This is a genomic window from Soehngenia saccharolytica DSM 12858, assembly GCF_059568515.1.
The window spans coordinates 1-57,671 of the sequence record NZ_JCANTN010000004.1 but is presented as its reverse complement, the minus strand read 5'-3'; the positions used below and the strand labels follow the sequence as shown (position 1 = coordinate 57,671).

General features: G+C 35.2%; 52 protein-coding genes and 1 pseudogene (1 of these 53 running past the window's edge). 9 read left to right on the top strand and 44 right to left on the bottom strand.

Going from position 1 to position 57,671, the window contains the following annotated elements; translation table 11 throughout:
* The 13 genes and pseudogenes from hydF to BO51_RS01970 all read right to left on the bottom strand — a co-directional run.
* On the bottom strand, positions 1 to 613 hold the 5' portion of the coding sequence (hydF, locus tag BO51_RS02030) for a [FeFe] hydrogenase H-cluster maturation GTPase HydF (RefSeq protein WP_496483479.1). 587 nt of this gene lie to the left of the window's left edge; the window shows 613 of its 1,200 coding nt (coding positions 1-613); the start codon lies at positions 611 to 613; its stop codon lies beyond the left edge, outside the window.
* An 11-nt stretch (positions 614 to 624) separates the two neighbouring features.
* On the bottom strand, positions 625 to 2,040 hold the full coding sequence (gene hydG, locus BO51_RS02025) for a [FeFe] hydrogenase H-cluster radical SAM maturase HydG (RefSeq protein ID WP_496483477.1): 1,416 nt from the start codon (positions 2,038 to 2,040) through the stop codon (positions 625 to 627).
* A gap of 10 nt (positions 2,041 to 2,050) precedes the next feature.
* Positions 2,051 to 3,085: a [FeFe] hydrogenase H-cluster radical SAM maturase HydE gene (gene hydE, locus BO51_RS02020; protein WP_496483475.1), complete on the bottom strand. Its 1,035-nt coding sequence runs from the start codon at positions 3,083 to 3,085 to the stop codon at positions 2,051 to 2,053.
* A 2-nt stretch (positions 3,086 to 3,087) separates the two neighbouring features.
* Positions 3,088 to 3,339, bottom strand: coding sequence for a TM1266 family iron-only hydrogenase system putative regulator (locus BO51_RS02015; RefSeq protein WP_496483473.1), 252 nt, complete (start codon positions 3,337 to 3,339; stop codon positions 3,088 to 3,090).
* Positions 3,340 to 3,534: 195 nt separating this feature from the next.
* Entirely contained in the window at positions 3,535 to 3,909 is a 375-nt protein-coding gene (locus BO51_RS02010; RefSeq protein WP_496483554.1) for an MOSC domain-containing protein, read from the bottom strand.
* Between the two features lie 75 nt (positions 3,910 to 3,984).
* Positions 3,985 to 4,434: pseudogene (gene moaC / locus BO51_RS02005) on the bottom strand (cyclic pyranopterin monophosphate synthase MoaC); the annotation flags it as partial.
* A gap of 1 nt (position 4,435) precedes the next feature.
* The gene (moaA, locus tag BO51_RS02000; protein ID WP_496483471.1) at positions 4,436 to 5,395 is read right to left on the bottom strand and encodes a GTP 3',8-cyclase MoaA; all 960 of its coding nucleotides are present in this window, start codon (positions 5,393 to 5,395) and stop codon (positions 4,436 to 4,438) included.
* Positions 5,396 to 5,405: 10 nt separating this feature from the next.
* Entirely contained in the window at positions 5,406 to 7,292 is a 1,887-nt protein-coding gene (locus tag BO51_RS01995) for a molybdopterin biosynthesis protein (protein ID WP_496483469.1), read from the bottom strand.
* A gap of 11 nt (positions 7,293 to 7,303) precedes the next feature.
* Positions 7,304 to 8,530: a molybdopterin molybdotransferase MoeA gene (locus BO51_RS01990; protein WP_496483467.1), complete on the bottom strand. Its 1,227-nt coding sequence runs from the start codon at positions 8,528 to 8,530 to the stop codon at positions 7,304 to 7,306.
* Entirely contained in the window at positions 8,530 to 9,159 is a 630-nt protein-coding gene (locus tag BO51_RS01985) for an ATP-binding cassette domain-containing protein (RefSeq protein ID WP_496483465.1), read from the bottom strand. The genes BO51_RS01990 and BO51_RS01985 overlap by 1 nt, the downstream gene beginning before the upstream one ends.
* Entirely contained in the window at positions 9,160 to 9,849 is a 690-nt protein-coding gene (locus BO51_RS01980) for an ABC transporter permease (protein WP_496483463.1), read from the bottom strand.
* 24 nt (positions 9,850 to 9,873) lie between these two features.
* Positions 9,874 to 10,677, bottom strand: a complete 804-nt coding sequence (locus BO51_RS01975; RefSeq protein ID WP_496483461.1) for an ABC transporter substrate-binding protein — start codon at positions 10,675 to 10,677, stop codon at positions 9,874 to 9,876.
* A gap of 302 nt (positions 10,678 to 10,979) precedes the next feature.
* The gene (locus tag BO51_RS01970) at positions 10,980 to 11,222 is read right to left on the bottom strand and encodes a hypothetical protein (protein WP_496483459.1); all 243 of its coding nucleotides are present in this window, start codon (positions 11,220 to 11,222) and stop codon (positions 10,980 to 10,982) included.
* A 273-nt stretch (positions 11,223 to 11,495) separates the two neighbouring features.
* Between BO51_RS01970 and BO51_RS01965 the strand changes: the two genes are divergently transcribed.
* The 4 genes from BO51_RS01965 (at position 11,496) to BO51_RS01950 (ending at position 15,150) form a co-directional block, all read left to right on the top strand.
* The gene (locus tag BO51_RS01965; protein ID WP_496483457.1) at positions 11,496 to 12,164 is read left to right on the top strand and encodes a TetR/AcrR family transcriptional regulator; all 669 of its coding nucleotides are present in this window, start codon (positions 11,496 to 11,498) and stop codon (positions 12,162 to 12,164) included.
* Between the two features lie 134 nt (positions 12,165 to 12,298).
* On the top strand, positions 12,299 to 14,164 hold the full coding sequence (locus BO51_RS01960) for an aldehyde ferredoxin oxidoreductase family protein (RefSeq protein ID WP_496483455.1): 1,866 nt from the start codon (positions 12,299 to 12,301) through the stop codon (positions 14,162 to 14,164).
* Positions 14,165 to 14,404, top strand: coding sequence for a MoaD/ThiS family protein (locus BO51_RS01955; protein WP_496483453.1), 240 nt, complete (start codon positions 14,165 to 14,167; stop codon positions 14,402 to 14,404).
* A gap of 62 nt (positions 14,405 to 14,466) precedes the next feature.
* The gene (locus BO51_RS01950) at positions 14,467 to 15,150 is read left to right on the top strand and encodes a HesA/MoeB/ThiF family protein (RefSeq protein WP_496483451.1); all 684 of its coding nucleotides are present in this window, start codon (positions 14,467 to 14,469) and stop codon (positions 15,148 to 15,150) included.
* On the opposite strand, the gene fdhD is transcribed toward BO51_RS01950, so the two are convergent.
* Genes fdhD through BO51_RS01920 form a run of 6 tightly spaced genes read right to left on the bottom strand, consistent with a single transcriptional unit; the run spans position 15,151 to position 21,807 of the window.
* On the bottom strand, positions 15,151 to 15,957 hold the full coding sequence (gene fdhD / locus BO51_RS01945) for a formate dehydrogenase accessory sulfurtransferase FdhD (RefSeq protein ID WP_496483449.1): 807 nt from the start codon (positions 15,955 to 15,957) through the stop codon (positions 15,151 to 15,153). It lies immediately after the preceding gene.
* Positions 15,938 to 16,555, bottom strand: coding sequence for a molybdenum cofactor guanylyltransferase (locus BO51_RS01940; protein ID WP_496483447.1), 618 nt, complete (start codon positions 16,553 to 16,555; stop codon positions 15,938 to 15,940). Before BO51_RS01940 ends, fdhD begins: the two co-directional genes overlap by 20 nt.
* The gene (locus BO51_RS01935; RefSeq protein WP_496483445.1) at positions 16,536 to 17,027 is read right to left on the bottom strand and encodes a MogA/MoaB family molybdenum cofactor biosynthesis protein; all 492 of its coding nucleotides are present in this window, start codon (positions 17,025 to 17,027) and stop codon (positions 16,536 to 16,538) included. Before BO51_RS01935 ends, BO51_RS01940 begins: the two co-directional genes overlap by 20 nt.
* A complete protein-coding gene (gene fdhF / locus BO51_RS01930; RefSeq protein ID WP_496483443.1) occupies positions 17,020 to 19,716 on the bottom strand; it encodes a formate dehydrogenase subunit alpha in 2,697 nt (898 codons plus the stop codon). The genes BO51_RS01935 and fdhF overlap by 8 nt, the downstream gene beginning before the upstream one ends.
* Before the next feature lie 9 nt (positions 19,717 to 19,725).
* Positions 19,726 to 21,312 carry an NADH-ubiquinone oxidoreductase-F iron-sulfur binding region domain-containing protein gene (locus BO51_RS01925; RefSeq protein ID WP_496483441.1) on the bottom strand — a complete coding sequence of 529 codons (1,587 nt, stop codon included), beginning with the start codon at positions 21,310 to 21,312 and terminating at the stop codon, positions 19,726 to 19,728.
* A 9-nt stretch (positions 21,313 to 21,321) separates the two neighbouring features.
* Positions 21,322 to 21,807 (bottom strand): NADH-quinone oxidoreductase subunit NuoE family protein, encoded by a 486-nt coding sequence (locus tag BO51_RS01920; RefSeq protein ID WP_496483439.1) that lies wholly within the window; start codon positions 21,805 to 21,807, stop codon positions 21,322 to 21,324.
* 119 nt (positions 21,808 to 21,926) lie between these two features.
* Between BO51_RS01920 and BO51_RS01915 the strand changes: the two genes are divergently transcribed.
* On the top strand, positions 21,927 to 22,199 hold the full coding sequence (locus tag BO51_RS01915) for a DUF1294 domain-containing protein (protein ID WP_496483437.1): 273 nt from the start codon (positions 21,927 to 21,929) through the stop codon (positions 22,197 to 22,199).
* On the opposite strand, the gene BO51_RS01910 is transcribed toward BO51_RS01915, so the two are convergent.
* From BO51_RS01910 to hcp, 7 genes are all read right to left on the bottom strand, one after another.
* On the bottom strand, positions 22,192 to 22,950 hold the full coding sequence (locus BO51_RS01910) for an alpha/beta hydrolase family protein (RefSeq protein ID WP_496483435.1): 759 nt from the start codon (positions 22,948 to 22,950) through the stop codon (positions 22,192 to 22,194). The two genes, BO51_RS01915 and BO51_RS01910, sit on opposite strands and share 8 nt — an antisense overlap.
* 18 nt (positions 22,951 to 22,968) lie before the next feature.
* The gene (locus BO51_RS01905) at positions 22,969 to 23,646 is read right to left on the bottom strand and encodes a uracil-DNA glycosylase (RefSeq protein ID WP_496483433.1); all 678 of its coding nucleotides are present in this window, start codon (positions 23,644 to 23,646) and stop codon (positions 22,969 to 22,971) included.
* A gap of 5 nt (positions 23,647 to 23,651) precedes the next feature.
* The gene (locus tag BO51_RS01900) at positions 23,652 to 24,977 is read right to left on the bottom strand and encodes a glutathionylspermidine synthase family protein (protein WP_496483431.1); all 1,326 of its coding nucleotides are present in this window, start codon (positions 24,975 to 24,977) and stop codon (positions 23,652 to 23,654) included.
* Positions 24,974 to 26,272, bottom strand: coding sequence for a glutamate--cysteine ligase (locus BO51_RS01895; RefSeq protein WP_496483429.1), 1,299 nt, complete (start codon positions 26,270 to 26,272; stop codon positions 24,974 to 24,976). The genes BO51_RS01900 and BO51_RS01895 overlap by 4 nt, the downstream gene beginning before the upstream one ends.
* Positions 26,273 to 26,274: 2 nt before the next feature.
* Positions 26,275 to 27,462, bottom strand: coding sequence for a cation diffusion facilitator family transporter (locus BO51_RS01890; protein WP_496483427.1), 1,188 nt, complete (start codon positions 27,460 to 27,462; stop codon positions 26,275 to 26,277).
* Positions 27,463 to 27,572: 110 nt separating this feature from the next.
* Entirely contained in the window at positions 27,573 to 29,756 is a 2,184-nt protein-coding gene (locus BO51_RS01885) for a LysM peptidoglycan-binding domain-containing protein (protein WP_496483425.1), read from the bottom strand.
* 105 nt (positions 29,757 to 29,861) lie between these two features.
* A complete protein-coding gene (gene hcp, locus BO51_RS01880) occupies positions 29,862 to 31,511 on the bottom strand; it encodes a hydroxylamine reductase (protein ID WP_463261165.1) in 1,650 nt (549 codons plus the stop codon).
* Between the two features lie 152 nt (positions 31,512 to 31,663).
* On the opposite strand from hcp, the gene BO51_RS01875 reads away from it, so the two are divergent.
* On the top strand, positions 31,664 to 32,776 hold the full coding sequence (locus BO51_RS01875; RefSeq protein WP_496483422.1) for a chromate transporter: 1,113 nt from the start codon (positions 31,664 to 31,666) through the stop codon (positions 32,774 to 32,776).
* Positions 32,777 to 32,814: 38 nt separating this feature from the next.
* On the opposite strand, the gene BO51_RS01870 is transcribed toward BO51_RS01875, so the two are convergent.
* From BO51_RS01870 to BO51_RS01860, 3 genes are all read right to left on the bottom strand, one after another.
* On the bottom strand, positions 32,815 to 36,648 hold the full coding sequence (locus tag BO51_RS01870; protein ID WP_496483420.1) for a S8 family serine peptidase: 3,834 nt from the start codon (positions 36,646 to 36,648) through the stop codon (positions 32,815 to 32,817).
* An 89-nt stretch (positions 36,649 to 36,737) separates the two neighbouring features.
* Positions 36,738 to 38,591, bottom strand: a complete 1,854-nt coding sequence (locus BO51_RS01865) for an ABC transporter ATP-binding protein (protein ID WP_496483418.1) — start codon at positions 38,589 to 38,591, stop codon at positions 36,738 to 36,740.
* Positions 38,584 to 40,317 carry an ABC transporter ATP-binding protein gene (locus BO51_RS01860; RefSeq protein ID WP_496483416.1) on the bottom strand — a complete coding sequence of 578 codons (1,734 nt, stop codon included), beginning with the start codon at positions 40,315 to 40,317 and terminating at the stop codon, positions 38,584 to 38,586. The genes BO51_RS01865 and BO51_RS01860 overlap by 8 nt, the downstream gene beginning before the upstream one ends.
* A 124-nt stretch (positions 40,318 to 40,441) precedes the next feature.
* Between BO51_RS01860 and BO51_RS01855 the strand changes: the two genes are divergently transcribed.
* From BO51_RS01855 to BO51_RS01845, 3 genes are read left to right on the top strand one after another with little or no spacing between them, the layout of a single operon-like run.
* On the top strand, positions 40,442 to 41,509 hold the full coding sequence (locus tag BO51_RS01855) for a helix-turn-helix domain-containing protein (protein ID WP_496483415.1): 1,068 nt from the start codon (positions 40,442 to 40,444) through the stop codon (positions 41,507 to 41,509).
* A 9-nt stretch (positions 41,510 to 41,518) separates the two neighbouring features.
* Positions 41,519 to 42,784 carry a DUF1576 domain-containing protein gene (locus BO51_RS01850; protein WP_496483413.1) on the top strand — a complete coding sequence of 422 codons (1,266 nt, stop codon included), beginning with the start codon at positions 41,519 to 41,521 and terminating at the stop codon, positions 42,782 to 42,784.
* Positions 42,777 to 43,115, top strand: a complete 339-nt coding sequence (locus BO51_RS01845) for a hypothetical protein (RefSeq protein WP_496483411.1) — start codon at positions 42,777 to 42,779, stop codon at positions 43,113 to 43,115. The genes BO51_RS01850 and BO51_RS01845 overlap by 8 nt, the downstream gene beginning before the upstream one ends.
* A gap of 18 nt (positions 43,116 to 43,133) precedes the next feature.
* On the opposite strand, the gene pepF is transcribed toward BO51_RS01845, so the two are convergent.
* From pepF to BO51_RS01770, 15 genes are all read right to left on the bottom strand, one after another.
* On the bottom strand, positions 43,134 to 44,948 hold the full coding sequence (gene pepF, locus BO51_RS01840) for an oligoendopeptidase F (protein ID WP_496483409.1): 1,815 nt from the start codon (positions 44,946 to 44,948) through the stop codon (positions 43,134 to 43,136).
* A 100-nt stretch (positions 44,949 to 45,048) separates the two neighbouring features.
* A complete protein-coding gene (gene htrA / locus BO51_RS01835) occupies positions 45,049 to 46,293 on the bottom strand; it encodes a serine protease HtrA (protein ID WP_496483407.1) in 1,245 nt (414 codons plus the stop codon).
* 78 nt (positions 46,294 to 46,371) lie between these two features.
* Entirely contained in the window at positions 46,372 to 47,130 is a 759-nt protein-coding gene (locus BO51_RS01830; RefSeq protein ID WP_496483405.1) for an exodeoxyribonuclease III, read from the bottom strand.
* 14 nt (positions 47,131 to 47,144) lie between these two features.
* A complete protein-coding gene (locus BO51_RS01825) occupies positions 47,145 to 48,002 on the bottom strand; it encodes a tRNA 2-thiocytidine biosynthesis TtcA family protein (protein WP_496483403.1) in 858 nt (285 codons plus the stop codon).
* A gap of 46 nt (positions 48,003 to 48,048) precedes the next feature.
* Positions 48,049 to 49,137 carry a redox-regulated ATPase YchF gene (gene ychF, locus BO51_RS01820; protein WP_496483401.1) on the bottom strand — a complete coding sequence of 363 codons (1,089 nt, stop codon included), beginning with the start codon at positions 49,135 to 49,137 and terminating at the stop codon, positions 48,049 to 48,051.
* Positions 49,138 to 49,244: 107 nt separating this feature from the next.
* Complete coding sequence (arcC, locus tag BO51_RS01815) at positions 49,245 to 50,189, bottom strand: carbamate kinase (protein WP_496483399.1); 945 nt, start codon at positions 50,187 to 50,189, stop codon at positions 49,245 to 49,247.
* Between the two features lie 14 nt (positions 50,190 to 50,203).
* Positions 50,204 to 51,199: an ornithine carbamoyltransferase gene (gene argF / locus BO51_RS01810; protein WP_496483397.1), complete on the bottom strand. Its 996-nt coding sequence runs from the start codon at positions 51,197 to 51,199 to the stop codon at positions 50,204 to 50,206.
* Between the two features lie 13 nt (positions 51,200 to 51,212).
* A complete protein-coding gene (gene arcA / locus BO51_RS01805; RefSeq protein WP_496483395.1) occupies positions 51,213 to 52,433 on the bottom strand; it encodes an arginine deiminase in 1,221 nt (406 codons plus the stop codon).
* Between the two features lie 106 nt (positions 52,434 to 52,539).
* Entirely contained in the window at positions 52,540 to 53,121 is a 582-nt protein-coding gene (locus BO51_RS01800) for a TlpA family protein disulfide reductase (RefSeq protein ID WP_496483393.1), read from the bottom strand.
* Positions 53,122 to 53,133: 12 nt separating this feature from the next.
* Positions 53,134 to 53,823 carry a cytochrome c biogenesis CcdA family protein gene (locus tag BO51_RS01795; protein ID WP_496483391.1) on the bottom strand — a complete coding sequence of 230 codons (690 nt, stop codon included), beginning with the start codon at positions 53,821 to 53,823 and terminating at the stop codon, positions 53,134 to 53,136.
* Between the two features lie 78 nt (positions 53,824 to 53,901).
* Positions 53,902 to 54,681 carry a family 1 encapsulin nanocompartment shell protein gene (locus tag BO51_RS01790; RefSeq protein ID WP_496483389.1) on the bottom strand — a complete coding sequence of 260 codons (780 nt, stop codon included), beginning with the start codon at positions 54,679 to 54,681 and terminating at the stop codon, positions 53,902 to 53,904.
* A gap of 12 nt (positions 54,682 to 54,693) precedes the next feature.
* Positions 54,694 to 55,035: an encapsulin-associated ferritin-like protein gene (locus BO51_RS01785; protein WP_496483387.1), complete on the bottom strand. Its 342-nt coding sequence runs from the start codon at positions 55,033 to 55,035 to the stop codon at positions 54,694 to 54,696.
* A 69-nt stretch (positions 55,036 to 55,104) separates the two neighbouring features.
* The gene (locus BO51_RS01780) at positions 55,105 to 55,533 is read right to left on the bottom strand and encodes a peroxiredoxin (protein WP_496483552.1); all 429 of its coding nucleotides are present in this window, start codon (positions 55,531 to 55,533) and stop codon (positions 55,105 to 55,107) included.
* 35 nt (positions 55,534 to 55,568) lie between these two features.
* Entirely contained in the window at positions 55,569 to 56,021 is a 453-nt protein-coding gene (locus tag BO51_RS01775) for a GNAT family N-acetyltransferase (protein ID WP_496483385.1), read from the bottom strand.
* 72 nt (positions 56,022 to 56,093) lie between these two features.
* Positions 56,094 to 57,290, bottom strand: coding sequence for a dicarboxylate/amino acid:cation symporter (locus BO51_RS01770; protein WP_496483383.1), 1,197 nt, complete (start codon positions 57,288 to 57,290; stop codon positions 56,094 to 56,096).
* Positions 57,291 to 57,671: the final 381 nt, after the last annotated feature.

Sequence of the window (57,671 nt, the reverse complement as noted above, 5' to 3'; positions counted from 1 at the left end):
GCAAGATAAGCCTTCCCTTTGGAGCTAGTTTGTCAATCGGAATAACTAGAATGACATTGCTATCTGGCTTTAGTATATCGCTTACAAGCGGTTTTTCTTCGTCTACTGATTTTACTAATGATATGATCGCTTCTTTTAAGCTCTCTATATCCTCTTCCTTTTTTGTAGATATAAATATGGCATCTGGATATTCTGCTTTTAATTCGCTAAGTTTAACTTCATCTAATAGATCTGTCTTGTTTATTACTTTTAAGAGTGGAATCTCATAGTATCTTGCCTCATTTTCAAGCCTTTCTAAGCTCAAAGTGTCTATGTCTGACGCATCCATTACGAAGAGTGCAATGTCTGTCCTTCTCAATATCTCCAAGCTCTTTTTTATCCTTAAACTGCCTAATTCCCCTTCATCGTCAATGCCGGCTGTATCTATAAACAGCACCGGTCCTGCAGGAATAAGTTCCATAGCTTTTTTTACTGGATCTGTGGTTGTCCCCTTTATATCGCTGACAATAGAGACCTCTTGATTTGCTATTGAATTTAATATTGATGACTTTCCTGCGTTTCGATTTCCAAAAATTGAAATAGTAACCCTATTTGAGTTTGGCGTCTTTTCCATCGTTTTCCCTCTTATATAAACACATCTCTTTGCCCTTGTTCTATGAGCTTTATTTTATCTTCTATCAATTTTCTTCTGTTAAGGCTCTCTTGTCCAATTCTTTCTAGCTCTTTTTCAATCATCTTCTCGCCCATCTCTTTAGTTTCGGGACTTGCGTAGTCAACTAGATACTCTTTAAAAGTCAATATTCCGTTTGCTGCACAGAAATGTTGAATGTCCCCAGGTTTTGCAATGCACATGAAATCTTCGCCAGTTCTTCCCGACCTATAACAAGCTGTGCAGAATGAACTTAGGAAATTCATCTCTGACATCTCTCTTACCACATCATCCAGCTCACGAGTATCTCCTAGTTGAAATTGCTCTTTTGTTGGAACTAAAGTGTCTACAGTATATCCGCCAATTCCAATCCTTGAGCCAGCATCGATTTGAGAAATGCCATAAGGGATTATCTCTTTTCTGACTTCTTTAGTTTCTCTAGCAGTTAAGATCATTCCTGTATATGGAACTGATAGTCTTAAAATGGCGACTATCTTCTTGAAATCCTCATCAGATACTTTATATTGAGTTTGGTTGTAGTACTCATTGTTTAAAGCTGGCTCTATTCTAGGAAATGAAATCGTGTGAGGGCCAACTCCAAATTTTTCTTCCAAGTGAATTGCATGAAACAACAGTCCCATGACTTCAAATTTCCAATCATATAAACCGAAAAGTGCTCCTATGCCGACATCGTCAATACCAGCCTCCATAGCTCTGTCAAGCCCATATAACCTATATGAATAGTCACCTTTCATATCTCCTTGTGGATGAAGATAGCTATATGTTTCATGGTGGTAAGTCTCTTGGAATATTTGGAATGTGCCTATCCCTGCTTCTTTGAGCTTCTTATAGTCTTCCACTTCCATAGGTGCTGCGTTTATGTTTACTCTTCTTATCTCTCCATTGCCATTTTTAGTGTCATAGACAGTTCTCATTGTTTCAGCGATAAAATCAGCATCGTAGTCTGGGTGCTCTCCATACACTAAAATCAATCTCTTGTGCCCTTTGCTCTCAAGAATTTCCACTTGCTCTCTTAGTTCTTCTAAAGTAAGCGTCTTTCTTTCTATCGCTGTGTTGTCTCTTTGAAATCCACAGTATCTGCAGTTGTTTATGCATTTATTCCCGATGTAAAGCGGTGCGAAGAAAACTATCCTATCTCCATATATCTCTTCTTTTAGTATATTGGCTGCTTTATATATTTCGTCTAGAAGCTCTTTATCGTCTACATTTAAGAGTTTTGCTGTTTCTATTGGCTCTAGTCTCTGTTTTGACAATGATTTCTGAATGATGTCCAATATTTCTTCTTTTGTTGAATTCTTCCCTTCCTCCAATAATGAAAATATTTTTTCGTCATCAATAAAATCTTTAACTTCTCTTTCTAATCTTTCCATGATATTCCTCCTAAATTGACCAATCTATGTGGTCTCCTCTACCAATGTAAGCCTCATATCCAAGGTTTTCTAATCTCTCAGCGACTTTGTCTAGATCGTATACGCTTTTTGTCTCCCTATTTTTATATAGCTCATACTTCTGTTTTACTTCCTGAGGTGATAAATTCAGCATTAGCACGTTTCCGCCTGAATGAATTCCCCTTTCCAATCCATTTTTATCTAAAGTATTGACTGCAGTTGTCACAGGAAGCATTGCTTTTGGCAGAAGAAGTCTTGTAATTGCCAAATAAAAGAAAGTATCCTCTACAGAGCCATTTGAAAAATTCTTAAGTGGCGTGTCGTTATGTATTATCAATGGCCCTATGCCAACCATATGAGGCTGTAATTCTTTTAAAAATCTCAAATTCTCTACCATTATCTGTGAACTGGTTTTGGGAAGCCCGACTAAAAATCCCGCTCCCACTTGATAGCCTAATGATTTTAAATCGTGTAAACATCTCACTCTTTCTTCAAAGCTCATCCCAGGATGAAGCTTTTCATACTGTTTCTCATTTGCTGTTTCATGCCTTAATAAAAATCTATCTGCTCCAGCTTTTTTAAATGCTTCGTACTCTTCAAACTTCCGTTCCCCAATCGATAGAGTTATCGCAATTCCTTCAAACTTCTCTTTCAATGTAAAGATGATGTCTGATAGTATGTCTTTCGTGTAATACTCATCTTCCCCGCTTTGCATTACAAATGACCTGTAGCCAAAGTCGTATGCTTTGCCTATTGAATCAACTATTTGATTTTTATCAAGACGAAATCTATCCACATTTTCGTTGTCTTTTCTCAATCCACAATACATGCAGTTCTTTCTACAGTAGTTTGAAAACTCGAGCAATGCCCTTATGTAAATTTTGTTTCCATAAATTTTTTGGTTCAATTCCTTTGCTTTCTCTTTAATATCTGTTATTGTGGCTTCATCAACATTTTCAATCAAAAAAGTGAGTTCATTTAAATCTAAATTATTAGTTTCATAAAGTTTTTTTAAGATTTCTCTCAATGTTACACGTCCTTTTTAGATATAGATGTCTTTACAGAACAATTTTTTATATTTCCAAGTTTTCCAGTGAAACTATTTATTTCGTCAATATCTCCAACTGCTACCAATGTAATGACAGACACATCGTATTCGTTAAATGGTATCCCCATTCTGCCTTTGATTATGTCCTTGTAATTTGCGACAATTTTATTGAATTCATATTGGGTATTTATGCTGTCTTCTAATAATGCGCTTATTACTGCTATTTTTTTCACATTTTCACCCCCGAACACAAAAAAACTTCCCATAAGGGAAGTTAAAGTCATGACAAAACCCTAAATCCCTTAAAGCTTAAAGACAACTCTCAAAGCTTAGGTATTAGCTAAATTTTATTCCATTTAATCAAGGTATCCCTCGAAAAAACGGAAAAATATTCTTTGTCAATATATTAACAAAATCGTATTATATTGTCAACATATTTCGATGTCATCTCCGGCCTTAATCACTCCGCCTTTTATGACTTTTGCGAATATGCCTTCTTTTGGCATCACACAATCTCCGACTTTTTGCTTTATGGCGCAACCCTCGTGACATTGTTTGCCAATCTGGGTGACTTCAAGCTCGCATTCGCCTACCTTTAATTTCGTTCCGATTGGAAGCTCATACAATAGTATGCCTGATGTTGTTATGTTTTCTGCAAAATCACCCAATTGTAATTCAAGAAGTCCTGCTCTTTTCATTTTGTCAATGCTTTCAACTCCAAGCAAACTCACTTGCCTATGCCATTTTCCAGCATGCGCGTCATCTTTGAGCCCGTAATCTTCTATGAATTCTCCTTGTGGTATAGGGGTTTTGACAACTCCCTTTTTGTCAGAAATGTTTACAGAGACTACTTTGCCGGTTAGTTTCCTTAAAAAAACTCCTGATGATCCTCCTGCTTTCTTGATTAACTTAATATCTTCTATGATCATTTCTCTATCGACTGCTTTTGACATGTCGTATATAGTGAGCAGCGCAGTTGTCACTGCATGCAGCGCTTCCATTTCCACTCCTGTTTTAGAAGTCGTCTTTACTTTTGAATAGACTTCAATATAATCTTCTCCAAAGTTGAAAGTCATGTCTACAGATGACAAAAATATATTGTGGCACATCGGTATGAGCTCGCTCGTCTTTTTAGCCGCCATTATCCCAGCTACTTGTGCTACAGACAAGACATCTCCTTTTTTCATTTTCCCTTCTTTTATCATGTCAATCGTGTTTTTTTTGGCCTTTATCTTTCCATAAGCCAGCGCAACTCTCTCGGTTTCTTCTTTTTCTCCTACATCTACCATCTTTGGCAGCCCCTCATTATTAAAATGTGTAAATTCCATATTATCCCCCGATTTCATTCATGTTTCTCTTTATAGCGATGTCTTTTTCCAGCTCGTGCTCTTTTTCTTTAGATAATATTGCCAATTTAATTGCTTCTTCTAAATCTGCTCCATTCTTTAAGTAACTACTTAAATCTATTTCGCGATCGGAATGAAGACACATCTTCAGCTTGCCAGTAGAAGTAAGCCGTACCCTATTGCAGTCTTTGCAGAACTTGCAGCTTATCGGATTTATTAGGGCAACTTTGCCTATGGAATCAGGTAGCTTGTAGTATTGTGCAGGCGAGTGAATATCTTCGCTTTCGATTTTTTCTAGTGATCCCACTTTAGAAAGCACTGTCGAGTTCGGCAAAAATTTAGATTTAGCAAAATTTTTAGCTTCGCCAATAGGCATAAGCTCAATGAATCGCACATCTATTGGATAATGCAGTGTTAAATTTACAAAGTCTTCAATTTCATCATCATTGAATCCGCCAATTAGAACTGTGTTTATTTTTACGGGATTTAAGTCATATTCAATGGCTTTTTTTATAGCTCTTTTTACCTTGTCTATATCTCCGCCTCTTGTGATTTCCCTGTATTTGTCAGCATCTAGAGTGTCAAGGCTTATGTTGACTCTATCAAGCCCTGCTTTTTTAAGTGGCTCTATAAAGTCCTCGAGCAATATGCCATTTGTAGTCATGGTGATTTCTTTTATGCCATCTAATTTTTTTACTTTCTCTATTAAATCTACTACCCCTAATCTCACTAATGGCTCTCCACCAGTAAACCTTATCTTAGTAATTCCGAGATTTACAAAACTTTTAATCACTTCATACATTTCCTCTAAAGTTAGTATGGCTTCATGAGGGAGTTTGTTGTGTATGCCATTCTCAGGCATACAGTATACACATCTTAAATTGCATCTATCTGTGAGAGAAACTCTTAAGTAGTTGATCTCTCTTCCAAAGCTATCTTTCATAAAATCACCGTCATTCTATTATTATAATCTCTCCTATGTTATCAAAACCGTATCCGCCGAGAGCTTCAACTCTATCTTTAAATTCTTCGCTTCTTAGTATTTCTATGAACTCTTTAATCTTGTTTAGCTCCAAGTTCTTGGCGTAAGTTAAAAAGTCATATTCTTCTGGTTTTAATGGATAGAAATCCAAATCTAATGCTTTGCTTGCAGAATATACTCCCAATCCTACATTTGCGCTTCTGTTTTTAACAGCTGCTGCAACAGCCATATGAGTGGAAAATTCTCTTTGGTAACCTTTTATTTTCTCTGGGTTCACATTGTTTTTAGCCAATTCATAATCCAATAGCACTCTAGTTCCGGAACCTCTCTGCCTGTTGGCAAATACCACATCATCTCTTATTAAGTCTTTTACTGATTGTATGTTTAATGGATTTCCTTTCTCGACTATGAAGCCCTGTGTCCTTTTTAAGCCTTTAATGAGTGCCATCTTCTCACCATTGAAGTATTTTTTTACATAGCTGATATTGTACTCTCCTGTTTCAACATCTAGAAGGTGAATCGGCGCCAAATGACATTCTTTTCGCTTGAGCGACAGTATCCCTCCCATGCTTCCTACATGAGTAGATTTAAGTTTCATCATGTCCGATATTATATCCATGCAAATATCATGGCTTCCGATAGAAACCAGACTTTCCTTTATTTGATAAAGCGGCTTTAGAAGTTTCACATCTACTTCATCCGAAGCATCATATCCTTCGACATTCCTTGGTATAACGCATAGTCCATCAGCTTTTACTAAGCTCATGATAACTCCGGCTCCGGATTGCAATGGGGTTGCAATGAGTTTATCGTCCACAAACCCTAAAGTCACTCTAATGATTTCTTCATTTTTAAGAGATGAAACCACCCTTTTAGTAAGAGTTGCTTTGACTATTTCGTCTTTGACATCTTCAAGCCCTAGAAATTTTAATATGACAGGTTTCACAAAAACATCAAACACCAAATAGCTCGACACAGGATATCCTGGAATTCCAACTACAGGTTTTCCTTTTACTATTCCTAAAATGGTCGGTTTCCCCGGTTTCATGGCAACTCCATGCACTACAACTTCTCCAATTTCTTCGATTACATCTACTGTATAGTCCATAGTTCCTGCCGATGAGCCTGCATTTACAAGTACTAAGTCATTCTCTTCAACTGCTTTTGAAACCATTTCCTTTATAGATTCGTAATCATCTTTCACAATCGGCATTTTATTCGGTATTCCACCGAGTTCTAAAATTACATTCTCAAATACATATGAATTTGAATCAATTATTTTTCCTTCCACTACTTCATTGACATTTTCAACTATTTCACTGCCAGTTGGAACTAAAGCTACCTTTGGCTTTTCATAAACATATATCTCATCAATTCCGCCTGAAATCAGAGCTCCAATATCTACTGGCCTTATTTTGTGTTTCGAAGGCAAAATCATCTCCGTTGCAACGATATCTTCCCCAATTTGCCTTATGTGCTGATAAGGATAAGCTGGAGACAAAATCTCGATAGTCTCTTCATCGATAATTATGCAATCCTCTATCATTATCACCGCATCAAAGGGATCTTTGACTGGATTTCCAGTGTTTATATAAATGAAATCACTGTTTAGTTTCAATGTCTTAGGTTCACTCTCTGTTGCTCCCGTGGTGTGATCAGATATGACCGCAATCCCGTCCATAGCGGCAGAATTGTAGCTAGGCGATGAGAGCTTTGCGTACACAGCTTTTGAAGTTACTCTGTTTAAAGAGTCCCTTACCTTTATCGATTCTTCTTTGGGATTGATTTCCAATTTTTTAAAGTACTCATCAATTGCTACATTTACATCAATATTGTCGATATAAGCTTTTCTACTCATTGCATCTCCTCCTACAATAGATATACTTCTCTTAAATCTCCTTTATTTACGCCTTCTTCATGAATTTTTATTACAATGTATCCGTCAGCTTTTGAAAGATTTGTTATCATTCCTGATTTTCCAAATTTAGGTGTCGCATAGTATATTCCATTTTCTTTCTTTATGTTCACAAAGACATATGTGTCTTTACCTGGAGCAGACGGAAAATTTGCAGTCATCTTTGCAAATATGGTGGGTTTTATAGTTTTTAAGCTGTAAAGTTGTTCTATAAATGGCTCTACAACTGCCATAAACACAGTGATTGCAGATACCGGGTGCCCTGGTAGTCCAACTACAAGCTTGCCTCTAGCATTAGCTATTAGCGTAGGCTTGCCAGGCTTTATTGAAATTCCATGGGCAAGTATCCCTTTCCCTCCAAGAGAATTTATTGCTTCTTTGGTAAAATCTCTCTCTCCTACTGAACTCCCCCCAGAAAGTAAGACTATGTCGCTCTTTTCTATGCCTTTTTCAATTGCCTCTTTCAATTGATTGAAGTCATCTTTTACTATGACATCTTCTACAACTTCCAAGCCGCTTTTTTGTGCTTGAGCTCTCAAACTATATGAGTTGATATCCCTTATTTTCCCATACTCCAATTTTTCTTCAATTCCTATTATTTCATCTCCTGTTGATATGATGGATACTTTAGGTTTTTTAAATACTTTTACTCTTGATATTCCAAGGCTTGCCAAAGCACCAATATGAGCAGGATTTAATTTTCTGCCTTTCTCTATAACTATCTCATTTTCTCTAATGTCTTCTCCGCGTTTTATGACATTCTCTTGAACTCTCACAGGTTTCTGGACTAATAGCGTCTTTTCGTCCATCTTCTCTGTGTTTTCAATCATTATTACGGCATTTGCTCCTTGGGGTATCATGCCCCCTGTCGGAACATAGGCACATTTCCCTGAGCTAATGACTATATCAGTCATCTCTCCCATCTTTACTTCGCCAATTACATCTAAAATAGTTGGAATGGTGTCTGATGCTCCATAGCTGTCCTCAGCCACAATTGCGTATCCATCAACTGTTGACCTGTCAAACTCTGGAACAAATTGAGTAGAAACTACATCTTCGTAAATTACCCTATCATACGCATATTCTAAATCGACAATTTCAGATTCCAATTTATAGTCTTTAAACTCCTCTTTTATAATATTGACAGCTTCTTCAACCAATATGCATTTAAAAAAGTCCACTAACAAATCCTCCCTCGTTCTAGAAACACTACCTCATCGCAAAGTCTATCTGATTGAGTAGCATCGTGTGTGACAATAATGATTGTTGCATTTGTGTTTCTATGAAATATATGTAAACAATTTTCAATGGTAATCAAAGCCTTTTGATCGATGCTGGATGTCGGTTCATCTAGCAGCAACAACTTAGGTCTTATGGCCAAGGCTCTTGCTAAGGCAACCTTTTGAGCCTCGCCGCCTGAAATTTGATTGCCCATTTTATCTAATAAATCTTCTATCTCAAGTAATTTAGCTAGTTCTAAAGTTCTCCTCCTGATTTCTTCTTTGTCTATCTTTCTTATAACGAGTGGATATGCGATATTGTCCTTTACTTTTCGCTTGAATAAGAACGGCTTTTGAAAAACTTGAGTGATTTCTTTTTGTTTTCTTTCGTCTAAGGGCTCTCCATCATATAATACATTCCCTTGAAAATCTAAATCTAAACCAGAAACAATGTTTAACAACGTAGTTTTGCCAGCTCCATTTGACCCCATTATCCCTGTGATTATACCCTTTTTAAATGTATAATCACCAATATCCAAAGCCAAATAGTCTTTGTAAAATTTCTTTAAATTTCTTAGCTTAACTTCCATTTAGTCCTCCGTATTGAATGAGTAGATTAAACTATGTATGCCAAAAGATATAATGAGTAGTATTATTCCTAAAGCTATTGCCATTGGATAATCTCCTCTTGAATTCATCATCGATATCGTGGTAGTCATTACTCTAGTTTGCCCTTTTATATTTCCCCCGACAATCATGACAGCACCAACTTCAGATATTGCCCTTGAGAATGCAGTCGCAATATTTGCTATTATGTCTGAATTTAGTTCTCTAATTATAAGAATGGTGGAGTGAAAATCCCCTCCACCTAATGTCTTGACAACTTTTTTGTATTCTATTCCTCTGTGCATCGCTAGATTATATGTAAGCCCAAATATCAATGGCACCACTAGAAGTGACTGTGCCAATATCATGGCTTTTGGAGTGTACATTATGCCAAAAAAACCCAAAGGACCATTTCTCGTGAATAAAAGAGCAACTACTAACCCCACTATTACTGATGGAATGCTCATAAAGTTGTAAACTAATCTAGAAAAGCCTCTCTTGTATTTAAATTCTTTTATTCCAAAATAACAGCCTAAAGGTGCAAATATGAACGAGGCAATCAATGTCGCAGTTGTTGAAACAAAGAGCGAAAGCCCAATTATCTCATAAATCTCTTTGTCGAAACCAATCAATAGTTCTATTGCCTTTATAAAACCATCCCAAATATAATTCATATTACACCTCTTAGCATTTATTTGCTATTTATAATTAGGAATAAACAATGGTTGACCGTATTCTTCTACGCCATATTCTCCGATTAGCTTTTGAATGTCATCTCTAGTTATCCACTCCATAAATTTAACTGCTCCATCATAGTTAATTGTCTCAAACTTCTCAGGATTGACTGGTAACACGCCATATTGGTTGAATAAGTTCTCGTCACCTTCGACGATAATGTCTAAATCCAACGTGTCTTTTAAACTCAAATAAGTCCCTCTATCCGCAATAGTGTAGGCTCTCTTTTCATCAGCTACTTTAAGTGTATCTCCCATACCACTGCCAGTTTCAATGTACCATTCTCCAGTTGGTTCTACCCCAACTAGCTTCCAAAGAGCTAATTCTTTTTTATGTGTGCCTGAGTCATCGTCTCTAGATACAAAAGTCAACTTGTCATCACTTATTTCCTTTAAAGCTGTTAAAATATCTTTTCCTTTTTGCAATTTGCCATCAGCTGGACCTACTAAGATGAAGTCATTGTACATTACATCTCTTCTTTCAGTCGCAAAACCTTCTTCCACGAGTTGTAATTCATCTGGTTTTGCATGGACTAATAGCACATCTGCTTCTCCATCTCTAGCCATTTGAATTGCCTTACCAGAGCCAACCGCAATTGTTTTGACCTCGATATTTGTCTCCTCTGTAAACAATGGAAGTAAATAATCTAATAATCCTGTGTCCTGTGTGCTAGTTGTTGTAGCTAAGATAATGCTACCAGCAGGAGTCGTCGTCTCATTTTCAGTATTGTTCTCGCTGTATTTTCTTCTGCCGGTGTTGAAGTACAAGCACTTAAAACAAGAATCAATGACAATAAAATCAAGAAAAAAGTTTTTCTACTTTTCATACTATTCTCTCCATTCTTATATTTATAGTATCACTCTAAATTAGCTAATGTCAAGCTTTGAGATTGATAGAAAGATAACCATCCTTTAAGATATTAATACTATATCTTAAAAGGATGGTTATTATTCTTACGGTAGTAATTTCAGATGCTTAAATTAAAAAATAGGGGAATATCATGATTTATCTAAATGTTTATAAATTAGATTTATCACTCAAAACATTTAAATTCCAATCATTAAAGAGTCTATTCTTTTTCTAACAATTTATAAAATAATTCACAAACGAATTTCACCCATACTAGAATAACAATAGGTAATAAGTATTTCGTATAAAAAATATATATATCCATAGAAAGTTGGCTTCCGTTTTGGTCAATGCTATAGCTTCCTAAATATATGAATGTATATAAAAGTACAAAACTTAATACAAGCAAAGCTGAACATATAGTTCTATTAGTAAACGTACCAAATCCAAATACTCTTTTCATAAAAACCTCCTTATGTTCATCTACAAATTCAACAATAGCCATATTCCCCTAATAGATTTTTATCGAAATAGATTTATTAGAATTTTCAGTAAAAATCTTAATATAGGAATATCACATTATATTAGGCTTGTCAATCTTTTGTAAATAATTGATATTGTAAATTACTGTTAGGAAATGATTAATTGACACTATCTTATCCAATATACAAATAGACAGTTTTATTAAAATTGTTTATACTAAAATAGATAGTAATTCAATATGGTGGTGGTTGAAATGGATCGTGCTGCAATACAAAGAGATAATATATTAAAAAATTCATACAGATTATTTAAAGAAAAGGGTTTTAAGAATACCACTACTAGAGAGATTGCAACTACGTCACAAATAAATAAAGGTCTTTTACATTATTATTACAATCAAAAAGAGGATATCGTCATAGAAATGTATGAAGATGTTTTAGATGCATTATATAACTATGTTGAAAAAAATTATAAAGATGAAGTAAAAGGCTACACTTATCTAGCACTCTTAAATATACTCTTTTATAAGACTATGACATCAACTGATGAGAGCTTGAATTTCTTAACAGAGATGATGTCAAGTAGAGAATTGACAAAAGTGAAAACCGAAAAATATATAGATTCTTATTACAAAATTATCGAATATGATAACCTTTCAATCACAAGATATCAGATGTTATTAGCTTTAACTGTTGCAGTTGGAGCAGAGTCTGAACTACTTCTAAGCATAAGGGAAGGCAAAATCAAAATGACTTATGAAAAGTTAGCAACTACTGTAAATAAGCTCTTGTTTACAATGCTAAAAGTTGATGAAGCTCAAATAAAAGAAATCAATGAAGAAGCTAAAAAAATTGCAAACGCTATAAAAATTGAGGAAGTAATATCTCATTTAAAAGAGAATTGTAAGTGGGCAAGGGAATGACCTTGCTCTTTTTTATTGTTTAATTTTAGGCAAGCCTAAATAATACTTGGTAAAGTTCTATAGTAGTAATATAATAAAGTTAACAGATTAGGCGTGACCAATTATAGTTTTTAAACCTGAAAGGAGAGATGAAAATGCTCTATGGATATGCAGGAAAAATGTTATTTATCGACTTATCTACTGGAGAGATTGAAGAAAGAGAGACTCCAAAAGAACTTGCTGAAAACTTCATCGGAGGCTATGGTTTTGGCGCTAAAATTCTTTACGATATGATGAAGCCCGGTACAGATCCACTCGGCCCAGACAGTGTGATAGGGTTTATAACCGGGCCTGCAAGTGCTACAAAAGCTTGGTTTGGAGGCAGATATACTGTCGTAAATAAATCCCCTATAACTGGTGGGTGGAATGATGCAAATTCAGGTGGTTTCTTTGGTCCCGAATTAAAGAAAGCAGGATATGATGCTTTATTCGTCAAGGGAATATCTCCAAAACCAGTGTATATTTACATCAACGATGGAAAAGTAGAAATAAGAGATGCCTCTCATCTTTGGGGTATGGATACTAAAAAAGTGTGGGAAGCGCTAAAAGAAGAGACAAATGAACCAAAATTAAGAGTTACTGCTATTGGTCCTGCAGGAGAGAGAGTTTCATTGATTTCATGTCCTATAAACGATGGGCATCGTGCTCCAGCTAGAGGTGGAACTGGTCCAATAATGGGTTCTAAAAAATTGAAGGCTATAGCAGTAAGAGGAACTAAAGATATCCCAGTAGCTCACCCAGATAAAGTATTGGAAATCAACAAAAAAGTAACTGAGGCAATGAAAAACAGTCAAATGGCTCAAGCATTTGGCACTTATGGAACAGGTGTAGGTACTCCTGCTTCAGCACTAAACGGAGATTCTCCTGTTAAAAACTGGGCTGGTGTAGGTGTGATTGACTTTGGAGAAGAAAAGGCAGAAAAATTAGGTTCAATCGCGCTCGATAGATACAAGACAAAGAAATACAACTGTGCTAGTTGCCCACTTGGTTGTGGCGCAGAATACGAAGTCAACGATGGAAGATGGCCATTAGGGCCAACCGAAAGACCTGAATACGAAACTGCTGCTGCGTTTGGAAGCACTATGCTCTGTGGAGAACCTGACGCAATGTTAAAATGCAATGAAATCTGCAACAGATATGGTTTTGACACAATTTCAGCCGGTATGACTATAGCATGGGCAATGGAATGCTATGAAAGAGGTATACTATCAAAAGAGGACTTAGATGGCATTGAATTGACATGGGGAAATGGAGAGGCAATAGTAAAAATAATGGAGAAAATGGCTAATGGTGATGGTTGCGGTGCGATCTTAGCTCAAGGTTCTGCATATGCTGCAAATTACTGGAATAAAGGCAAAGAATATTTACAAACCGCTTCTGGTATTGAACTCCCAATGCATGACCCACGGCATTCTCCCGGTTTAGCTAGAACATATAAATACGACCCAACTCCTGGTAGACACGTAAAAGGCGGCATTGGTGGAGCTCAAATGCTAGCACCAATTAGTGAAGAAAATTTCATCTTTGAAGGCACTGGTCCAATGGATTTAAGTATGACAGTTTTTACAGAGGTATTAAATGCATCTAGCATGTGCTATTTCAGCACACTTTGCGCACCACCAGAGACAGTTTATGAGTACATTGCTGCTATAACAGGTATGAACTTTGATCAGCAAGCAGCATTTAATGCAGGACTTAGAATATTTATGATGAGATATGCATTTAATTTAAGAGAAGGTATAAAACCAAAGGATATGACTCTAACAAAGAGAGCAATTGGAGATCCTCCACTTGAAGCTGGGCCATTAAAGGGATATACTGTAGATGTAGAAAAGTTAGGTCAAAATTTCTTTAAGGAAGCTGGAATCGATTTTGATACTGGTTTGCCAGATAAAGCTGTCTTAAAAAGACTTGGATATTTAGATGAAGTGATAAAAGATATTTACGGAGAAGATAAATAGATGATAGTAAAACTAAAATATATGGGCGTTGTCCATGATGGAATGCCTGATGTATTGGAATTAGAAGAAGGCGCAACTGTGAAAACTCTTAAAAATGCCCTCAAGGATGCATCTTCAATTGATATAAAGCCAATCATAGCTAATGCGTCTTTTATAGTGAACAATGTATACGCAGATGAAGACACGATATTGGAGGACAACTCTCAAGTTATTGTGCTAACACCTCTTGGTGGAGGTTAAAAAATCAAGTATAAGCTCATCAATTGATGAGCTTATACTATAATCTAATTAGGAGTGTAATTATGGAAAGATACCTTAGGAATATGAATATGCTTTCACTGGAAGAGAATGAAAGCTTGGGTAAATATAAAGTCTGTGTAATCGGTTGCGGTGGTTTAGGCGGTTATGTAATAGAAATGCTCGCTCGCCTTGGCATAGGTACAATAAGTGCAGTAGATGGTGATATATTCGAAGCCACTAACTTAAACAGGCAACTATTTTCAACTGTGAGTAATTTAGGTCAAAATAAAGCTCTAGCAGCTAAACTCAGAGTAAGCAAAATCAATCCTTTAGTCAAAGTAAATAGCGTTAGTACAAATATCACAGAAGATAATTACCAAGATATCTTAAAAGGTCATGATGTGATTGTCGATGCAGTTGATGACATAAAGACGAGGTTTTTAATTCAAGATTTTGCAAGAGAGTTAAATATTCCTATGGTACATGGTGCTATATCTGGCTGGTATGGACAAGTTTCAACTATTATGCCAAATGACAATACTTTAAATCTAATCTACAAAAGAGCCGAAAGTGTAGAAAACAAGTTAGGCAACCCTTCTTTCACACCTGCTTTGGTAGCGGCTGTAGAAGTAAGCGAAGTTTTAAAGATATTGATTAAAAGAGGAGAAATTCTCAGACATAAGCTCCTCTTAATCGACACTTACACTCAATCCTACACTGTTGTTGATTTAGAAAACAATCAATAATTATTGTATTATCTTGTCAAAATTTGTGTACACATTTAATCTTTTACCCCTCACGAATCCTACTAATGTGATGTTCAAAGCTCTAGCCAATTCTATTGCATATGATGTTGGAGCAGAATGGGAAACTACCACAGGTATTGCTCTTTTTGAAGTCTTTGCGATCAATTCATGAGATATTCTGCCGGATGTAAGGAGGATTTTGTCGCTATAATCGACTTTGTCTAAATCTGCTCTGCCGAGCACTTTGTCTATTGCATTGTGCCTGCCGATGTCTTCATAAAAATACAATATGTCTTGTGCGTTTGCCAAACCCGCAGAATGCACACCCCCTGTTTCAATAAACAGCTTGGAGCTCTTGTTGAATTTATCCATGAGCAGAAATATGTCAGAAGCTTTAATTGAAAAATCATTATTGATTTTTTTGCTCTTTATAGAATCAATTACATTGTGAAATATAGGTGCATTTCCACAGCCTGAACTTATCAATCTCTTGTTCAATAGAGATTGTTTTAATGTTTTATCTTCATAAGTAGTCGCTCTCGCCTCAAGAGTTCTCTCGTATATTTTTATGTCTATTATCTCATCGATTGTATTTATAATGCCTTCTGAAATCAAAAATCCAACTGTCAATTCATAGAGGAAATCTGGACTAATCATCAATGTGGCAATTTCTATGTCATTGACAAAAATAGTGAAAGGCTTTTCAACAGCTACAAAGTCATTCTCTAAAGAAGTTAAATTGTCTTTTATCTTAATTATTTCGACTTCTCTTTTTGTAGTTAAATCATCAAACTCTGAAACTCTCATATATTTTCAAATCCTCTTTTGTGTTTAAGTTTAAAAACATACTCCAATCAGGACTCATTCTCAATGCTTTTTTATAGGATATATACGTGGTGTCCACTGTTTCAAGCAGAGTCTTTATATCCCTTTTATTTCCCTTGAGATACGTTTCTATTGGTTTTATCAAATCTTTAGAATAGAATCCGTTGAATGGTTCTATGCCTATTCTAGCTTTTGTAACCACGGCATAGCTCTGCTTTCTCTTAATTAAATCCATCATATAGCGAATGTAATCTAAATTCACTATTGGCATATCACAAGCTATAAGATATGAGTATTTGGATTTGGATTCTTTTAGTCCAATGTGAATACCTGAAAGAGGGCCTTTATCTTTTATCTCATCGCTTACAACTCTTATATATTCTTTGTCATATTCATTTGGTTTGTTTGTAACTATTAAAAAATCATCAAATATAGGTGATAATTTTTCTATGAGCAGGTCAATATTCGATTTATCTTCTAATTTTAAAAATTGCTTGTCAAACCCCATCCTCATGCTTTTACCACCTGCAAGTATTATCGCAGTTTTAAATAAATCAATCTCATTCCCTTGCACATTCACTCGCCCTTCCCGTCAAAATCTCCAATCCATGTGGCAAAGCTTCTAAGATCACTTCCAGCGACTCTTCAACAGCTCTCGGGCTTCCAGGAAGATTTATGATCAATGTGTCATTTCTAATTCCGCTTACAGCTCTGGAAAGCATTGCATGAGGTGTTTTTTCAAGGCTTTTATTTAAAATAGCATAGCTGATTCCCAAAGCCAGTCTATCCACTACTTCTAAAGTGGCTTCAGGTGTTACATCTCTTTTGCTAAATCCAGTGCCGCCTGTGGTTAATATCAATTCCACTTTGAGTTCATCCGCCATGTAAATGAGTTCGGTTTTAATGTCTTCCTTGTCATCTTGGACAATAACAGTCCTCACTACTTCGAAACCATTTTTCTCTATGATTTCCTTAATCAGTTTTCCCGACAAATCTTCTCTCAAGCCTTTTGAGCCTTTGTCGCTGGCTGTCAAAATCCCTACTTTAAACATGGTCCTCCTCCTTCAACTTTTCTATGCTTACCGCAGATACTTTCAATTCCGGTATCTTTGCTATCTCATCAACAAAAGTATTCGTCAAGTAATTAGCTTGCCCATCTGTAAAATGAAATGGCATAAACAAGACATCTCTATCTATCGTATTCACTACTTTTGCCCTCGTTATGATCTCGCCTCTTCTCGATTTAACTCTTACTTTATCCCCGTTTTGTATAGACAATCTGTTGGCAGTTTCATCGTTTATTTCTATATATGAACTTCCTGCTATCTCATTTAGTCCTTCTTCTCTCCCAGTCATAGTTCTGGTGTGATAGTGATAAAGAATTCTGCCTGTGGTCAAGATGAATGGATACTCGTCATCTGGAGTTTCTCTGCTTTTCACGTATTCGACAGGCATGAATAGACCCTTGCCTCTAGAAATTTTATCTTTGTGCAAGAATTTAGTTCCTGTGTCGTCTTTGTCTTTGCATGGCCATTGTATGCCATTTGCATCTATCTTTTCATAGTTGATTCCACTGTATTGAGGAGTTAGCGAACTTATTTCTTTCATGATTTCCTTTGGTTCAGTGTATTTCTTTTCATAGCCCAAAGTGTTCATTATCTCCATGATTATCTGCCAATCCGGCTTTGCTAATCCATTTTCTTTTACCGCTTTTCTCACCCTTTGAACTCTTCTTTCAGTATTAGTAAAAGTGCCGTCTTTCTGTGCAAAAGAAACCGCTGGCAGCACTAAATCTGCATATTCGCAAGTTTCAGTAAAAAATATATCTTGAACTATCAAAAAGTCAACTTTTTTTAGCGCACTGATCACATGATTTGTGTCAGGGTCAGATACAACCGGATTTTCTCCCATGATGTATAAAAATTTGATTTTTTCTTCCTCTATAAGCTTGAACATCTCTGTGATGGTTGCCCCGACTCTGTCAGAAAGTTTTGTGCTCCATGCTCTTTCAAATTTTTCGAGACTTTCTCTATGAAAAATCTTCTGATATCCCGTCAAATCTGCAGGTGTTGCCCCCATGTCGCTTGCGCCCTGAACATTGTTCTGCCCTCTCAATGGGTTTATTCCAGCATTTTCTTTGCCAATATTTCCACATAAAAGCGCTAAATTTGACAAGCTCATAACTGCATGTGTTCCAGTAGAATGTTGAGTAACCCCCATAGTATAGTAAATCCCTGCATTTGGAGAGTTAGCATAGATCAAAGCAGCCTTTATGATCAAGTCCTTATCCACTCCACAAATCTCGGCACTTCTCTCAGGTGGGTAATTTTTGACAAGCCTTGCCAATTCTTCAAAGTTCTCGCAATTCTTATTTATATATTCTTCGTCATAGAGTTTATTTTCAATTATCACATTCATCATGCCGTTTATGAGGGCGATATTTGTGCCAGGTTTAAGCTGTAGATGAACGTCTGCGAATCTTGAAAGCTCAATCTCCCTTGGATCTGCGACAATCAATTTTGCTCCCTTTTTAACTGCTTGTTTTATAAAAGCGCCTATGACAGGATGTGTTTCAGTAGTATTTGAACCTATCACAAATATTGTGTCGTTGTTCTTTATCTCTGCGATGCTATTAGTCATCGCGCCTGTTCCGAGTGTAGTTGCAAGCCCTGCAACTGTTGAAGAATGTCAGAGCCTTGCGCAGTGGTCTATATTGTTCGTCTTTAATACTGCTCTGAAAAGCTTCTGAAATAGGTAATTCTCTTCATTTGTACATCTTGCTGAACTAAGTCCTGCGAAAGAATCAGGCCCATTTTCTTCCATGTATTTATCTACTTTTTCTTTGATTATCTCATATGCCCTATCCCATGATATTTCTTTAAATACTCCATCTTCTTTTAACAATGGTGTATTTAACCTATCGGGGTGATTTATGAAGTTAAATGAAAACTTGCCTTTAACGCATAATAATCCCTCATTCACAGCGTCTTTGACAGGTTCTACCCCCACTACTTTATCGTCTTTGACGAGCAGATTGATCTGGCAGCCTACGCCACAAAATGCGCAAGTAGTTTTAACTTTTTTTACTTCCCACGCTCTAAACTTCTCTTTAGATTTTGGCATCAGTGCTCCAGTGGGACATGCTGAAACGCAATTGCCACATGATACGCAGTTTGAGTTGATCAACCCATCATTGAATGGAGTGCCGATTATAGTATCAAACCCACGATTTACAAAGTCTATTGCGCCTGTAACTTGAAGTCTTGAACAAACTCTTACGCACAGCCCACATAAAATGCATTTTTGGGCATCGTATATGTAAAAGGGGTTTGTATCGTCAATGTATGGATCCCTTGTTTTCCCAGAGTGAGTTCTAAACTTTACACCGTATTCATAAGCATAATCTTGAAGTAGACAGCTTCCTGCCTTTTCACAAATCAGGCAGTCATTTGGGTGATTGTCAAGTAGTAGCCCCAATATATCTTTTCTGGCTTCTATAACTCTATCAGTTTTAGTATGTACGACCATTCCCTCTCTTACTTTTGTAGAGCAAGCTGTCTGAAGTTTTCTATTTCCTTCAATTTCTACTATGCACATTCTACAGGCGCCAAAAATATCTAGCCTTTCATCATAGCAGAGCTTGGGAATGTCTATTCCAGCCAATTCAGCTGCTTGTATCACTGTGAGAGAACTGTCGACCTCAATTTCTTTATTATCTATAGTAAGTTTTACAGTTTTCATGATTTCCTCCTAGTAAATCTCTACAGCTTTTATGGGTTTTACAGGGCAAACCTCATAGCAGCTTCCGCATTTTATACATTTTTCAATATCTATGCTGTGTTTAGCTTTGAGCTCACCTTGGATTGCGTCTACTGGGCAATTTTTCTTGCATATAGTGCAGCCTATGCATCTATCTGATATCCTATAAGTTATCAATGCTTTGCAGCTCTTTGCAGGACACTTTTTATCAACTATATGTGCAAGATATTCGTCCTTGTAGTATTTTAAAGTAGTTATAACTGGATTTGGAGCTGTTTGCCCAAGCCCGCATAAAGATGTATCGCTCACCACATGCGCAAGCCTTTCTAGTTCTTCTAAATCTTCCATATCAGCTTTTCCTTCAGTTATGAGCTCTAATATTTCATACATTCTTCGAGTTCCCTCTCTACAAGGAATGCACTTTCCGCATGATTCATCTACGCTAAACTCCAAAAAGTATTTGGCTATGTCTATCATGCAGGTGCTTTCATCCATTACAACCATACCGCCAGATCCCATGATAGACCCAATGCTAGCTAATGATTCAAAATCAACCGCAACGTCTAAATACTCTTTAGGTATACAGCCTCCTGATGGTCCGCCAGTCTGAACAGCTTTGTACTCTTTGTTGTTCTGACATCCTCCGCCTATATCAAACACTATGTCTCTCAATTTAGTACCCATAGGCACTTCAACCAATCCTGCATTTTCTATTTTGCCTACTAGAGAAAACACTTTTGTGCCAGTGGATTTTTCTGTTCCTATGCTTCTAAACCAATCAGCGCCATTCAATATGATTGGCGGGACGTTTGCAAAAGTTTCAACATTGTTTATTATCGTAGGCTTCCCCCACAACCCCACATGTGCAGTCCTCTGCAATTTAGGTCTAGGCATACCTCTATGGCCTTCAATCGACTCTATAAGCGCAGTGCCCTCTCCACATACAAACGCGCCTGAACCAAGCCTCAATTCAATGTCAAAATTAAATCCCATTCCAAATATATCTTCGCCTAAAAGGCCCTTTTCTTTAGCTTGAGCTATAGCGTGTTTTAAAGTTTTTACTGCTTGAGGATACTCAGCTCTTACGTATATAAAGCCCTTGTTTGCTCCTATTGCATAGCCTCCTATAGCCATGCCTTCCAATACGCTGTGCGGATCTTTTTCCAAAATCGACCTATCCATAAAAGCGCCGGGATCTCCCTCGTCAGCATTGCAAATTATGTATTTTTGATCTGCATCAAATGAAAAAGCCTCCTCCCATTTCTTCCCTGTTGGAAATCCTGCTCCTCCTCTACCTCGAAGCAGTGAATTTTTCATTGTTTCAACAACTTCACTTTGGGAAAGGCTGCTCAAAGCTTTGTATAAAGAGAAATAGCCGTCAAACGCTATGTATTCCTCAATGTCGAAGGGATTTATAATGTCGCAATTTCTAAGGGCTATGCGCAGTTGATTTTTGTAGTAATCTCCCTTTAAAACAACTCTTTCTCCTCTTAATTCAACAACATCATCTCTAAGCAATTTCTCTACAATCTCAGGCTTTTTCTCATCTCTAATTTTGACAAGTCTATCTCTATACATGACACACCTCTATCTATAATCATCGAGTATTTTCTTGACATCTTTCTTTTTTACCAAAGGGAATATGTCTGAATTAATCATCACCACAGGTGCCTTTGAACAATCTCCCAAGCACCTAGCCTGTCCAATTGAAAATTTTAAATCGCTCGTGGTTTCTCCCTGTTTTATGCCTAGCTCCTTTTCGAATTCCTCCAATATAGCCTGTGCTCCTTTTACATAGCAAGCGGTGCCTAGGCATACATTTATTTGGTTTTCACCCTTCGGTATAAACGAGAATTGAGAATAAAAAGTTGCCACTCCGTAAATCTCTGCCAGAGGTATATTCAACTCGTCGCTAATTATTTTTAAAACTTCCTTTGGAAGATAGTTGAAAAGTTCTTGAGCTCTTTGTAAAGCTGGCATAAGAGCACCATTGTTCTTTTTGATTTCCGATAGAAAAGCTTTGAATTCTTTTACTGAAATTTCATTTTTGTCTAGATCAAATTTATATTCCATTGCACCCACCTAAATTTGCTAATATTTTAAATTTACACTATAATAAATTTTGATACTTGTCAATGTAAAAAAACAACAATTGATTAAATTTTTATAAAATTCTGTGGAGTGTGAACAATTTGTCAAATTATTTTTATGCTTTATTGATCTATATCATCGCTGTAAATATATATGCTTTTTATCTATTTGGCAAAGATAAGAAACTATCAAAAACAAACAAATGGAGAGTTAGTGAAAATAGGCTTTTATTTGTGGGCTTTGTTGGCGGTTCATTAGGTGGAATTTTGGGAATGAAACATTTTTCTCATAAAACAAAAAAGAGGAAGTTTACAATTCTCATTCCTCTTTTTTTAGCGTTGCATTTATTTTTATTTTACAAGTTTATTATATAAATAATTCTAGCCATTCTGCTGATTTCTCGAGCATATTAACTGTGAAGTGATGATTAAGCCTAGGGTAACTTATAAATTCTATTAGCTCTTTATTTTTGTATAGCTCTTTTGCTTTTTCATAAAATTTTCTTTGAGGATTTATGTCCACTACGCTATCTGCTTCTCCATGCAGCAAAAGGAGAGGCCTATCCAAAAGGTTTTCTATATTTCTAGCTGGATCGTTTTTTTCTATATCCCGTTCTACTTCTGCAAATTTCTCATCGTCTTCAATATGTAGAGCTTTTTTAAACATTTGATTGCTTTCAGAGTAATTGCAAGAGCCGTTTACAATTATAGCTGTTTTTAGCTCTCTATCTTTTGCAAATATTCCACTTGATGTAAATCCTCCCATTGAATGCCCCATGACCGCCATTCTGTTCGGATCTGCACCCAATTTATCTATTGAATATTCTTTAATGATGTCATATTCTTCAATGTTATTCAAAACTATTCTCCAAAAAACCCCTTCGTAAACTTCCTTTTCATAATCTATCTTTCCTCTATCGCCATGATATAGACAGTCGGGTACTATCACTTGATAACCTAGGGATGCTAAAATTTGCGCTCTAAATCTTTGATTATCTTTGCTTGAAGCAAATCCATGATAAAAGATTATCGTCGGAATGTCGTTTCTTATTGATTCTGGTTTAAGTACAAGTGCTGGAATTTGGTCAATTAATATTTTTTCTTCTCTTATTGCAAAATTTATCATTTGTTCCTCCTAAATGTTCTATATATCCTCTATTTCCCAGTCTATGGGTTCTAGCCCATTCTTCATTAAAAAATCATTTGTCTTTGAAAAAGGTCTTGATCCAAAGAATCCTCTTGCTGCTGAAAAAGGACTTGGGTGAGGCGATTTTATAATCAAGTGATTTTTATTTGTAATCAGGCTCTGTTTTGATATGGCATTGTTGCCCCAGAGTAAAAACACGACAGGAGTTTGCTTATCATTTATAATTTGAATGACCCTATCTGTGAATATTTCCCAGCCCAGTCCTTTATGCGAATTAGGCTGCCCCTTTCGCACAGTTAAAACAGTGTTTAATAAAAGAACTCCTTCTCTTGCCCATTTTTCAAGGTTTCCATGATTGGGTATCTCATATCCTAAATCAGATTTAAGTTCTTTATATATGTTCATCAGCGATGGAGGTATGGGTACTCCTTTTTTAACGCTAAAGCTCAATCCGTGAGCTTGATTTTCTCCATGATATGGGTCTTGCCCTAAAATGACAACTTTGACGTCTTTGTAGGCTGTATAGTGTAGTGCGTTGAAAATGCTGTACATATCAGGGTATACTGTGTAATTGCGGTATTCTTCTATTAAGATTTTTCTCAGTTTAATATAATAATCTTTTTCAAACTCTTCCTCTAATAAATTCTGCCAATCATTTTTCAATATCTGTTTCATTCTAATCACCTGACTTTTTTTGCAATTACATTCGCGGCGGTGTAATAGTCTTTTACGCCTGAAATTAAATTATTCTCGCTTACTCTTGTATACATTCCTGCATATTTTCTATTGTATAAAAAAACACCAACTAAATACTTTAAAGTTTTACTTTTCAATCCACTTTCATAGACTAAGAATTCTCTTTCGTAAGGTTCTACAAATTCCTGGTAGATATAATTTTTATCAAAAGCTTTTTCTAAATTTTTTCCCCAAGACAATTCGTCTAGATCCCTTCCTATGCTTACGCCCTGCGAAGCATTCATATCCATTGGCTTTATGACGTACTTGTCTTTATTTGCTAGCACTTCTTTAAACACATCCTCATCTCCACCAAATATGTCAGTATAAGGTATATGTTTTTTAATAAATTCCATTTCAGTTTCATTCAACAAAAATTTCATGTCCGCGTCATGCAAGACCTTGAAAAATATCTTATTGTGCGCGACTTGGCTTCTTAACGAGCCTATCGTTACCACATTTCCATCTCGATATGCCTTTATAAATTCCTCTGCCTCATTGAATTTTTCAATCAATTCAAATGTGACAATTCTCCTGTATATTAAATCTATTCTCGTGTTTTCGTAGTATAGTTTATTATCACAATATACTAAATCCCTTGGGTCTACTATGAAAGCTTTTAATCCGCGTCTTTCATAGGCTTTTTTAAACTCTATGAATTCATAAGTTGTGGCACTCTCTTTAAAATCGACTATTGCCACATTTGGATTTCCTTCTCTAAATTTGGATTTCTCATATAATTTTAAGCTCTCATCTACCCACTTGTCTATCAATTCCCTATTTATCAATTCATACCCATTTTTAAAGTCTTTCATGGCTTTTGATTCGAGCAATATTCTGCCTATAGTGTTGTCTTCGTTCATAGCCGATGAGCCATCTGTGTTTAACTCGCAGAATTTGAAATTGTCCTCATCTTTGTAAAACATGTCAAATCTAGCTATGGGAATATTTACACCATAGGGGTTTTCTAAAAGAATAAGCTCTTCAATCTCTTTTGGAAATAAAAATCTCTTTCTAAATTCAGCATTTTTGATGTATTCGTCAGTTACTTTATCGCAAATTTGCATCATGTATTCCATGATTTTTTTTATTTCCACTTCTTCTGATTCTGAATAGAACATAGGATTGTAAGTGAAAGGAACGGGTTTACCCTTGTATATTGCTGACGAATTCCTAACTCTTTCAGCTGTCAAATGGTAATCCTTTTCATAAGAATCCTTATCTCTACATACCATTTCGATAAAACTCTTGTTTATATCTTCTCCAGTCATACTGCGTCACCCTTTACTATAGCCCACCTTAAAGCGTCTAATTTATTTGAATTTTCATAAAGCCTTTTTGTCTTCTCATATGGATTAAGCTCATTATAACACAAATTATTAAGTGGCTCTAAATATATTCTTTCGCTTTCGTCAAGTCCATCATAGGCTAACTTCAATAATCCTTTCGCTATATCTATGATTTTGTATTCGCCATATGTGCTGAAAAGGCCATTTTTTATGATCTCTTCTTTGGCTTTTTCCACTTCTTTCAAGCTGATTTTTTTAAGTTTTTCATATAGGTAGTCTAAGTTTCTCTGATTGTAGAACAATCCTTCTATCAATGCCAAAGTGCTTAGAGCAAGCTCAAACGGCACTGAATCCATCATTCTTATCTCGATATAGGTTTTCGTTCTCACATCAGGAAAAAACATGCTAAAAATATGCTTTATTTCATCATATGTCAAGTTGTCTTCATCTATTATCTCAAGCGTCTTTTTATCTAAAGTCTTTATGATTTCTCCATTTCTTACTGTAAATATGGGAGGTCTATTTAAAATGTAATTTGCATAATCTTGATACTTAAAGTCGTCATCTAGACTTCCAACTACAATGCCCGTCCTATCATCATCGCAATTTTCCCAAATCAAAGCGCGAGTACAGTGGTTTTCCGTTGGCTTTCCTTCAAATATAAATGCATTTTCAAAGATTGCAAACAATATCGGTGAGAGCGCATTGCTAACTCTCATTTTTTTAGCATAGTCAGCTTCATCTGTATAATCTATAGAAACTTGAGTTGCCGCTGTGCCTTTCATCATATTGTGTGCGTACTTTCCCTTTGAGTTGAAATAATCATACATTATATTGTATCTTTCCTTGGGAATTAACTTTATTTCATCTATCCTTGTGACAGGATGATATCCTAAGTTTATTAAAGTTTGATTTTTCTCTGTGAGAATTGGCAAAAACTCATTTACAAAGTCTTTATAAATTTGTTCAATTCTCATAATAGAATTGTTCTTTTCAATACTTATCTCAAGCTGGCTCCCAGGCTCCAATGTGATATAATAATCGTCTTTATCCACTTCTATTATATGTCCATTTTCTTTAACGATATTTTTGGCATTTTTAGAGAATTCTTCCAGGCTCGATTCTACACCATCTTCTCCATAGTATGAGACTGTTCTCAAATCATCTTTATATACCACAAAATGTTCTATTTCCAGTCCTAGTTTTAAATCATTCTCTTCTTTTTCACCTGATCTTATATATTCTGCAAATCTTTTTACTAGATTTGTTTCTGTCAAAATTATCCCCTCGTTCCATCAAAGTCAACATCTATTATAACTTTGGCCCTAAGACCATTTGATACAGTTTCTATACTTTTTTCAATTTCCTCTTTGATCTTTTCAGCTATTTCTTCCTTGTCAACTTTTTCTCCATTAATAACCACATGTAGTTCAATGTACTTTCCATTTTCATCTTCTAAGACCCTAAAGTCATGCATGGATTCGACTCTATCGTCTTTTTTGATTATGTCTTTTACATTTTTTCTCAGCTCATATCTTTCTTTAGTCTCTTTTTCGAGCGGATCCATGTGAATAACTAGAGAAATATTGTACTTCTCTCCTAATTCTCTTTCTGCTTTGTCAATTACATTGTGTATTGTTATTACATCTATATCTCCGGGAAATTCAACATCTACTGTACCCATGTATTTGCCTTCTCCATATGAATGGATCAAAAGATCATGAGCTCCAGTAATGTAATCATATTTTTTTAAATCTTCATATATGCTCTCAACCATTTCACGAGAAGGCGCTTCTCCAATTAATGGGCCTATTGTGTATTTTATAAGCCCAATGCCTTGGTATATGATAAAGAAAGAAACTATAAGACCTACAATTCCATCAATTGGAAATGTAGTGACTTGGGACAACACAATGGACAATACAACCACACTTGTGATGAGTACATCGCCTAAAGCATCAGCGGCGGTAGCTTTTAACCCAGTCGAATTTATTTTTTCACCCAATTTCTTGTTGAATATAGAAAGCCATACTTTCGAAAATATTGAAATAATCAGTATAGTAAATGTAATGATTTCAAATTCAACAGGTTTAGGATTCCTGATTCTGTCTATTGAAGAAGTAGTGAATTGAAGTCCGACCAATATGACCATAAATGATACAATCAATGCCGCTATGTATTCTACTCTGCCATGACCATATGGATGCTCTTTGTCAGCAGGTGAATTTGATATTTTAAAACCTATCAATGTAGTTATAGAAGAAGCTGAATCGGCAAGGTTATTTACACCATCTGCTAGTACGCTTATCGAAGATATTATTAATCCAATGATTATCTTGATAACCGACAGCATAACATTTATGACCACTCCTACAAGTCCCGCAAGATAACCTACTCTCTGTCTTACAAAAGGATCTTGATAGTTGTTGTTACCTTTTAGCACTTTCTTTAAAAGCCAATCTGTCATGATCTTTCCTCCTGAAATTATTTATTTTAATAATATACCCAAGTAATACAAAATAAAACCCCGTTAGGGGCTCTATTTTGTATTATAACATTTAATTGACTAAAGAGTAGCTATTTTTTTATTATCAACTTTTGATTTGGGTAAATTAGGTTTGGATTAGCTAAATTATTGTATTTTGCTAATTCTTTCCAGTCAACACCATATTTAAGTGCAATCTCTGAAAGCGTATCGCCTGATTTAACAGTATAAGTTATTTCATCTACTTCAGTATCATCAGCCGAAGTTGGTATCAATAACTTTTGATTTGGATAGATTAAATTTGGATTTGACAATTCGTTTAATTCAGCTATCTTTTTCCAGTCCACTCCTGTTTTTTGACCTATTTTGTAAAGTGTATCTCCCGATTTAACTACATAAATTTCATTTTGAGGTTGTTGTGGTTCTTCTGGTTCTGTTGGATTTTGTGGCTCTTCAGGTTCGTATGGTTCTACTTCAATTCCATATTCTTTTAATACTTCATCAGGTATCAATCCTTTTTTAATCATATCATCTGCATTTATAGCTGCTGAGTTGAAGCTCCTTCCATCTTCCGATACTGGCAGTGACAATCTGCCTGCTTTGATTTCTTCAATTAAATAAGGTCTGAGAGGATGGTTCAAATCAGCTCCGATTATCTCCCAGTTATTGTCTACTTTAGGTTCAAGTGGAGAATTTTCTCTTATATAATCCGCAATATAGCTTCTCAAAGATTTTGGATCTGATTCAAAGTATGGTTCTCCACTGATGATTCCCATGCTCTTAAGTCCGCCATATCTGTAATTATTTATTGCCAATTTAAATTTGTCTGTATCTTTTACTGTCTTGCCATTGAATTTTAAATCAACAATCCTCTGACCGACTGGTTTACTTATATCCACTTTATAGTCCACGCCTTGGAACATGTCGTAATTATAACCTCTTATGTTTGGATTAAAACTTATATTGATATCTCCAGGCTTAAAGGTGTTGTAATAAGAAGCGGACCATTCCATATAATCTTTTAATTCCTTGCCAGTTATTTCTATTCCAACCAAAGTGTTTGGATACTTGTATATCTCAAATATATTTGCGTATGTGACATTGCCTTTTCTTAAATTGGAATTTTGGCTGAATAACGCAGCAGCTGCAATATCAGCTCCTGTAGCTTCCAATTGAACATTGTTTATTAAGTCAATAACTGCAGTATCTCTAATTTGAGCCTCTGGTATCCCAGGAATTTCTGATGGAGGTGCGAAATCTTGAGTTACAGTGCCAATGACTTCTTTTAAAAATTCCAATGTTCTTTCATGATAAGGTTTGGCATAGTTTATTAATTCTTCATCAGCCTTGTAGTCTTTAACACTTATCACATTCACATTCTTATCAACTATTACAAACTCGCCATTTTCTTCCTTTACTTCAAAATCGAATCTCACTACTTCAGCGCCGGCATTTTTTGCGGCTCCCACTAAAGTATCGTTTACTAGTGTGTTTTGAGTAACATGGGCATGTCCTGTTAATACAGCGTCTATTTCAGGGTATTTCTCGATCAATTCCATAGCGCCGTCGCCAGTAGAAGCGTATTCTTCTTCCAATCCTGTATGGGTTGAAACTATAATGATGTCAACACCTTGCTGTTTCATCTCTTCAATGTACTTTCCAGCTGTATCAACTGGTTTTGAGAATTCTAAATTAGTTACTTTTGGCCCATCCCACTTTGGAATGTTTGGATTTGTGAAACCAAGTATGCCGATTTTTACTCCATCAACTTCTTTTATTATATAAGGAGTTGCAAAATTGGAGGAATCAGCTTTGTTTTTAACATTTGCAGCCAAAATGGGAAATTCCGCTTCATCTTTAAGTTTAGAAATCAATTCTAAACCAAAATTGAATTCGTGGTTTCCTAATACCATAGCATCGTATCCCATGAAATTCATTACATCTATTACTGGATTTTTTAAGCTTAAATCGTTGTTGTATAAGTCGTCAGATAAAATAGTGCCTTGAATTGTGTCACCGTTGTCTATTAACAAAGTGTTGGGATTTTCTTCCCTTACTTGTTTGACTACGGAATATACTTTAGTCATTCCTAGGTTGTCTAAATCCTTGCCATCTTCATATGAGTAGTTGTATATGTTCGCATGTAAGTCAGTTGTTCCCAGTACTGTAATCTTTATTGTTTCCCCTGCTGCATTTGAACTAACCGGAAATGTAAAAATAGATAATACAAGAGCTAAAGCGGACAACAATCCAATTAATCTTTTACTTTTATACATAAACCTACCTCCTTAAAATTTTAGATGCATTTAATATATGCCCATACTGGATAAAGTTAACCACATAAATTAAAGAACCGATACAAATTATCGGTTCTTTTATTGTTAAGCTAGAAAGTATTCTAAGTCGCTTTCTACATCTTTTATTGTGCCAATGCCAAAATTGTCTACTAGCACTTTCGCTACATTTGGTGATAAAAATGCAGGTAAGGTTGGTCCTAAGTGAATGTTTTTAACACCTAAACTCAATAATGCGAGCAGCACTATTACAGCTTTTTGTTCATACCATGCGATATTGTATGCAATAGGCAATTCATTAATATCGTTTAGTTCAAATATTTCCTTTAACTTAAGTGCTATAAGAGCTAATGAATAACTGTCATTGCATTGACCTGCATCTAATACTCTTGGTATTCCATTTATATCGCCTAAGTTTAACTTGTTGTATCTGTATTTAGCGCATCCTGCGGTAAGTATGACTGTGTCTTTAGGAAGTGCTTGCGCAAAATCAGTGTAGTAGTTTCTGCTTTTCATTCTACCGTCGCAACCTGCCATTACAAAGAATTTCTTAATATCTCCATTTTTGACTGCTTCTACGATTTTATCTGCAAGAGCGAATACTTGTGCATGTGCAAAGCCACCCACTATTTTTCCTGTTTCTATTTCAGTAGGTGCAGGAAGTCTTTTTGCATGTTCTATTATTTCACTGAAATCTTTTGGCTTCCCACCTTTTCTGTCTGGAATATGTTTAAATCCTGGATATCCAGAGCTGCCTGTTGTATATACTCTGTCCTTATATGATTCTTTAGGTGGAGTTATACAGTTTGTAGTAAATAGTATAGGGCCATTGAATTTTTCAAATTCTTCATTTTGCTTCCACCAAGCATTGCCGTAATTCCCAACAAAATTATCGTACTTTTTAAATGCGGGATAATAGTTTGCTGGAAGCATTTCACTATGAGTATATACATCTACTCCAGTTCCTTGAGTTTGAATTAGCAATTCCTCTAAATCTTTTAAGTCATGGCCTGATACAAGTATAGCCGGATTATTTCTCACACCTATATTTACTTCTGTTATTTCAGGGTTCCCATAGGTAGTTGTATTGGCTTCATCTAATAAAGCCATAGTCTTAACTCCATATTCTCCTGTTTCTAAAGTGAGTTTCACTAGATCGTCTACTGTTAAACTATCATCTGTTATCATACTCAACGCTTTTCTCATGAATTTAGGTATGTCCTTATTTTCAAAACCTAGATTGTGTGCATGCTCATAGTATGCCGCCATGCCTTTAACTCCATAAGTTATTAACTCTCTAAGAGATCTTACATCTTCGTCTTTTGTGCTAAGTACGCCCACTTCGTCTGAAGTTGCTTTGTATATTATGTCTTCATCAGTATTTACTCTAAATTTAGCATAATCCGATAAATTGCTTAAATCAACGCCTTTTTCCAAAAGCGCTCTCTCGATTTCCTCTCTTTTCAATAGAGCTTCTCTAATCTTTTTTAAAAATCTTTCTCGATCAAAGTTAGCATTTGTTATTGTCATAAACAATCCATCTACTATAAATCTATCGAGACCTTCAATTTCTAAACCTATTTCATCCGCCTTAGTAGCTAATTGAGAAATCCCTTTTAACGCATATATCATAAGGTCTTGAAGGTTTGCAACTTCGCTGGTCTTTCCACAAACTCCTACTTTCGTGCATCCAGTTCCCTTTGATGTTTCTTGACATTGAAAACAAAACATATCCATATTACCCCTCCTAATTCTTTATGCTTATATAATACCCTTTTTTTAAAAAAATATGCGTAACATGTGTTACTAAAAATAAATTTTACATAGATTTTATGAATTATTTTGTTATTGCCACAGCAATTTTGGTATATATTGATTGAGGTGAATATATGGAAAATAAGGAATATGATCTTTTATCAAAGCAGGAAAAAAATAGAAGACAGTTAGATATAACTAAAACGTTTCTCAAATTGGGTTTCTTGGCTTTCGGTGGACCAGCAGCTCATATCGCCATGCTTGAGGAAGAAGCTGTCACTAAGAAAAAATGGCTTGATAGAGAAAAATTTATGGATTTCTTTGGGGCTACTAACTTGATTCCAGGACCTAATTCCACTGAAATGGTAATAATGGTTGGATATGAGCATGGAGGTGTTTTAGGTCTTATAAATGCAGGGGTTTCTTTTATACTTCCTGCAATGCTTATAGTGTTGTTATTTGCAACTTTTTATGTAAATTATGGGACTCTACCACAAGTTGGCGCAATATTAGACGGAATAAAGCCCGTAATCATGGCAATCATCTTAACCGCTCTTTATAGACTGTTTAGAACCGTCGTTGATTCCAGGAAGAAAATAGTATTTGGATTGATCGCAGCGCTATTTTATTATCTTGGTTTAGCTGAAATAGGTCTAATATTAACTATTGGGATTCTCATGATGTTGTATGACAACAGAACAAGACTAAAGGACAAGCTGTTTAGCATATCTTTGCCGATGATATTTTTTGTATTTTTAAAAATCGGCGCATTCTTATATGGAAGCGGATATGTATTGTTGGCTTTCTTAGAGTCCGAGTTTGTAGAAAAAAGGGCTTTGCTTACAACTACACAATTGCTTGATGCTGTTGCTGTAGGACAATTCACACCAGGTCCTGTTTTTACCACTGCAACTTTTATAGGGTATTTGTTGGGAAGTTTCCCTGGTGCAATATTGGCAACTATAGGAATCTTCTTGCCTGCGTTTGTGGTGGTTTATTTAATAAAGCCCCACATTCAAACGCTAAGAAATTCAGTGTATTTTTCAAGCATACTAGATGGCGTGAATATTGCTTCTTTGGTAATGATGGCTTTTGTAAGCATAAATCTTGGGATTGCTTCCCTTTTTAATCCCGTTACTGTAGCCATATTTTTGGTAAGTCTTATCCTGATGACAAGGTTTAAAGTCAACAGCGCTATTTTGATTATATTAGGAGGATTAATTAATTTCATAATATCAGTTTTATAAAACAAACCTCAGGTTAGCCCTGAGGTTTGTTTTAATATCTAATGCTTATTTATTTTATATTCTCTTATCGTTTTATTCCCCGCATCATCCACTGCTTCAATAACTATATCGTTTTTTCCTTTATTTAGTTTAAGTTCATATTCAACAATATACTCAGCTGAATCTAATTCATCAAAATACGACCAATCTGGAGATATGTTTGTGAGTATGTTTTGATTTAAATAAACCTTTAAGCTTGGAAGATTATCTTTAACTCTAGCTCTTATGGTTATAGTATCAGCCTTTGTTTGACTAGGAATAGCCTCAATCAATTCAATAGTTGGAGCAGTGGTGTCTATAAATATCTTGTGTGCGAAGTTGATCAGGTTGCCGGCACCATCAAGCGCTTCAACATTTATAGAGTGGAAGCCATCTTTCAACAATAGCTCTATACTAAAATTCCATTGATTATGTGCTTCATCCCAAACTAAATTAACAGGGTTCCCTTGGACTTTTAGATAATCAATATTGGATTCATCTTTAACATATCCTGATAGAGTTACTTTATTGCTTTTCAACAGGTCAAAGAAAGCTGGTGTTTTAACCATTACTGTTGGTATAGTTGTGTCATTCTCTACTGGCATTAGAGGCTCTTCGTATTTAAATTCTTCTGGAATTTCAGGCATTTCAGGCACTTGTGGTTCTTGAGGAGTGCCTTTATCTTTCTTTGGAGGATTTACGCCTTTAAATACCTTTTCTAATGATTTAACTGTGTAGTTGTTTGCAAAATCAACCACTAAAACCTCTGACTTCATGCCATATGGTACGTCTGTTAAGTCAAATACTCCATCCAGTGATTGGCTAACCAGCTGGCCTTTTGTATATAGTTCATAAATGAATATCTGATTGCCATTGTCATTTGCTGTTACAGTAAGTTTATTCTCAGTTTCATCATACACTACATCTTCTATTACTGGTTTTGTGTTGTCCAGTTTCACTGGAAAAGTATAAACTTGCCAATCAGCATTTGGATAGTCCACTTTTGCTTTTATTTCATAATAATACTGTCCATCTTTTGATAATTTGTTGTTTATTGTACCATCCCAACCCCAGTCGCCATAGGATGTAAAATATGGGTCACTTGCATCATAATAGTTTTTCCTTAAATTAGTCTGCTTTGCTAATTCACGAACTACATTCATTTCTTCATCAAGAATATTTATCTCAAAGTCTTTTGCATTTCTTAAAAAGCTCAATATTGGAACTACTGTATCATATACACCATCGTTATTTGGAGAGAATGAAATATTATTTTCATCAATATTTCCCAATGCATCAAAACCAAGAAAATAATAAGTTTCATCTATTTCGTTTAACCATGCTAAAGCTGTCACTCCATAAAATGGATTCCCTTCTATATCATAAATGCTGTCATCTAATATAGGTGCTTTATCCCATTCGCCAAAAAATCCCATGTACGGAATGCTTAAGCTCGGATTTTCATCTGCTACATCGTTAAATGTAATAAATCCTTCTATAAATGTCCCATTGGGGAATATATACTCTAGTGGTACATTGTAGAACCAGTCTACAGCTTTGGATAAATCGATAGTAACTAGCACATCATTATGACCATTCGCAGGAACATTGACTATATCTTGACTGAATGCGATAGGAAACTCTCCAGTCCAATAACCATTTGGCCCGTTTTCTTCAACGGTATCAGCTATATATACACCTTGAGATTCTAAATAATTATAATCAGCATCTGCTAAATCAGTCTGGACTGTTCCTTTCAAATTATAAGAAATGTCTTTATCACTAAAATTTTGAATTCTTACTACAAAACTTGACAAATAACTGATTTCCCCTAATTCAACTTTGCTGACTCCTGTTGAAGGATCTACAACTATCGCAGGTGTTATGCTTGCACTTAACAAGTCCATCGTGCCTGATCCTTGTCTTCTAGGTGAGGTATAATTGTAATCAGTTAGACCATAATATGAATTATACAATCCCTTGTCTCCTAATGGTTTTGCTGTACTCATGATCAAATTTTTTGCTAATTTTGCTCTTTCTTCTCCTTCTAATGCGAATTCTTCATCTACTCTTTGTAAAATCAAACTACTTCCACCTGCAACATGTGGCGCTGACATAGATGTACCGCTCATCGATTGATATTTATTATTCTGAGCAGTAGAGTATATAGCTCCCCCAGGTGCTGTAATCTCAGGTTTAAATCCTAAATTCGGAGTCGTACCCCAAGATGTAAAATCTGACATTTTCCCGGAATTTGGGTTTAGCGTGAGCATTGTTTTATCAGTAAATTCTACAAACTTTTCTTGTAAAGATAATAGCTTAAGTCCGCCACTGTTTCCAATAAACATAGCTGGTATTGTTTGATCATCTGGAGTAGCCATGTTTACAAGAGCCTCTCCTCCTGTTTGATGATTATATACTATAATCCCTATTGCGCCAGCTTTTTGTGCATTAGAAATCTTGTCTACGAAATTTGGAGTTAGACCGCCTCTGACTACTAATGCTATTTTCCCTGCTACATTTGTCAATTCACTAGGGTCTCCTGAACCTCCATCTACATATTCTACCGATCCATCATAATAATCGATTGGATCAAATTTACCAGCTACAGCCATAGCTATATAATTTTCTAATCCATTTTCTATATAAGTCAAAGTCCTAGACATCTGATGAGTGTTTTCTATGGAAGCTACTTGAAGTGAATCATATGCCAATCCAGGAGAGCCAACAACACCTATGTCTGGATTTGAAGTATATGGATCATCCCAGCCGTTTCCAAATCTTGCTGAGTTGCCAGCAGATACTGCACATACTACTCCGTTTTCTACAGCATTTTTTATTGCAACTTGCTCTAGATCTTCTTCATCAACAAATGAAGCTGTCGAGCCCAAACTCATGTTTATTACATCTGCTCCAAGTGCTACTGAATCATCTATAGCTTTTACAATTATATCGCCATAGGTGGTTGAAAGTGCTGGATTATTCCCGAATACTTTCATAGCTAGTATTTGTGCTTCTTTCGCTACTCCTTGTACCCCTCCATTTTCTTCATTGCCATTCGCTGCAGCTATTCCAGCTACATGCATGCCGTGCTCTGAAGCATCTGGTCCTAAATCGAGGATTTCTTGGTTTTTGTCCATATAATTATATCCATAAGGAACTTTTATAGTTCTAAATGTTCCTGGAAAACCAGTTAGATCGATTGTGTACTGGATTTTAGCTTTTTCAGGGTTTGACAATACCATATCTCTATGATTGGCATCAACCCCTGTGTCAATGATTGCTATTACTGTCCCTTCTCCGTTATAGTCTAAATTCTCCCAAACTTCTCTAGCATTTATAATATCTTTGCTTGTCACAAGTTCTGGCTTTGGCCTTTCGTATTCATTCACTAGACTTACTTTTTTTACATCGTTTAATTTCTCGATTGCTTTGGCTTCTCCATAGGTTGTTTCGATGCTAAAGCCATTTACAACATTTGTGAAGCTCTCTAGTTCTTTAAATTTTATTCCATTTTGCTTCATCAAATCTTTTAGTGCCTTTTGCTCAGCTTTAATCTCGTCTTTGATTTGTTTCTTTAAGTTCTTATCTAATTTATTAAAATCTTTCTTGCTTAAAGTAGCATAATAAATAATCGGTTCTTTTTCTAGTTCTACTGCTACTCTTACTACATCTGAATCTTCAAATGCTTCATCATGTTTTTGGGATAGAGATTTTGCAGGATCTAAAATTTGTTTTTGATGTTGCCTTAAGCTTTCTAACTCTTGAAGTGGTGGTGCTGCTGATGAGAAATTCACACTGGTAAGCAAAAAAATCAGTACTACTGCAAATGAGACAAACCGTTTTATATACAAAAAAACCCCTCCTTTTCAATCAATTTTACCCATGTTTTGAATATTTAAACTTTTTAACTGAAAAAATAAACGCTGAAATATTTCAGCGTTTATGCAGCAAATTGGCTATTGTAAAGATCAGCATAGAATCCATTTAGTTTCATCAATTCTTCATGCGTACCTTGTTCTATTATTTGCCCGTTATTCATCACTAGTATTATGTCAGCATTTCTTATTGTGGAAAGTCTATGAGCTATTACAAAGCTAGTTCTTCCTTTCATCAATACATCCATTCCCTTTTGAATTAAAATTTCAGTTCTCGTATCTACACTTGATGTGGCTTCATCTAATATCAATATAGTTGGATTTGCAAGTATTGCCCTAGCTATTGTCAATAGTTGTTTTTGTCCTTGAGAAATATTCGATATTTCTTCATTTAACACAGTGTCATATCCCTTTGGCAGAGTCCTGATAAAGTGATCTGCTTGAGCTAGTTTTGCAGCTCTTATTATCTCTTCGTCAGTTGCATTTTCTTTGCCATATGCAATGTTTTCTTTGATTGTACCGTTGAATAGCCATGTGTCTTGAAGTACCATTGCAAAGAGTCTTCTAACTTCTTCTCTTTTCATCTCTTTAGTGTTTACACCATCAATGAGTATAGCACCATCATCAATTTCATAAAATCTCATTAATAAGTTTACAATAGTGGTCTTACCAGCACCTGTAGGTCCTACAATAGCAACAGTTTGCCCAGGAGATACATGTATGTTCATGTCTTTTATTAGAGGCTTGTCTTTTGAATATCCAAATGTTACATTCTTAAATTCTACTTCTCCTTTTGGATTTTCTAATTTAACTACTTTGTGGCTTTCGTCATCCTCTTCCTGTTCATCCAGCAATTCAAAAACTCTTTCAGCAGAAGCTACTGTTGATTGCAAGATGTTTATGATTTCTGCAGTTTGAACAATCGGTTGAGTAAATTGTCTTGTGTACTGCATGAAGGCTTGTACTGCTCCTATTGTTATATTTCCTCTCAAGACAAATATGCCACCTACTACCGCTACAAACACATATCCGATATTGTTTACAAGTGACATCAAAGGCATGATTATGCCTGATACAAATTGTGCTTTCCAAGCGTGGCTGTAAAGTCTTTCATTTATTTCATTGAATTCTTCAATGAATTGATTTTCTCTTCCATATGCTTTTACTGTTACATGCCCAGTGTAGCTTTCCTCAACATGTCCATTTAATTCACCCAAAGCATTTGCTTGTTTTGAAAAATACACTTGAGATCTCTTTGCTATATTTTTTGTGATCAATATGCTAAGTGGTATTGTAACCAGTGTAATCAATGTAAGCATAGGGCTTATTATTAGCATCATTACAAAGATTCCGATAAAGGTTAAAGCAGATGTTATCAGTTGTGTGATTGATTGTTGCATAGTCGAGATGATCGTATCTATGTCATTTGTGACTCTGCTTAAAATTTCTCCAACAGTTTTCGAGTCAAAGTATTTTAATGGTAGTCTGTGGATTTTCTCGTTGGCTTGTTTTCTTAAGTCATATCCTAATCTCTGCGATACGCCAGCCATTAAAAATTGTTGAAAATAACTAAATATGGCTGCTATTAAATATATGCCAATCAGCACAAAGATAGTATTCTTTATGAAGTTAAAGTCAATTGGCGCACCTGTCTTTACTGAGTTATATAAAGAAGTTGTAATTCTACCAATAATACTTGGACTTAATACTGTAAATACTGTCGCACCTATTGCCATGATTATGACCAGTATCATCTTGAACTTATATGGCTTTAAATAGCCAGCAAGTCTTTTTACACTCCCCGAAAAGTCTTTTGGCTTTTCAAGTGTTGCAAATCTACCTCCTTGACCTTGGCCTCTAGGTTGCACTGTTTCCCTAGATTTTCTTTTACTTTCAGTTTTATTGTTTTCTTCACTCATCTTTTAATGCCTCCTCTCCAAGCTGAGACTGAGCGATTTCCCTATATACTTCGCAAGTTTTTAATAATTCTTTGTGATTTCCCATTCCAACAATTTCTCCATCGTCCAAAACTACAATTGTCTCTGCATCCATGATAGTCGATATTCTTTGTGCGACTATTAATACTCCTGAATTCTTAGTAACTTTTTTGAGCTCTTCCCTGAGTATTTTGTCCGTTTTAAAATCAAGCGCAGAAAAACTGTCGTCAAATAAATAGAAATCAGGTCTTCTAACTATAGCTCTTGCAATAGAAAGCCTTTGTTTTTGACCTCCTGAAAGATTTTTCCCACCTTGAGAAATTTCATAATCTAGTCCTTCTTTATTTTTCATTACAAAATCATAAGCTTGAGCTATTTTTAGTGCTTCGATGATCTCTTCATCAGTTGCGTCTTCTTTGCCCATCTTTATATTGTCTCTAATAGTACCTGTGAATAACACAGTTTTTTGTGGAACCAATGAAAAATGTTTTCTTAACTCATCTTGTGTTATATCTTTTATATTTTTACCGTTTAATAAAATTTCTCCACTGGTTGGGTTGAAAAATCTCATTATAAGGTTTAATATAGTTGATTTCCCGCTGCCTGTCCCTCCTATGATTGCAGTGGTTTCTCCTTTTTTTACTTTGAAGCTGATGTCTTTAACAGCTGGTGTTTCTGAGTCAAAATAATTGAAAGTGACATTTCTTAGTTCTAGAATATCTCCATCTTTATTTTCGGGTAAATTATCAGTTCCATCTACTATTTCCGATTCTAGTTCGAGGACTTCATTAACTCTAGCTGCTGAAGCGCTAGCTCTTGGAAACATTATGAAAATAACTGATACCATTATTAGAGAAAACATAATCTGCATTACATATTGTATAAATGCCATAAGTTCCCCTACTTGCATGTTTCCTGTGTCAATTAAATTGCTTCCAAACCAAATAACTGCAACATTTGTGAAATTGAGTATCATCATTATTATTGGCATTACTAGAGTCATAAGTCTTGTGACTTTCAAAAAAGTTTCTGTCAAGTCTCTATTGGCTTTTTCAAATCTCTTTTTCTCATAGTCAACTTTGTTGAAAGCTCTTATTACCCTTATGCCTGACAATTCCTCTCTCATTGTTTTGTTGATTCTGTCGATTTTTTCTTGAATTATCTTAAATAGTGGAAACCCTATTCTTCCAATTATCGCTATCACCATTATTAATAACGGTCCTGATATAAAAAGTATTCTCGATAGAGTTGAGTTGGTCGAAAACGCCATCACAAACCCACCTATCAGCATCAAAGGAGCTCTTACCATCATTCTCATGGACATTATCGCAACTTGCTGCATTTGATTGATGTCATTTGTAGTTCTTGTTATTAAAGAAGATGTTCCTATTTTCTCCATTTCATTCAATGAGTAGCCTTCCGCTTTTGTAAATATCATTCTCCTTAAGTCTCTGCCAAATCCTGTAGCTGCCTTAGAAGAAAGATATGCTGATACTATCATCGAGCATGTTCCTATTATGGCAAATATGATCATCTTTAGCCCTGTGGTTAGTATATAGTTTAAGTTTCCTTTTACAACGCCTTTGTCTACTATATTTCCCATTAGTCTCGGTAAAAACAATTCACACAAGACTCCAATCATTGTAAAAGTTAAAACTCCAACTACATTTTTCCAATAAGGCTTTAAATTTTTTAAAAGTTTAATCATTTACATACGCTCTCCTTATTTTGTCTAGTCTGTTTGTTTATTCTGTCATTTTAGGGTATAATATAAAAGTATAAAAACGATTATAGCAAATAAAATTTTGTTTTTCAAGGTGAGGAGGTTTACCATGCAATTGTCTATTGGTAGCACTATAAAAAAATTAAGAGAGAATAAAGGTTTAAGTATTGAGGAATTTGCTCATGGATTAGGTGTGCCTAAAGAAGTCGTTGAGATGTGGGAAAATAATTCAGCATACCCAGATATAACTCTCCTATCATCTATAGCAAGACTTTTGGGAACAACTATTGACTCACTCTTGATGTTTGAAACCGAACTTACTCCAGAAGACGTGAACAACATATACAAAATATGCGCTGAAAAATTTGCCACTTCAGACTATTATGAAGCTATGAAAATGTGTGAACAATATCTAGAGGAATATCCCGATAGTCTTTTCCTAAAATTTAGAATAGGAAGTCTTTTACAAGAGTACATCCAGTTGGCCCACACAGAAGAAGAAGCGGATAGAATGTTAAATCGCTCTATTCAATTATTGGAAGAAGCATCTAAAATAGGTGACCTCGAAGTAAAACAAGCTGCACTATATGTGTTGTCAAGTCTTTACACAATGAAAGGCGAATATGAAAAAGCAATTGATCTATTAAATACTTTGCCAAAGATCAGTGTAAATACTGGATTCATGCTCTCAACTATATATTCTATCACAGGAGATAGCGAAAAAGCTAAAAAAATAGAGCAAGAGAGCCTTTTTAATAATATAAACAATTCTATAATTTCTTTGGCAAGTCTCTGGGGTATTGCTCTTAAAGATAGAGATTTTGAATATGCTTTGGATTTGGCAAACCTTCAAAGAAAAATTATAATGGATTTTGAATTGGAGGGTTACCTTCTAGGCAACAATATATTGATGTTCGCTGACACTTTTGCTGTCATGAAAGACAAGGATAAAACTCTCAACTATATAGATAAGTATGTCAATTGGATTTTAAAAACTTATGAAGACAAATTGGATCTTTCTAAGAATAAGTACTTTAATTTAGTTGAGAACTTAACGCCAACAATGAGCTACGAATATAACAAGCAGAACTTCATTAGTTCAGTTGTTAAAAATCCCGAATATGATTTTATTAAATATACAGATAAGTACAAAAAAATTATGGGAAGGATATTTTAAGGATTTGTTATGCAAAAATTATTCAACAAGGATAATGAAAAATATTTAAAATATATAGTTTTGTTATTTTACAGCATATTGCTTATTTTTAGTTCCTTCTTGTTTAATACACCTTCAGAGGTGTTCAATGGGTTAAAGACGATAGTAGAGCATCCAGATTTGTTAATAGTGGATTATTTTGAAGTTGCAAATATAGGTGCTGCGTTATTCAATAGCGGCATAGTAATGTTGACATTGCTGGCTATCGTTATGGTGCAAAATATAGATCCAAATGGTCCAGTCATATCTGCTCTTTTTACAGTTGCTGGTTTTTCAATGTTTGGAAAGAACATAATAAATGTCTCAAGCATAATTTTAGGCGTGTTTATTTACAGCATAATTAAAAAAGAAAAATTCTCAAAATACACAGTAATAGCTTTTTTTAGCACAGCTCTCAGCCCTTTAGTAACGCGAGTGGGTTTCGGAAGTGATTTGTTAGTTCCTTTCAATTATCTATTTGCAATAGTTTCAGGTTTAATAGTTGGATTTATTATGCCTCCTTTAGCAAGCAGTTTTGTGCGATTTCATCATGGATATAGCCTTTACAATGTCGGTTTTACCGCTGGGATATTAGGCATGATGATAGCCTCTTTATTTAGAATGTTCAACATGCCATTAGAGTCCATAAGCGTAGTATATGAAGGTCCTGATGCAAAAATTAAAATTATTATTTTTCTTATATGTCTCAGCATGATAATGCTAAAAATCATATTAACAAGATTTGATTTTCATGGTTATAAAAATCTTGTCAAACGCTCCGGTAGATTGGTCACTGATTTTGTAAGTTTAGATGGATTTGATATCGCAATTTTCAACATGGGTGTTGTTGGATTAATTTGTATGATCTATCTTGATATTATAGGCGCAACCATAAATGGGCCCACTATAGCAGCTGTATTTTCAATAATGGGATTTGGATCTTTTGGAAAACACCCTAGAAACATATTGCCTATAATGTTAGGAGCAATAGTGATGTTAATAATCACGGGCAATGATTTATCTAGCATGAATTCAGTCTTGACTGTTCTCTTTTCAACCACTTTAGCACCTATTGCGGGTGAATTTGGATTGTTGGCTGGTATATTAGCAGGTGGTTTACAAGCATCTTTGGTTTCAAATCTAGCATATCTTCATGCGGGTCTTAATCTGTATAACAATGGCTTCTCTGGAGGGTTTATTGCGGCATTTTTAGTTCCACTAATTACTTCTTTCAGAAAGGATAAGATGGATGAATAAAAATGATTCTATTATGATTAAAATAATGAATGAATTAGTAAATATTTATTTGCATCACGGTTGTGACAATGTAATTATAAATCTAAGATGTACTGAGAAAATGGGTGTAGTAGAATTACAAGGTGCTATAAATAGCATAGAAAAATCTGTTTTAAATGAGCTTAAAATCTCATTAAACACTCCTAGAAGAGATGACACAGAAGAGTATTATTGGGCTTTATTGGGTAGTGACTACTCATCTGAATTAAACTTACTCGATGCAATGGTTGATGAGGGATATGTGAGTTACGAGAATGGAATATTGAAAATAAAAGTCATAAGAAGATTTTAGAGAGGCATTAAGCCTCTCTTATTTTTCATTCTCTATTTCTTCAGTCAATTTTACTATCTCATCAATCAAGCTTCCAATGTATTCGATTGTATTTAATAGAGGTTCTTCAGTTGTGATATCTACTTTTGCCATTAGAGCTAATTCCACTGGAGTTTTTGTACCCCCTGCTTTAAGCACATTTTTCCAATCTTCTACTGCACTTTCTCCTTCTCTTAATATTCTTTGACTTACTTGTGTAGCTATAGTAAGGCCAGCTGAATATGTGTAAGGATATAATCCCATGTAGTAATGTGGCTGTCTCATCCAAGTTAGCTCTGCTCCTTCATTTATTTTTACATCATCTCCCCAGAATTTTTCAAGAGTTTGTCTCTTTAGTTGATTTAATATTTCAGCATTTACGCTTCCACCATTGTCTATAATTTTGTAAACTTCTCTTTGGTAATGAGCTTCTAGTAAGTGGGTTACGAAATTATGATAGTAAGTTCTAGCTATGATACTAGATATTACCCATCGCTTCATCCTCTTGTCAGTTGTATTCTTCATTAAATAATTAGCCATTAACATTTCGTTCATTGTCGATGGTGATTCTATGAAATAAAGTGAAGGTCTAGAATTAAATATGCTTTGGTTTTTATGAGCTAGTGTAAAATGTCCTGCATGTCCAAGCTCATGTGCCAATACAAATACTTCTCTCATTCTCTCTGTCCATGATATGAGTATATACGGATGCGCCCCATAAGGAGATGAGCAGAATGCGCCTGTGGATTTGCCCTCATTTTGAACGAAGTCAATCCATCTTTCATCGAATGCTCTATTTAGCATGTCTACATAGTCTTCTCCCAAGACGCCTAGAGCTCCCAAGATGTATTCTCTTGCTTCTTCTACGCTGATTTGAGGTTCAAAATCAGGATCTACATCTACTTTTAAATCTGCAAATGTCATTTCATCCAAGTTATAGATTTTCTTTAAAAGTTTTGCATACTTTCTCATATGGGGTGCTAGATGTTCCATTATTAAGTCAATCTGTCTATCGTAAAGTTCTCTTTCTACTTCTTGAGGGAATAGCAAGCTATCTATGACTGAGTTGAATCCTCTTAGATCTGAAATTGTCTTTTCTGTCTGTACGTGAGTGTTGTAAGTAGCTCCTATCGTATATTGATAATCTCTCAATTTGTTAGAAAAGGCTTCAAATGCTTTTCTTCTTATCTTTGTGTCCTTTTCATACTCCCATTCTCCTTCGAATAAAACGAAGCTTAAAGGATATTTCTTTCCATCAACTTCAAACTCTCCAAATTTCATATCTGCAAGTTTTGCCATGTTGTATATGTTTTCTGGTGCTTCTAAAGTATTGCTTAAGCTTATTAGAACTCTTTCTGCTTCTTTATGCAATCTATGAGGTTTTTTCCTTAGTATTTCTTTGAGATAACCAGAGTTGTCAGCTGATTGGTTGCTCGCCTGTTCAATTATATCTTTAGGTAAATTTGATATTTCTTCTTCAATAAAGTCAATCTCAGCTAATATTTTAGTAAATGTTGTCATGACTTTAGAATACAGGGTTTGATTGTCCATGTTTGTTTGGTCTTCATTCACTTTTAATGATGCATATGTCGCAAGCCATGTGAATAGCATCTCAAATTCTCTGTATTTATCTAGGCATTCATTTATGTCTTCTGCAGTCTTGAGTTTCCCTTTGTAGTCTCTTATAATGCTCTCTGCGTATTTTTTAGTCTTGTCCAAAGCTTCGTTAAAAGCTTCCTCTGATTTAAAAAGACTTGTCAAATCCCATGTCAAATTCACATCAACTTGATTCCTTTTAGGCAATGCTTTAACCATTTTAACACCCCTCTTATTTCGTTAATCTAAATATTATTATATCAAATTTGTAAAAATATACTAGCAAAAAATACGGCTTATTTAAATAAGCCGTATTTAATTATTTTGATGCTTCTAATGTCACTTCGACTGTTTTCTTTTCTCCATTTCTCAAGATTTCAAGTGATATTTTTTCACCTGGTTTGTATGAGTAAAGGCTGTTTTTTAAGTCGTACATGTCTTCTATGTCTTTGTCGTTCATCTTTGTTATGATATCCCCATTTTGCAATCCAGCTTTGCTTGCAGGGCTATTTGCTTGTACTTCTAGTACAACAACTCCACTCTCAGCTGCCAAATCCACTCCTAGTCCCATTTCATATTCTTCAACAGATACACCTTTTATTCCAATATAAGCCTTTTGATAGGTTCCGGTTTTTATGACTTCTTCGATGATTGGCTTTGCTGTGTTTATTGGAATTGCAAATCCGAGGCCTTCTGCAGAAGATATTTTAGCAGTGTTTATCCCAACCACTTCACCTTTTGCATTGAGCAATGGTCCTCCGCTATTTCCAGGATTTATAGAGGCATCAGTTTGTATTAAGTTTTCAATTACCATATTGTCATCAACTTGAACTGACCTATTTAATCCAGAAATTATCCCACTAGTTACAGTCCTTTGAAATTCAAGTCCTAAAGGATTTCCTATGGCTATGGCTAATTCTCCTACTACCAACGAGTCTGAATCTCCCAAAACTGCCACTGGTAGATTTGTCCTGTTTACTTTTATGATAGCTAAATCCATGTAGTTATCAACCCACACTACTTCAGCATTTACCTTTTCTCCATCTTCAAATAAAACTTGAATTTCTTTTGCGTTTCCATCTGATATTACATGAGAGTTAGTTAGGATATATCCGTCAGCATCTACAATAATACCTGAGCCTACACCGCTAACTAATTGCTGAGTATATAGATAATCTTTGATTTCCACAGTTGTTATCCCGACAACTGAGCTCATGCTCTTTTGTACCACCGCAGATACTGTAGTATAGCTATCATTAGGATTTATGATTATTTCTTGATTGTTGTTGGTATTTGTATTGTTATTTGAAGCAAACATCTTAATCCCAATAAACGAACCTGCTAACCCACTTAATAATGAAATTATCAAAACAACTACTACTAATGATTTCCATTTGAAAGTCATATTTGCAATATTAGCATTGCCTGAATAACTTCTTTCTTCTGCCTTTGGCTCATCATCTTTTATCTTTTCCTTATCGTCATCATTGTATTTGCTTTCAAAAATAATTTCCTGATTTTCAATTTCTTCTTGATTATCACCTTTGAATTCGTCGTCATTCATAACTTGTCCCTCCTTTTTTTACTATTGTAGTCCTTATATGTGAAAATTATATGATAAATTAATGGATAGTTTCTAAAATCACTTTATTTCCAATTCAACAGGGCAATGATCAGAGCCATATATATCTGAGTGTATTTTAGCATCTACAAGTCTATCCTTTAAACTCTCTGATACTAAGAAGTAGTCTATTCTCCAACCTGCATTTCTCTCCCTTGCCTTAGTTAAATAACTCCACCAAGTGTAAGCGCCTTCTTTGTCAGGATAAAAGAACCTGAAAGTATCTATAAATCCAGCCTCTAAGAGTTCAGTGAATTTGTTTCTTTCTTCATCTGTAAAGCCTGCACTTTTTCGGTTTGAACTTGGGTTTTTCAAATCTATCTCTTTGTGTGCTACATTTAAATCTCCACATATTATAACTGGTTTTTTCTTTTCCAATTCTTTTAGAAAATGCCTAAACTCATCTTCCCAAACCATTCTGTATTCAAGTCTTTCTAATTCTGTTTTAGAGTTTGGCGTATATACATTGACTAAATAAAAATCATCATATTCAGCAGTGATTATTCTGCCTTCTTTATCGTGCTCTTCCTTGTTCATGCCATAATTTACGCTTATTGGTTTTACTTTAGTAAATACCGCAGTGCCAGAATATCCTTTCTTTTGTGCAGAGTTAAAATACTTTTCATATTCTTCAAGGTCAACATCTAAATCGAGTTGCCCTTCTTGCATTTTAGTTTCTTGAATGCATAATATATCGGGATTTAGTTTTTTTACAGATTCTATAAATCCCTTTTTCATGATTGCCCTCAAGCCATTTACATTCCACGACACCAATCGCATCATATCATCTCCTTCTAGTATTTATCTAAAAATGAAATTTTTTCTCCGTTTTCTTCATAACCTAAAACTTGGTCTAAGTTCACATTTTGAGCTGCTCTAAAAATTGACATCTCTACATTTTTATTAGTTTCTTTTAGTCTATTGATCAGCGCTTTTATTTCGTATCTCTTATTCCCTATTTTTTTAGCCGCCACCATACAAGCACAGTTTAATGGCCATATTCCGCTTGATTTTATGAATCTCTCAATGTACTTTTCTTCTATCAAATACATAGGTCTAATAAGCTCTAACCCTTCGTAGTTTTGAGATTTCAATTTTGGCATCATAGTCTTAAAGCTTCCAGCATACAATAAATTGAGCATTGTAGTCTCTATGACATCGTTAAAATGGTGACCTAAAGCTAATTTATTGCACCCTAGCTCTTTAGCTTTCCCATAAAGAGCTCCTCTTCTCATTCTAGCGCACATATAGCAAGGATACTCTCCTGCAATTCTATCAGCAACTTCAAATACATTTGCATCAAATACATGTGCAGGTATATTTAAATATTTAAGATTTTCTTCAAGCAATGCCCTTATGTCCTTATGATACCCAGGATCCATTGCGATGAATTCAACTTCAAAATTTTGTTTTCCATATTTTTTGAGTTCTTGAAAAAGCTTCGCCATTAAAAGGCTATCTTTACCTCCAGATATGGCAACGGCAATTTTATCGTTGTCTTCTATAAGTTCATATTCCTTGATTGCTTTGATAAACTTTGACCAAATTGGCTTTCTATATGTCTTTATAATGCTCCTTTCGATTTCTTGTAAAGTTTTTCTTTCGTTTTCCACAATAATTGTCTCACAGTGATTGATTCTTTCACTTGTCATTATTAACTACCCCTCTATCATATTTAAAAGGAGAGTTAAAACTCTCCTATACATTAAATCTAAAATTGATAATATCTCCATCTTCAACAATGTACTCTTTGCCCTCTAGTGTCAGTAGTCCTAATTCTTTTAATTTAACCATGCTCTTGTGTTCCTTTAAATCATTGAATTTACATACCTCAGCTCTGATAAATCCTTTTTCAATGTCAGAGTGAATTTTCCCAGCTGCTTCTTTTGCGGTTGTGCCTTTTCTAATAGGCCAGGCTCTCACTTCATCTTCTCCTGCCGTCAAAAATGATATGAGCCCTAAGTAATCATAAGCTGTCTTTGATAATAGATCTATGCCCGATTCTCTTATATTTAAATCCTCCATGAAAATTTTTCTATCTTCCTCATCCAATTCCCTTAGTTCAAGTTCAGTTTTTACTGAGATCTCTATGATAGGTGTATTTGATGCTTTGCAGTATTCATATAGCTCATCTTTCTTTGGAAAAGTCTTATTAGCTAGTTGATTTTCATCAATGTTTACCACTAGTATCATGGGCTGCTGTGATAAAAATGAAAAAGTCTTTAACACGTCTTTTTCTTCATCAGTTAGCTCTAAATTGTTGAGTAATAGACCATTTTCTAAACATTCTCTGCATTTTTTTAAGACTTCTAATTCCAATAGATTCTCTTTTGTCACTTTTTTAGAAGTTTCAATTCTTTCAATTCTATTTTCTATAACTTGTAAATCGGAAAATAACAACTCTAAATTTAATGTCTCGACATCTCTCATAGGGTCTATGTCCCCTTCTACATGTATCACATTGTCATCATCAAAAGCTCTAACTACATGTACGAGTAAATCTGTTTTTCTGACATTGTCCAAAAATAAGTTTCCAGATCCTTTACCACTTGATGATCCCTTTACCAACCCAGGCACATCAACTACTTCAATTGTGGCATGTGTGGTTTTCTTTGGTTTGTAAAGCTCAGTTAAAAACTGAAGTCTTTCATCTGGAATTTTTGCGATTCCTATATTCGCGTTGATCTTTCCTGTTGCATAACCTGATACTTCTATATTTGAACCTGTCAATAGGTTAAAAAGTGATGTCTTCCCAACAGAAGTTAACCCAACTAATCCTATCTTCATATTTTTTCCCCTTTTCTATATATTATGTAAAAATTGTATCAGTTAATAAGTAATATTTCAATATAATAAAGCACATACACATAAAAAATCGGGGGATATCCCCCGATTTACATTTCTATTACAGTTCCAGACACTCCATCTAGTGCTTCTTTTGCTTTGTATAGAGAAGTAATGATTGCTTTTCTGCCTGGTTTTGATTTTGCAAAGTTTACAGCTGCCTTTACTTTAGGAAGCATGCTGCCTGGTGCAAAATGCCCTTCTTCCATGTATTTAAGCGCTTCTTCTACGCTCATGTGGTCTAAGCTCTTTTGGTCTGGCTTGTTGAAGTTAATAGCAACTTTTTCAACTTCCGTCAAAATCAATAGTATGTCCGCATCCATGTCTTCTGCAAGTCTTTGTGCTGCTAGGTCTTTGTCTATTACAGCCGCTATACCTTCTAGAGATCCATCCTCTTTTTCTATTACAGGAATTCCTCCTCCACCACAGGTTACAGCAATAGTTGTATCCCAAAGTGTTTTTATGGTATCTATCTCAACTATTTTCTTTGGAAGTGGTGAAGGTACAACTCTTCTATATCCTCTTCCAGCATCTTCTTTAACTACATATCCTTTTTCTTCGGCTAATTTTTTAGCTTCCTCTTCTGTGTAGAAAGGCCCGATTGGCTTTGTTGGGTTTTTAAATGCTTCATCGTTTTTATCCACTACAACTTGTGTGATAACTGTTACTACAGGAATATCTCTGCCTCTTTTCTTTAGCGCAAATCTCAAAGCTTGTTGTATATGATATCCAATATAGCCTTGGCTCATTGCACCGCATACATCAAAAGGCATTGGTGGAGTTACATCTTTTGCAGCTTCTGTTGCAAGTAAAATTCTGCCTACTTGCGGTCCATTGCCGTGTACCACCGCAATCTCATATCCTGCCAAAGATATATCTGCAATGTATTCGCTTGTTCTCTTTACTACTTCTAATTGCGCCTCTGCTGTTGAAGGCATTGATTTATCTTCTAATGCGTTTCCTCCTAATGCTACTACTACCCTTGTTGGTCTCACCTTAAATCCTCCTTCTAACCTATTGTTGCTACAATTACTGCTTTTATTGTATGCATTCTATTTTCTGCTTCATCAAAAACAACTGAGTGTCTGCTTCTAAATACTTCATCTGTTACTTCTCTTATATCATAGCCTTGATCCATTTGATCTTTAGCCATTTTGGTTTCAAAATCATGGAAACTTGGCAAGCAGTGCATGAATATGCAGTCATCATTTCCGGTTAATTTGATCATGTCCATGGTTACTTTATATGGAGTCAATAGTTTTACTCTTTCAGGTATTTGTGCTTCTTCTCCCATAGATGCCCAAACATCAGTGTAGATTACATCTGCACCTTTTACTGAATTTATGTCATCTGACAGCTCAATGATTGCACCAGTTTCTTTTGCTACCTCAAGTGCTCTATTCATTGCATCTTTGTCAACTTGGTCTATCAGCTCTTTTGGTCCAAGAGCTACGTAGTGCATGCCCATCTTTGCACATCCATACATCCATGCATAGCTCATATTGTTTCTTACATCACCAGCAAACACTAATTTTACTTTGTTTAAAGGTTTTGCCACATGTTCCTCAATGGTCAATAAATCCGCTAAAATTTGAGTTGGATGATCAACATCAGTCAGTCCATTCCATACAGGAACTCCAGCGTATTTAGCTAAGTCTTCAACAACTTCTTGTTTGTATCCTCTATATTCTATTCCGTCATAAAATCTCCCCAATACTTTAGCAGTATCTTCAAGAGATTCTTTTTTGCCCATTTGAGAACTTGCTGAATCTAAGAAAGTAACATGAGCTCCTTCTTCTAATGCAGCAACTTCAAATGCGCATCTTGTTCTTGTTGATGTTTTTTCGAATAACAATACTATGTTTTTACCTCTTAATACATAGTTGTATATGCCAGCTCTTTTTTTTGCTTTTAAATCATGTGATAAGTCTAATAAATATCTTATTTCCTCTGGAGTAAAATCCATTAGTGTTAAAAAACTTCTCCCTTTTAAATTGACTGCCATGTTTTTCTCCCCCTTATATTTTTTCTCTAATAAAAGGCATACTCATGCATCTAGGGCCGCCTCTACCCCTTGACAACTCTGAGCTCGATATTATATTCAATTTAATGCCTTCCTTATCCAGTATTTCATTTGTCACATAGTTCCTAGAATATACTACCACTTCTCCAGGGGCTATGCAAAGAGTATTTGAGCCATCGTTCCACTGTTCTCTAGCTGCATCTACTACACTCTCTCCACCGCACTTGATAAGTTTTATTCCATTTATTTTTAAGTTTGTCTCCAATATTTCTTTCAATGTTCCTATTTGAGGAGTTATTTTTAAGCTATTTTTGTCTTTTTTCTCTAGAACAAAAGATTTCATCGTATTCTCTATATTTGGATGTATCACAAATTTATCATAATCTACCATAGTAAACACTGTATCCAAATGCATAAATGTCCTTTGTTTTGGGATATCTATTGCAATAATCTTCTCAAATGTAGTTTCGCTTTTAAACACATTTAGTGCAAATTTTTCAATGGCGTTTGCGTTGGTTCTCTGAGAAATTCCAACAGCCAATACTTTGTCATTTAAAACTAGTATATCTCCGCCTTCAATTGAAAATTCCTCTTGTCTTTCGTATAGATGTTGTATTTTTTCATATTTAGGGTGATAGTTAAAAATGTATTTGGCAAACAAAGTTTCTCTATTTCTAGTATGCGTGTTCATTCTGTGGATTGTGACTTTATCGCCTACACATGCAAACGGGTCTCGGGTAAAGTAAAGATTTGGCATTGGATCAATTAAAAACGGGTAATCGCTTTCTAAATACTCTGCTAAATGTATTTTTTTCGTGTTGTCAATTTCAGATTTTCTCACACCCGCCATCATTTTCAATACCATTTCTTTTTTTTCTAAAGATAAGAAATACTCCTTTAATGCGATTATGTTAAACTCTTCTTTTATTCCCGCTTCATAAAGAAACTCTTCTATAAAAGAATTCAACACTTCTTTTTCAGATAGGGATTCCACAACTAAATCTTCTAGATACATGACTTCTACACCCTTTGATTTCAGAGTTTCTGCAAACTCATCATGTTCTTTCTGTGCGATTTTTAAATATGGAATATCGTCGAATAGTAATCTTTCTAAATATTCTGGCATTAAATTTTCTAGCTCATTCCCTGGCCTATGAAGCATGACCTGCCTAAGCCTGCCAATCTCTGAATTAACTTCAATTACAGGATTTTTCAAAATAACTCCACCCTTCTTATATTATATGCAATCGTTAACAATATTATATAAATTAAATAAACTCTTGTCAAACAATTCTAATATTTCTAATATTTCTAATATTTCGCTATTTCTTCATTTCATCGATAAATTCCGTCATCATATCGTAAGTCATCATGCCAGGATACCTCCCGTATATAATGCCATCTTCATCAATAAAATAACTCGTTGGTAAACCTGTGACAAGATAATCGCTCGCAATATCGGTCGTCGCGTCTAAAACCACCGGAAAAGTTATTTTCTTTTGGTCTACATATTCTTTAACCAATTCTTTATCTTCTCCCACATTTACTCCTAATACTACTATGTCTTCGTTTACAGTTGCGAGCTTTTCTAAATCTGGCATTTCGAGATCACAAAATCCACACCAAGTTGCCCAAAAATTCAATAGCACAATTTTGCCTTCAAAGTCGCTTAAACTTATCTCGTTGCCGTCTAAATCTTCCAATGTAAAGTCAATAGCAGGCTCTCCAGAATCTACTTTTGGCATATCATTGATAATTAGATTTCCAACCTCATCATTGTCAGCTGGTGTTTGTGTGTAAACAGGTGTATTATCGTCCGCTTCCTCAGTGTCATTCACAATCCAAACTCCAACAATTGCAACTGCTATAATTACTACCAATACGATTAAAGTCTTCTTTAGCATGTGTTTCTCCTCCTATAGTAACAAACTAGATATAACAACTAATTTATCAAAAAATATCAATACACCAAAAATCACTAAGATTCCTCCGCCTATTACGGGCACTAATTGTAGTGCTTTTTGGTATTTTGAGAGCGCAAGCGTAAATTTTGATATGAACAATGCGGTGAGTATAAATGGAATTGCCATGCCAATAGAATAAATAAACAACAGAATTCCACCTTTTAATACTGAACTATCCATTGATGCCATGAAGAGTATAGAACCAAGCACCGGTCCAAAACAAGGACTCCACCCGCCAGCAAAAGCCATCCCCATGATGGTTGAGCTAAGTATTCCATTTACTTTTTTCGGAGCTTTTAATCGTCTTTCTTTGCTTAAAAAACTAAAATTCAAAACCCCCATGTAGTTAAGCCCAAATATGATTATTATAATTCCACTTAACTTCAAAAATAAGTTTCTATTTTGAGAAAATATTTTTCCAACAAACGAAGCACTCAATCCCATTATTATAAATATAATTGTAAAGCCTATTATAAATCCTAAAGTCCTTTGCAGCACAATCTCCTTATTGTCTCTCGCATCTTCTAAATCTCCTATCCCCGAGATGTACATGATATATGCCGGTATCATTGGCAAAAGACAAGGAGAAAAAAATGACAATAAACCTGCAAAAAAAGCAGAAAAACTAGTAACATCTGTCATAATCAAACCTCCAAAATATTATATATAAAAAAATTATACCCTATACAGGTATGCCTGTATAGGGTATAATTTTAAGTTTTATTCAAATTTCACTACTATATTTGGGTCTAGCACTCTAAATGTGAATGATTCAGTTGCAAAAAACCTAACTTTGTCTTCATCAGCATCTAAGAACCCTATAGCAAAATCTTGTCCTATAGTAAGCTCTAGATCATCTGAATCAAATGGGATTAAGAAAGCTCCTTTAACTGCTTTGGATACATATATTTGCCCATCTATTAATTTTGCTATCTTCTTTTCTAATGGATAGCCTTTGTCGCTTAATATAATATCTTTGTATTGTTCTTCTCCTACTATAAGTGCATATGGTTTAGTGGCATATGCTTCTCTTAGTTGTAAAATACCTTTCCCCACTGCATCTAATATAGATTCTCTATCCTTCCCAAAAGGAATAGCTTTTTTGCCAGCTTTATTTAACCCTTCTATCCCTATATCTTGAAGTCCATAATATATAGCTTTTTCTTCAAATAGAGCTAATTTCTTCATTGCATCTTCCAAAGGTGTTAAGTCTGGATCTTTTGCGCCTCTAACTATGTTGTCCAATTCTTTTCTATCCAACTCAAACTCCACTCTAACTTCAGTAAGAGGTTTTACATCATAGTTAGAATAAAGAATTGCATCTGCTTCCTTTATTTCTTTAAGTCTTCCTTCGCTTACAGCGTTGAAATCCAACCCTTTTGGACCATTTACTCTTACTACTTTTCTAGCTGTAAGGTAGCTTTCAAGAACTTCTTTGGCTCTTTCATCTATTTCTTCCCAAACCTTATCAGATATTGGAGCCATATTTCTATTTAGCATAAATTCTCCCTCCTATTTCATATCTCCTATGCCTAAATCTTTATCTTCGTCTTTTTTCCCCGAGCCACTTTCTTCTACTTCAAGAAGATTTTCTTTAGTGAATAGGTACTTTCTTAAGTTTTCATCCCATACGTCCATATTTCTTCTCAGCCATTCCAAAGTCATGACTGCGTGTTCAATTTCTTCATCTCTATTGTGAGCTAGCACTTCTTTTAAAGTTTCGTCTTCGGTTGCAGATACTCTTTGATTGTACCAGTCTACAGCCTCTATTTCTTCCTTTAAGCTCATTAAAGCCCTTGTGATATTTAATGTTTTCTCATCCATTCTTTCAACTGGTTCATGATATTGCGTCATATATATCCCTCCAAACATTTAATTACCCTCACACTGAATTTACCCATGTAAATAAAAATTAAACAACTACTAAGTTAATTTTTCCTTTATGAATTCTAGTACTTCCTCTGGGTGTGGTCCTGGCTTTACATTTCTGTATTCTTTTACAAGTTCCCCAAATTTATTAAATACAAATGTGCTTCTTTCTATCCCCTTTGTTTCTTTTCCAAACATTTTTCTATTCTTTAGCACGCCAAATTTTTCCAAAACCTCTCCAGTATCATCAGTCAACAAAATAAAATTTAAATCATTCTTTTTCCTAAATTTTTGATGGGACTCCTGAGAATCTCTACTAATGCCGATTATCACAGTGTTGTGTTTTTCAAACTCTTGACTTAGATCCCTAAATCCATTTGCCTCAATTGTTCAGCCAGGCGTGTTGTCTTTTGGATAAAAATAAACCACGACATTTTTCCCTTTGAAATCTTCTAAAGCTAACATTTCTCCAGTGTCAGACATTAGCTTAAAATCGTATTTACCCAAGTTACTCCCTCCTATGAAATTACCATTTTCAACTTATTAACTCTTCTATCGCTTTCAACTAACGATTTTGTTTCTCCAACTTTTATTGCCCCCATTTTTTCATAAAATGGCACTGCCTCATTGGATGCCACAAAATCAAATTCCAAAATTCCTCGATTTTTGCAAAACTCTATTAAATGATCCCAAAGTATTCTCCCATATCCTTTTCTTATATAAGAGGGATCGATATAAAAATATTCCAAAACAACACCTTCGCTATTCTCGATGATGCTGTAAAATCCGATTGCTTTATCATCTTCTTCCAATACAAATGTCGGGTTGTTAATGATATAGTCCTCGCTTACTTTATATACGGCTCTGAAAGTATCAAGAAATTTCTTGTCATAACCCCAATAAGCTTCTGATGCAACAGCCAAATCTGTCAAGACACCAGCTTCGAATGGGTAAGCTCTCCTTATGTTCATATCCACCCCCCCTTTTTAACATTTTATACCCAATACTTAAAAAAAATATAGACCTTAAAGGTCTATATTTTTTTATTCTATATCGATATCGACTAATTTTTCTTTTGGCTCTAATTTGAATCCTGAAATCTTATTTACTATAACAGCTATAGCTCCATCGCCAGTTACATTGCAAGCAGTTCCAAAACTATCTTGAGCTAAATAAAGTGCTATCATCAAAGAGAGCATTGTTTGATCAAATCCCAATACGCTTTCTAATATGCCCAATGCAGCCATGACAGCCCCGCCAGGTACTCCTGGTGCTGCAACCATTGTCACGCCTAATGCCAGTATAAATGCAAAATAAGTTCCAAAACTAATTGGTACATTGTTTAGCATCATGATTGCCATAGAGCAGCTAACAAGTGTAATTGTGCTTCCAGATAAGTGAATCGTTGCACAAAGTGGAATAACAAATTCCGCCACTCCATCATTTACTCCGTTTTTCTTGGTTTGTGCCAATGTAACAGGAATAGTAGCTGCAGATGATTGAGTCCCTATAGCTGTAAGATATGCAGGTATCATCCCTTTTAAGAGTTTAAAAGGATTTGCTTTTGCTATAGAACCAGCAACAGTGTATTGAATGATTAGAATAATTATATGAAGTGCTATAACTAATATGAACACTCTTGAAAATACACTTAAAATCATGGCAGTCTGTCCTGAGAAAGTTAAATTTGCAAATATACCCATGATGTGAATAGGTAAAAGTGGAATAATTATTTCTGATATCAACTTACTGACTATGTTTTGAAACTCATCCATAAAACCTTTTATGTGTTTTGAATCGATAGCAGCCATCCCTATACCTAGAGTAAATGCAATCACAAGAGCAGTCATTACATCCATTATTGGAGGAATGCTTATTTCAATGAAAGATGCAGCCATCGTTTCCTCTCCAATTCCACTTAAGTCAAATGAGCCATTAGTTAAAAATGTTGGCAATACGAGAGAGTTTGCAAAATAAGCAACTGTTCCTGAAAATACAGTTGAAACATAAGCAATGATAGCAGTGAGTGCGAGTATCCTTCCTGCGCCTTTTCCTAATTCTCCAATTCCTGGGGCGATAAAGCCAATGATGATCAGTGGAATTGCAAAGCCTAAAAATTGGCCAAATACTGTGTTGAATGTAGAAAATACTCTCACCAATGCCTCTGGCAAAACCAAGCCAAATATAATACCTAAAATAATTGCAATGATAAGTCTTGGAAGTAATCCTATCTTTTTCATTTTTCTCCTCCTTGTACAATAATAGTCTCTCGGAATACCCCGAGATAGATGGCACAACACTTTGCTATACCATCATTTTTTTCATTCCTCCTATTTTTCAATAGGGTTTTATATCAAAATGCAAGTTTTAAAAATATCCTTGCATTATTTTTATGTTTTTCCAAAAAACACTTGACTTTTCAAAAACGCCCCAATAATCGAGGTGAAGGGATTTTTTCCCTACTAACTGCGATGGGAGTGTTTTTATGAAGCCTGTTTTTGTTCCTCATGAAGCTTACCAAAACTTCGTTTTAAACCAACTTAATAAACATTATTCGGACGGCATCCTTACCCTTGTTTCTAGTGACTGGCCTATTATCACTAAGCTATGGATTACTGATA

Bases quoted from the DNA above. Each gene is read 5' to 3' on its own strand.
- BO51_RS01865 (WP_496483418.1), bottom strand. From the start codon at position 38,591: ATGAGTGAAGAAAACAATAAAACTGAAAGTAAAAGAAAATCTAGGGAA.
- BO51_RS01875 (WP_496483422.1), top strand. From the start codon at position 31,664: ATGGAAAATAAGGAATATGATCTTTTATCAAAGCAGGAAAAAAATAGA.
- BO51_RS01790 (WP_496483389.1), bottom strand. From the start codon at position 54,681: ATGCTAAATAGAAATATGGCTCCAATATCTGATAAGGTTTGGGAAGAA.
- BO51_RS01970 (WP_496483459.1), bottom strand. From the start codon at position 11,222: ATGAAAAGAGTATTTGGATTTGGTACGTTTACTAATAGAACTATATGT.
- BO51_RS01830 (WP_496483405.1), bottom strand. From the start codon at position 47,130: ATGCGATTGGTGTCGTGGAATGTAAATGGCTTGAGGGCAATCATGAAA.
- hcp (WP_463261165.1), bottom strand. From the start codon at position 31,511: ATGGATATGTTTTGTTTTCAATGTCAAGAAACATCAAAGGGAACTGGA.
- BO51_RS01900 (WP_496483431.1), bottom strand. From the start codon at position 24,977: ATGACTGGAGAAGATATAAACAAGAGTTTTATCGAAATGGTATGTAGA.
- ychF (WP_496483401.1), bottom strand. From the start codon at position 49,137: ATGAAGATAGGATTAGTTGGGTTAACTTCTGTTGGGAAGACATCACTT.
- BO51_RS01855 (WP_496483415.1), top strand. From the start codon at position 40,442: ATGCAATTGTCTATTGGTAGCACTATAAAAAAATTAAGAGAGAATAAA.
- BO51_RS01785 (WP_496483387.1), bottom strand. From the start codon at position 55,035: ATGACGCAATATCATGAACCAGTTGAAAGAATGGATGAGAAAACATTA.
- BO51_RS01795 (WP_496483391.1), bottom strand. From the start codon at position 53,823: ATGACAGATGTTACTAGTTTTTCTGCTTTTTTTGCAGGTTTATTGTCA.
- hydG (WP_496483477.1), bottom strand. From the start codon at position 2,040: ATGGAAAGATTAGAAAGAGAAGTTAAAGATTTTATTGATGACGAAAAA.
- BO51_RS01925 (WP_496483441.1), bottom strand. From the start codon at position 21,312: ATGTATAGAGATAGACTTGTCAAAATTAGAGATGAGAAAAAGCCTGAG.
- BO51_RS01955 (WP_496483453.1), top strand. From the start codon at position 14,165: ATGATAGTAAAACTAAAATATATGGGCGTTGTCCATGATGGAATGCCT.
- BO51_RS01890 (WP_496483427.1), bottom strand. From the start codon at position 27,462: ATGACAGATTGGCTTTTAAAGAAAGTGCTAAAAGGTAACAACAACTAT.
- BO51_RS01775 (WP_496483385.1), bottom strand. From the start codon at position 56,021: ATGAACATAAGGAGAGCTTACCCATTCGAAGCTGGTGTCTTGACAGAT.
- BO51_RS01935 (WP_496483445.1), bottom strand. From the start codon at position 17,027: ATGTTTAAAGTAGGGATTTTGACAGCCAGCGACAAAGGCTCAAAAGGC.
- BO51_RS01920 (WP_496483439.1), bottom strand. From the start codon at position 21,807: ATGGAATATAAATTTGATCTAGACAAAAATGAAATTTCAGTAAAAGAA.
- BO51_RS01960 (WP_496483455.1), top strand. From the start codon at position 12,299: ATGCTCTATGGATATGCAGGAAAAATGTTATTTATCGACTTATCTACT.
- fdhD (WP_496483449.1), bottom strand. From the start codon at position 15,957: ATGAGAGTTTCAGAGTTTGATGATTTAACTACAAAAAGAGAAGTCGAA.
- BO51_RS01910 (WP_496483435.1), bottom strand. From the start codon at position 22,950: ATGATAAATTTTGCAATAAGAGAAGAAAAAATATTAATTGACCAAATT.
- BO51_RS01860 (WP_496483416.1), bottom strand. From the start codon at position 40,317: ATGATTAAACTTTTAAAAAATTTAAAGCCTTATTGGAAAAATGTAGTT.
- argF (WP_496483397.1), bottom strand. From the start codon at position 51,199: ATGGCAGTCAATTTAAAAGGGAGAAGTTTTTTAACACTAATGGATTTT.
- BO51_RS01980 (WP_496483463.1), bottom strand. From the start codon at position 9,849: ATGAATTATATTTGGGATGGTTTTATAAAGGCAATAGAACTATTGATT.
- BO51_RS01850 (WP_496483413.1), top strand. From the start codon at position 41,519: ATGCAAAAATTATTCAACAAGGATAATGAAAAATATTTAAAATATATA.
- BO51_RS01770 (WP_496483383.1), bottom strand. From the start codon at position 57,290: ATGAAAAAGATAGGATTACTTCCAAGACTTATCATTGCAATTATTTTA.
- htrA (WP_496483407.1), bottom strand. From the start codon at position 46,293: ATGAATGACGACGAATTCAAAGGTGATAATCAAGAAGAAATTGAAAAT.
- BO51_RS01845 (WP_496483411.1), top strand. From the start codon at position 42,777: ATGAATAAAAATGATTCTATTATGATTAAAATAATGAATGAATTAGTA.
- BO51_RS01885 (WP_496483425.1), bottom strand. From the start codon at position 29,756: ATGTATAAAAGTAAAAGATTAATTGGATTGTTGTCCGCTTTAGCTCTT.
- BO51_RS01985 (WP_496483465.1), bottom strand. From the start codon at position 9,159: ATGGAAGTTAAGCTAAGAAATTTAAAGAAATTTTACAAAGACTATTTG.
- BO51_RS01965 (WP_496483457.1), top strand. From the start codon at position 11,496: ATGGATCGTGCTGCAATACAAAGAGATAATATATTAAAAAATTCATAC.
- BO51_RS01825 (WP_496483403.1), bottom strand. From the start codon at position 48,002: ATGACAAGTGAAAGAATCAATCACTGTGAGACAATTATTGTGGAAAAC.
- BO51_RS01950 (WP_496483451.1), top strand. From the start codon at position 14,467: ATGGAAAGATACCTTAGGAATATGAATATGCTTTCACTGGAAGAGAAT.
- BO51_RS01905 (WP_496483433.1), bottom strand. From the start codon at position 23,646: ATGAAACAGATATTGAAAAATGATTGGCAGAATTTATTAGAGGAAGAG.
- moaA (WP_496483471.1), bottom strand. From the start codon at position 5,395: ATGAAAGATAGCTTTGGAAGAGAGATCAACTACTTAAGAGTTTCTCTC.
- BO51_RS01995 (WP_496483469.1), bottom strand. From the start codon at position 7,292: ATGAGTAGAAAAGCTTATATCGACAATATTGATGTAAATGTAGCAATT.
- BO51_RS01800 (WP_496483393.1), bottom strand. From the start codon at position 53,121: ATGCTAAAGAAGACTTTAATCGTATTGGTAGTAATTATAGCAGTTGCA.
- pepF (WP_496483409.1), bottom strand. From the start codon at position 44,948: ATGGTTAAAGCATTGCCTAAAAGGAATCAAGTTGATGTGAATTTGACA.